At 55.9% G+C, this 50,575-nt stretch carries 47 protein-coding genes and 2 tRNA genes (1 of these 49 only partly in view); 20 read left to right on the top strand and 29 right to left on the bottom strand.

Annotation, left to right across the window (positions count from 1 at the left end; genetic code table 11):
• The coding region (locus tag AC2TAD_RS16780; protein ID WP_480869029.1) for a tyrosine-type recombinase/integrase at positions 1–255 on the top strand (255 nt) is incomplete at its 5' end.
• Positions 256–380: 125 nt separating this feature from the next.
• Here the strand turns inward: AC2TAD_RS16780 and AC2TAD_RS16775 are convergent.
• The 4 genes from AC2TAD_RS16775 to AC2TAD_RS16760 all read right to left on the bottom strand — a co-directional run bounded on the left by AC2TAD_RS16775 (position 381) and on the right by AC2TAD_RS16760 (position 5,868).
• Positions 381–1,718 carry a metal-dependent hydrolase family protein gene (locus AC2TAD_RS16775; RefSeq protein WP_480869027.1) on the bottom strand — a complete coding sequence of 446 codons (1,338 nt, stop codon included), beginning with the start codon at positions 1,716–1,718 and terminating at the stop codon, positions 381–383.
• Between the two features lie 269 nt (positions 1,719–1,987).
• The gene (locus AC2TAD_RS16770; RefSeq protein ID WP_480869026.1) at positions 1,988–3,964 is read right to left on the bottom strand and encodes a bifunctional 2',3'-cyclic-nucleotide 2'-phosphodiesterase/3'-nucleotidase; all 1,977 of its coding nucleotides are present in this window, start codon (positions 3,962–3,964) and stop codon (positions 1,988–1,990) included.
• Positions 3,965–4,277: 313 nt separating this feature from the next.
• Positions 4,278–4,952 carry a P-loop nucleotide/nucleoside kinase family protein gene (locus AC2TAD_RS16765; RefSeq protein ID WP_480869024.1) on the bottom strand — a complete coding sequence of 225 codons (675 nt, stop codon included), beginning with the start codon at positions 4,950–4,952 and terminating at the stop codon, positions 4,278–4,280.
• Between the two features lie 16 nt (positions 4,953–4,968).
• The gene (locus tag AC2TAD_RS16760) at positions 4,969–5,868 is read right to left on the bottom strand and encodes a LysR family transcriptional regulator (RefSeq protein WP_353392617.1); all 900 of its coding nucleotides are present in this window, start codon (positions 5,866–5,868) and stop codon (positions 4,969–4,971) included.
• A 96-nt stretch (positions 5,869–5,964) separates the two neighbouring features.
• On the opposite strand from AC2TAD_RS16760, the gene AC2TAD_RS16755 reads away from it, so the two are divergent.
• Positions 5,965–6,612, top strand: a complete 648-nt coding sequence (locus tag AC2TAD_RS16755; RefSeq protein WP_353392616.1) for a class I SAM-dependent methyltransferase — start codon at positions 5,965–5,967, stop codon at positions 6,610–6,612.
• Positions 6,613–6,911: 299 nt separating this feature from the next.
• Here AC2TAD_RS16755 and AC2TAD_RS16750 read toward each other — a convergent pair whose 3' ends face one another.
• Complete coding sequence (locus AC2TAD_RS16750; protein WP_480869022.1) at positions 6,912–7,328, bottom strand: universal stress protein; 417 nt, start codon at positions 7,326–7,328, stop codon at positions 6,912–6,914.
• A gap of 412 nt (positions 7,329–7,740) precedes the next feature.
• Positions 7,741–7,816 (bottom strand) — tRNA-Thr (locus AC2TAD_RS16745).
• 164 nt (positions 7,817–7,980) lie between these two features.
• On the opposite strand from AC2TAD_RS16745, the gene AC2TAD_RS16740 reads away from it, so the two are divergent.
• The 4 genes from AC2TAD_RS16740 to arsB are packed head-to-tail and all read left to right on the top strand — an operon-like array spanning position 7,981 to position 12,090.
• Positions 7,981–8,814, top strand: a complete 834-nt coding sequence (locus AC2TAD_RS16740) for an arsenate reductase/protein-tyrosine-phosphatase family protein (protein WP_170355706.1) — start codon at positions 7,981–7,983, stop codon at positions 8,812–8,814.
• Positions 8,811–9,809: an ArsJ-associated glyceraldehyde-3-phosphate dehydrogenase gene (locus AC2TAD_RS16735; protein ID WP_480869020.1), complete on the top strand. Its 999-nt coding sequence runs from the start codon at positions 8,811–8,813 to the stop codon at positions 9,807–9,809. Before AC2TAD_RS16740 ends, AC2TAD_RS16735 begins: the two co-directional genes overlap by 4 nt.
• Positions 9,806–11,071, top strand: a complete 1,266-nt coding sequence (arsJ, locus tag AC2TAD_RS16730; protein WP_170755440.1) for an organoarsenical effux MFS transporter ArsJ — start codon at positions 9,806–9,808, stop codon at positions 11,069–11,071. Before AC2TAD_RS16735 ends, arsJ begins: the two co-directional genes overlap by 4 nt.
• Positions 11,068–12,090: an ACR3 family arsenite efflux transporter gene (gene arsB, locus AC2TAD_RS16725; RefSeq protein WP_480869018.1), complete on the top strand. Its 1,023-nt coding sequence runs from the start codon at positions 11,068–11,070 to the stop codon at positions 12,088–12,090. The genes arsJ and arsB overlap by 4 nt, the downstream gene beginning before the upstream one ends.
• A 2-nt stretch (positions 12,091–12,092) precedes the next feature.
• Here the strand turns inward: arsB and glf are convergent, their stop codons facing one another.
• Genes glf through AC2TAD_RS16710 form a run of 3 tightly spaced genes read right to left on the bottom strand, consistent with a single transcriptional unit; the run spans position 12,093 to position 14,911 of the window.
• The gene (gene glf / locus AC2TAD_RS16720; RefSeq protein WP_480869016.1) at positions 12,093–13,250 is read right to left on the bottom strand and encodes a UDP-galactopyranose mutase; all 1,158 of its coding nucleotides are present in this window, start codon (positions 13,248–13,250) and stop codon (positions 12,093–12,095) included.
• A complete protein-coding gene (locus AC2TAD_RS16715) occupies positions 13,251–14,141 on the bottom strand; it encodes a hypothetical protein (protein WP_480869014.1) in 891 nt (296 codons plus the stop codon).
• On the bottom strand, positions 14,138–14,911 hold the full coding sequence (locus tag AC2TAD_RS16710) for a glycosyltransferase family 25 protein (protein WP_170755443.1): 774 nt from the start codon (positions 14,909–14,911) through the stop codon (positions 14,138–14,140). Before AC2TAD_RS16710 ends, AC2TAD_RS16715 begins: the two co-directional genes overlap by 4 nt.
• A gap of 462 nt (positions 14,912–15,373) precedes the next feature.
• Here AC2TAD_RS16710 and AC2TAD_RS16705 point away from each other — a divergent pair, with 462 nt between their 5' ends.
• The 4 genes from AC2TAD_RS16705 to AC2TAD_RS16690 all read left to right on the top strand — a co-directional run bounded on the left by AC2TAD_RS16705 (position 15,374) and on the right by AC2TAD_RS16690 (position 20,767).
• A complete protein-coding gene (locus AC2TAD_RS16705; RefSeq protein WP_480869012.1) occupies positions 15,374–17,167 on the top strand; it encodes an ABC transporter ATP-binding protein in 1,794 nt (597 codons plus the stop codon).
• 224 nt (positions 17,168–17,391) lie between these two features.
• Positions 17,392–18,534 (top strand): FkbM family methyltransferase, encoded by a 1,143-nt coding sequence (locus AC2TAD_RS16700; RefSeq protein WP_480869010.1) that lies wholly within the window; start codon positions 17,392–17,394, stop codon positions 18,532–18,534.
• A gap of 49 nt (positions 18,535–18,583) precedes the next feature.
• Entirely contained in the window at positions 18,584–19,702 is a 1,119-nt protein-coding gene (locus AC2TAD_RS16695) for a glycosyltransferase family 2 protein (RefSeq protein WP_480869009.1), read from the top strand.
• Positions 19,703–20,224: 522 nt separating this feature from the next.
• Positions 20,225–20,767: a tyrosine-type recombinase/integrase gene (locus AC2TAD_RS16690; RefSeq protein ID WP_480869006.1), complete on the top strand. Its 543-nt coding sequence runs from the start codon at positions 20,225–20,227 to the stop codon at positions 20,765–20,767.
• Positions 20,768–21,374: 607 nt separating this feature from the next.
• Here the strand turns inward: AC2TAD_RS16690 and gntH are convergent.
• On the bottom strand, positions 21,375–22,628 hold the full coding sequence (gene gntH, locus AC2TAD_RS16685) for a guanitoxin biosynthesis MBL fold metallo-hydrolase GntH (RefSeq protein WP_480869005.1): 1,254 nt from the start codon (positions 22,626–22,628) through the stop codon (positions 21,375–21,377).
• A gap of 547 nt (positions 22,629–23,175) precedes the next feature.
• Positions 23,176–23,252 (bottom strand) — tRNA-Arg (locus tag AC2TAD_RS16680).
• Positions 23,253–23,366: 114 nt separating this feature from the next.
• Here AC2TAD_RS16680 and AC2TAD_RS16675 point away from each other — a divergent pair.
• Positions 23,367–24,392, top strand: coding sequence for a LacI family DNA-binding transcriptional regulator (locus AC2TAD_RS16675; protein WP_480869004.1), 1,026 nt, complete (start codon positions 23,367–23,369; stop codon positions 24,390–24,392).
• A 4-nt stretch (positions 24,393–24,396) separates the two neighbouring features.
• On the top strand, positions 24,397–25,608 hold the full coding sequence (locus AC2TAD_RS16670) for a winged helix-turn-helix domain-containing protein (protein WP_480869003.1): 1,212 nt from the start codon (positions 24,397–24,399) through the stop codon (positions 25,606–25,608).
• 3 nt (positions 25,609–25,611) lie between these two features.
• Here the strand turns inward: AC2TAD_RS16670 and AC2TAD_RS16665 are convergent, their stop codons facing one another.
• Both AC2TAD_RS16665 and hpaR read right to left on the bottom strand, forming a co-directional pair.
• A complete protein-coding gene (locus AC2TAD_RS16665) occupies positions 25,612–26,310 on the bottom strand; it encodes a fumarylacetoacetate hydrolase family protein (protein ID WP_480869002.1) in 699 nt (232 codons plus the stop codon).
• Between the two features lie 412 nt (positions 26,311–26,722).
• Entirely contained in the window at positions 26,723–27,157 is a 435-nt protein-coding gene (gene hpaR, locus AC2TAD_RS16660) for a homoprotocatechuate degradation operon regulator HpaR (RefSeq protein WP_480869001.1), read from the bottom strand.
• 177 nt (positions 27,158–27,334) lie between these two features.
• Between hpaR and AC2TAD_RS16655 the strand changes: the two genes are divergently transcribed.
• Positions 27,335–28,105, top strand: coding sequence for an HpcH/HpaI aldolase family protein (locus tag AC2TAD_RS16655; protein ID WP_353392594.1), 771 nt, complete (start codon positions 27,335–27,337; stop codon positions 28,103–28,105).
• 3 nt (positions 28,106–28,108) lie between these two features.
• On the opposite strand, the gene AC2TAD_RS16650 is transcribed toward AC2TAD_RS16655, so the two are convergent.
• Positions 28,109–29,251: a DUF3095 domain-containing protein gene (locus AC2TAD_RS16650; RefSeq protein WP_353392593.1), complete on the bottom strand. Its 1,143-nt coding sequence runs from the start codon at positions 29,249–29,251 to the stop codon at positions 28,109–28,111.
• A gap of 141 nt (positions 29,252–29,392) precedes the next feature.
• Between AC2TAD_RS16650 and AC2TAD_RS16645 the strand changes: the two genes are divergently transcribed.
• The 3 genes from AC2TAD_RS16645 to AC2TAD_RS16635 all read left to right on the top strand — a co-directional run bounded on the left by AC2TAD_RS16645 (position 29,393) and on the right by AC2TAD_RS16635 (position 32,757).
• Positions 29,393–30,565: an MFS transporter gene (locus AC2TAD_RS16645; protein WP_170724650.1), complete on the top strand. Its 1,173-nt coding sequence runs from the start codon at positions 29,393–29,395 to the stop codon at positions 30,563–30,565.
• A 23-nt stretch (positions 30,566–30,588) separates the two neighbouring features.
• A complete protein-coding gene (locus AC2TAD_RS16640; RefSeq protein ID WP_480868999.1) occupies positions 30,589–31,623 on the top strand; it encodes a glycosyltransferase family 4 protein in 1,035 nt (344 codons plus the stop codon).
• A 111-nt stretch (positions 31,624–31,734) separates the two neighbouring features.
• Positions 31,735–32,757 (top strand): aspartate-semialdehyde dehydrogenase, encoded by a 1,023-nt coding sequence (locus tag AC2TAD_RS16635; RefSeq protein ID WP_480868998.1) that lies wholly within the window; start codon positions 31,735–31,737, stop codon positions 32,755–32,757.
• Positions 32,758–32,830: 73 nt separating this feature from the next.
• Here AC2TAD_RS16635 and AC2TAD_RS16630 read toward each other — a convergent pair whose 3' ends face one another.
• Positions 32,831–33,325 (bottom strand): imm11 family protein, encoded by a 495-nt coding sequence (locus AC2TAD_RS16630; protein ID WP_480868996.1) that lies wholly within the window; start codon positions 33,323–33,325, stop codon positions 32,831–32,833.
• Positions 33,326–33,658: 333 nt separating this feature from the next.
• Complete coding sequence (locus AC2TAD_RS16625) at positions 33,659–34,309, bottom strand: carbonic anhydrase (RefSeq protein ID WP_170355681.1); 651 nt, start codon at positions 34,307–34,309, stop codon at positions 33,659–33,661.
• Positions 34,310–34,462: 153 nt separating this feature from the next.
• On the opposite strand from AC2TAD_RS16625, the gene AC2TAD_RS16620 reads away from it, so the two are divergent.
• The 3 genes from AC2TAD_RS16620 (at position 34,463) to AC2TAD_RS16610 (ending at position 37,023) form a co-directional block, all read left to right on the top strand.
• Complete coding sequence (locus AC2TAD_RS16620; RefSeq protein WP_480868995.1) at positions 34,463–34,843, top strand: hypothetical protein; 381 nt, start codon at positions 34,463–34,465, stop codon at positions 34,841–34,843.
• Between the two features lie 63 nt (positions 34,844–34,906).
• Positions 34,907–36,289 carry a leucyl aminopeptidase family protein gene (locus tag AC2TAD_RS16615; RefSeq protein WP_480868993.1) on the top strand — a complete coding sequence of 461 codons (1,383 nt, stop codon included), beginning with the start codon at positions 34,907–34,909 and terminating at the stop codon, positions 36,287–36,289.
• A complete protein-coding gene (locus AC2TAD_RS16610; protein WP_480868992.1) occupies positions 36,286–37,023 on the top strand; it encodes a C40 family peptidase in 738 nt (245 codons plus the stop codon). The genes AC2TAD_RS16615 and AC2TAD_RS16610 overlap by 4 nt, the downstream gene beginning before the upstream one ends.
• Here the strand turns inward: AC2TAD_RS16610 and AC2TAD_RS16605 are convergent.
• The 10 genes from AC2TAD_RS16605 to AC2TAD_RS16560 all read right to left on the bottom strand — a co-directional run bounded on the left by AC2TAD_RS16605 (position 37,020) and on the right by AC2TAD_RS16560 (position 47,928).
• Positions 37,020–37,370 carry a DUF2794 domain-containing protein gene (locus AC2TAD_RS16605; protein ID WP_209195876.1) on the bottom strand — a complete coding sequence of 117 codons (351 nt, stop codon included), beginning with the start codon at positions 37,368–37,370 and terminating at the stop codon, positions 37,020–37,022. The genes AC2TAD_RS16610 and AC2TAD_RS16605 overlap by 4 nt on opposite strands.
• A 72-nt stretch (positions 37,371–37,442) precedes the next feature.
• On the bottom strand, positions 37,443–39,110 hold the full coding sequence (locus AC2TAD_RS16600) for an ABC transporter permease (RefSeq protein ID WP_480868989.1): 1,668 nt from the start codon (positions 39,108–39,110) through the stop codon (positions 37,443–37,445).
• A gap of 119 nt (positions 39,111–39,229) precedes the next feature.
• A complete protein-coding gene (locus AC2TAD_RS16595) occupies positions 39,230–40,447 on the bottom strand; it encodes a phenylacetate--CoA ligase family protein (RefSeq protein WP_480868988.1) in 1,218 nt (405 codons plus the stop codon).
• Positions 40,448–40,466: 19 nt separating this feature from the next.
• The gene (locus tag AC2TAD_RS16590; RefSeq protein WP_170755462.1) at positions 40,467–41,300 is read right to left on the bottom strand and encodes an ABC transporter ATP-binding protein; all 834 of its coding nucleotides are present in this window, start codon (positions 41,298–41,300) and stop codon (positions 40,467–40,469) included.
• Between the two features lie 73 nt (positions 41,301–41,373).
• Positions 41,374–42,654 carry an ABC transporter substrate-binding protein gene (locus tag AC2TAD_RS16585; RefSeq protein ID WP_170355675.1) on the bottom strand — a complete coding sequence of 427 codons (1,281 nt, stop codon included), beginning with the start codon at positions 42,652–42,654 and terminating at the stop codon, positions 41,374–41,376.
• Between the two features lie 75 nt (positions 42,655–42,729).
• The gene (locus AC2TAD_RS16580) at positions 42,730–43,806 is read right to left on the bottom strand and encodes a branched-chain amino acid ABC transporter permease (protein WP_170355674.1); all 1,077 of its coding nucleotides are present in this window, start codon (positions 43,804–43,806) and stop codon (positions 42,730–42,732) included.
• 3 nt (positions 43,807–43,809) lie between these two features.
• Positions 43,810–44,067: a hypothetical protein gene (locus tag AC2TAD_RS16575; RefSeq protein WP_480868986.1), complete on the bottom strand. Its 258-nt coding sequence runs from the start codon at positions 44,065–44,067 to the stop codon at positions 43,810–43,812.
• Between the two features lie 3 nt (positions 44,068–44,070).
• Positions 44,071–45,057: a branched-chain amino acid ABC transporter permease gene (locus tag AC2TAD_RS16570; RefSeq protein WP_170755463.1), complete on the bottom strand. Its 987-nt coding sequence runs from the start codon at positions 45,055–45,057 to the stop codon at positions 44,071–44,073.
• Between the two features lie 29 nt (positions 45,058–45,086).
• Positions 45,087–45,905, bottom strand: coding sequence for an ABC transporter ATP-binding protein (locus AC2TAD_RS16565; protein ID WP_170771453.1), 819 nt, complete (start codon positions 45,903–45,905; stop codon positions 45,087–45,089).
• 79 nt (positions 45,906–45,984) lie between these two features.
• Positions 45,985–47,928, bottom strand: a complete 1,944-nt coding sequence (locus AC2TAD_RS16560; RefSeq protein WP_480869039.1) for an AMP-binding protein — start codon at positions 47,926–47,928, stop codon at positions 45,985–45,987.
• 354 nt (positions 47,929–48,282) lie between these two features.
• On the opposite strand from AC2TAD_RS16560, the gene AC2TAD_RS16555 reads away from it, so the two are divergent.
• Complete coding sequence (locus AC2TAD_RS16555; protein ID WP_480868984.1) at positions 48,283–48,693, top strand: ester cyclase; 411 nt, start codon at positions 48,283–48,285, stop codon at positions 48,691–48,693.
• Positions 48,694–48,787: 94 nt separating this feature from the next.
• On the opposite strand, the gene mutT is transcribed toward AC2TAD_RS16555, so the two are convergent.
• The 3 genes in view from mutT to AC2TAD_RS16540 are tightly spaced (at most 5 nt apart) and all read right to left on the bottom strand, a layout consistent with a single transcriptional unit that may run on beyond the window.
• A complete protein-coding gene (gene mutT / locus AC2TAD_RS16550) occupies positions 48,788–49,186 on the bottom strand; it encodes an 8-oxo-dGTP diphosphatase MutT (RefSeq protein WP_170755464.1) in 399 nt (132 codons plus the stop codon).
• Positions 49,183–50,409, bottom strand: a complete 1,227-nt coding sequence (gene argJ, locus AC2TAD_RS16545) for a bifunctional glutamate N-acetyltransferase/amino-acid acetyltransferase ArgJ (RefSeq protein ID WP_480868982.1) — start codon at positions 50,407–50,409, stop codon at positions 49,183–49,185. Before argJ ends, mutT begins: the two co-directional genes overlap by 4 nt.
• A gap of 5 nt (positions 50,410–50,414) precedes the next feature.
• A protein-coding gene (locus tag AC2TAD_RS16540; RefSeq protein ID WP_480868981.1) for a peptidylprolyl isomerase crosses the window boundary here: on the bottom strand, positions 50,415–50,575 show its 3' end. Its footprint extends 688 nt past the window's final position; only the last 161 of its 849 coding nucleotides appear in the window; the start codon falls outside the window, past its right edge; the stop codon is at positions 50,415–50,417.

Genomic DNA, 50,575 nt, shown 5'->3' with positions numbered 1-50,575 from the left:
CACGAGCGGCTGCATATCTCGACCCGCCAGTATGCGCGGATCGTCCGCGATTGGGTCAAATCGATCGGTCTTGAGACGAGCGCATACGGTACGCATTCGATGAGGCGGACGAAGATGACCCAGATTTACAAGAAGACAGGCAATCTTCGCGCCGTTCAGCTCCTGTTGGGGCATACGAAGATGGACAGCACCGTCAGGTATCTCGGCGTCGAGCTGGAGGATGCGCTAGCAATCGCCGAAGACATTGAAATCTAGCAACTTCGGGTCGCCTTCGGGGGGGCGCCCAAAGCGACCATTTGCGTGAGCCGCAGCGAAAGGCTGCTTTGAGCCCAAAGCAGTCGTTACAAAATATGCTTTGAGCAAAGGACTTCATCTGGAACTCAGTCCAGCGTGTTCTTGTAGACTTTGCCGTCTTTCATGATCAGATCGAAATTCTCATGCGGGTCTGCGATCAGGTCGATATCTTGCAGCGGATTGCCGTCCACAAGGATTAAGTCGGCATAAGCGCCCTTTGCGATTACACCCAAATCACCTTGTTGATAGGGGTGGCGCGGGCCTGAGAGTTTGAGCAGTTCAGCATTGGTTGAAGTCGCCATTTTCAGCACCTCGTATGGCGTGTACCAGCGCTGCAATTTGGCAAGGAACGCGCCTTGACGTTCGGCCAGTTTGGGATCGAACAGGATATCGGTGCCAAAGGCGACTTTCACGCCAACTTCTTTCGCCGTTTTGTAGGTGAAATCTGTACCGTTGGTGACGTCGATCCATTTCTGCTGGCTAACAGGGTCGTCGAAAGAAAAGCCATCCTCGTCATCCAGCAGGGGCTGCACTGACAACCAAACTTCATTGTCGCGCATCAGTTCCATCGTTTCGCGGCTCATCAAGAAGCCATGCTCGATGGACTTAACGCCAGCGGCAACGGCAATTTCCACGGCCTCGTCCGTGAAGACATGAGAAGCAACATAGGTGTTGTAGGTGTCGGCCACCTCTACGAAAGCCTCGATTTCGGCCTTGGTATATTGGCGTACATCCAGAGGGTCATAAGTGGATGACACCCCGCCACCGGTGGAAATCTTAAGCTGGCTTGCGCCCATGCGCATGATTTCACGCGCGCGTTTGACCACTTCCGGAACACCATCAGCCTGCGCCATCAAACCAACGCTGTACCAGTACCATTGCGAATCCGCGCCGTTCGTCGGAACCGCTTGGTAGGGGCGATAGTCAAAGTGGCCGCCGGTTTGTGTCACGGGTGGGCCGGACGGCAGGATACGGGGGCCTTCGATCTCGCCTGCGTCAATCATCCGTTTTATGGCAAATGAATTGCCGCCAACGTCGCGCACCGTTGTAAAGCCGCGCATTAACGTGCCTTCGGACCCGATGGCACCCCGCACCGCGACTTCAAGAATATCGCCGGTCACAACCACACTCTGCGGATTGCAACAGTAAAGCGTGTGCCAGTGTACGTCGATCAGGCCCGGCATCAACGTGCGCCCGCCGCCGTCGATCACGATACCATTGGCGACGGCGAGGGGTTCTGAGGACACATCTGTGATCAGATTGTCGGTTACAACGACATTGGCATTTGTAATCATTTTCTCATTCACACCATCAAACACGTTGACGTTTGTGAACAGTATCGGCCCCCCATCCTGGGAGAGCGCTTGCGAACTGGCTATAGTGAGAAAAACCGACGAAACCGCGGCAAGTTTGGGAAAATGCATTCTAATTTCCTCAGAAAATTCTGTCGGAGAAACCATCCCAGCGGAAGCAAGCTTTTTCAAGGATTCCCTCACTTTTCTGCAAGGTCGGCTTTGTCCCGCAAAACGGTTGCTCATGCCGAGTGTAGCGAATGTCTGCTTCGAGCCCAAAGCAGACGTTCATTCTGACCACTGATAGCTTTTGAACATCGCAGGCGGGCGGTCAGCATAAGCCAGATGATAGCTGCTTTAGTTGACCCCCAGCTCCCCCAAAGTATGCAAATGAGATTGAACTAGAGCTTGATGCGGAAAGCCGCGAAACCGTCTGTGCCTTCTCCGGCCTCTTCGATTGAAACGCCTTTGACGTCGCCAATGTAGTCTCGGGCCTTTGGGCCGGTTTCGAAAAGAACGGTTGTGTTCTCAAGAGGCGCAAAGGACCAATTGGCGTCGGCTTTTGGGTTGATCGTTCCCTGTTCAACAATATAGCGCACAATGACGTCGCGATTGGTGTCTGGGGCCTCGAATACGATTGTATCACCCAGTGCGCCAGGGAACGAACCGCCGCCCGATGCACGATAATTGTTGGTGGCAATGATGAACTCCATGTCATCAGTGACCGGTTCACCTTGGAAGGACAAGTTCACAATTCGGGCTGCATCGGGATTCGCCACTTCGCCCTTTGGTCCAAAGCGCGGCGGTTTTGACAGGTCGATCTGATATGTCACACCATCCATTACATCGAAATTGTAAGACGGAAACTCAGGATTCAGTAGAACCGCGTCTTCTGAGCCTGACTCGATCGTGTTGAACATTCCGGCCGATCGCTCCAGCCAACCACGCAGCTGAACACCGTTCACTCGCACCGCGCGCACCGTATTTGGATAGAGATACAGATCAGCCACATTTTTTATGGCAACATCCCCAACCGGGACATCGGTGTAATAGTCGGGGCCTCCGCGACCACCCGCCTTGAACGGCGCCGCCGCTGACAGGATCGGCAAACCTTCATGCTCGGTGCCTTTTAGCATTTCTTCGACATACCATTTCTGCGCGATTGAAACGATCTGAACAGACGGATCATCAGCAACCAGCGCGAAATAGCTGTGCAATGGAGCGGATGTCTTGCCAACTGCTCGACGGACATAGGCGAGCGTTTCGTCGTGATCCTTCGCAACCGAGTCGAGAACCTTCTGATCGTCTCCGACCAAAGCGGTGATTGAGCGGTCTTCATTGCGTTGGGAAATCGCACGGGCCTCAGACGTAGTGGTAACCACACGCCACTCATTTCCTTCCCGTTCCAGCAGCAGATCCAGCAAACCAAGATGTGAACCCCAGAAGCCGCCCATGACAGCAGGTTTGCCCATAAGGGTGCCCTTTTCGACATCGATGCCGGGTCGGTCCGAAAATGTCGGCGAGGGGAAGACAAGGTGATTGTGGCCCGTGACCAACGCGTCGATCCCGTCAACACCCGCCAAAACGACTGATGCGTTTTCCATACCGTCGACATGATTGGCGTCGCCGATCCCAGAGTGTGAAAGGGCGATGACTAGGTCACAACCTTGTTCTTTCATCTCTGGCACGTATGCCCGCGCGGTTTCGACGATATCGCGGGTTTGAACATTGCCTTCCAGGTGCTTTCGATCCCAGTTCATGATCTGCGGCGGCGTAAATCCAATTACTCCAATTTTGATCGAGTGCTTAGCCCCATCGCCCATTTCGATTTCACGGTCGATGATTGCATAAGGCTTGATCAGCGTTTTGTCGTCACGCGGAGTTGCACCTTGTGCCTTTGAAACATTGGCCAAAACGACCGGGAACTCCGCACCCGCGAGTGATTTTTCCAGGAAATCCAGCCCGTAGTTGAATTCGTGATTGCCCAGAGTTGCGGCATCATAGCCAACGATGTTGAACGCGGTGATAATGGGGTGGGCGTCCCCTTCTTTCATGCCACGCTCATAGGCGATGTAGTCACCCATCGGGTTCCCTTGAAGAAAGTCACCATTGTCGACCAAGATCGAATTTGTCGCCTCAAAGCGAATTTCGTTGATGATTGAGGCCGTACGGGACAAGCCCACGGTGTCACGGGGTTTGTCAGCATAATAGTCATAAGGGAACACATGGACGTGGATGTCGGTTGTTTCCATAATGCGCAAATGCGCTTGGTTGTTGGCAGCCAGAACTGAAAAAGGATGCAAGGTGATCGCCGCTGCACCGGCTGTTGTTGCAAGAAACTGGCGACGCGAAATTGACGAGCGGCTGGAAAATGACATGGGTGACCTTTCGAATTGGCTGGCAACGAGAATTGTTGCCGCTTTTGCATAACGATCTTATGACAGTATTTCCTATCACATCTTGCAGACTTATTTCAGGGGTTTTGGACGAGCACCAAGCACCAACTCAGGGCAGTTGTTAAGTGATTGCGTCCGGTGAAACCAAGCTAGGAGTGTTTTGACAACGTATTTGCAAAATACTCAGTGCCATTTACCTTCGTCCGTGCTGCATTGACGGCGCTGAACTATTCTGAAGGTGGTCGCTGGAGCCAGTACTGGCCAGTGCGTTGCTCGAGCCCGCCAGTGACGTACGTTAACCAATAATCGGTGTAAACGACATTGCGGTTTTGCCTTCGCCTTGAGCCATGAAGGACACACACGCATGCACCTCTTGTTGCCGCGCGTACTCCGGACTTGAGACCCCGTGAAAGCTGTCTGTGAGCATTAGCCATCCGTCGATGCAGAGTAGGTGCTCGAAACATGTTTGGTGCCGCCGCCACTGACGGTGAGTTATGATGTTGAAACCTTCTTCGGGTAATGGTGGCACGAAATGCCGCGCAATACGGCGATATTGATCTTCTGTTGGTGCAAAGGCATGCGCGCCTTCTCTGTTGCGCTTATGCAGCCTGTGCAGACAAACTTCATCTGGCAAATCCAAAAAGTGAAGGTGGTGCTGCGCAGCCGTGTCTTTCAGCAAGTCGCGCATCCAAGCTCTATTTTCAATTGTGTTCGCTGGAAAATCGAGAACCACTGAAACGCCAGCCTTCAGCAAAGAAGCCACGTGACGCCCCATGACCGGTCGCAGTTTCCAAGCGCAATTCACGTAGTCCTGCAGGGACTTCATCTGGTCGCCAAACAGGGTGCTAAGCCATTCATCTTCTGAAATGAGCACGACTGCGTCTCTTTCCGCTAGTTCCGCTGCCAGAGTAGATTTTCCAGAAGCGACTTTGCCGCATAGCAAGTGAAGCGTTGGAATAGCCTGTGACATAGAACGAACTCCCGGATTACCTGATGGTCCCTGCGCTAAGTTGGTCCGCCAGTTGATCAAATACCAACCTGATCCTTCGTGCGGTATGTAACTCGGAGTGTGTCGCCAGCCAAATCGGGAACTTAAACGGCTCGCGGTCGGGGAGCACGCGCTCCACACCAGGTGTTAAGGCAGCCACATCATCCGACATTACACTTATGCCAAAACCTTGGCGCACCAGTTGCCAGGATACAATCCCGCTTTGTGAGCCAATCCTGAAGCTTTTTCGGGTTACTTTAATGCCCGCCGGATCGAGAAAACCGATCATCGTGTCGATGTCCCCAAACCCGACAAAGTCCAATTTCGCAAGTTCGTTTTCATTTTTTGGCCGTCCCACCTGATCAAGGTACGAAGGTGCTGCGTAAAAATGGGCCGTGGCCTCGGCGACGAGCTTTGCTGTCAGATCCGGCTGAGTTGGACGCACATGTCGGATGGCGATATCAGCCTCACGTCGCTGTATGTCTCGTATGTCATTTGCAGCAACGATGTCGATCTCTAGTCGCGGTGCCGCAAGTCGGATCTTTTTCAGTATAGGTGGCAGCTGATAGGCAGACATCACATCGGACGCAGTAATCCTGACTTGCCCTTCAACAGCTTGCGACTGGCTTGTCGCAGTAAGAGAAATCCTGTTCGCCACATCCGCCATTTCTCTGACATGCAACAAAAGCTCGGCGCCAGCAGTCGTCAAATTGAGCGACTTGCCGACTCTTTCAAACAGAGTGATGCCAAGGGCCGTTTCCAGCGCAGCAACTTGACGGCCAACAGTGGGTTGAGTTTGCTCAAGAACGCGTGCCGCTGCGGAAAACGAGCCTTCTTCGGCTGTCGCAAGAAAGGACCGCACCTGGTTCCAGTCGAAATTGATTGCATTCCAGTTCATGCATTTATGCATAACACTTCTGCAAATTGCGGCAATTCCATAAATGATTGTTTGGAAGTAAAGGATACGGCGACAACCTTTTTTAAGAGTAATGAAATGACTGCTTTGTCCAAGGATGCCGCGTTCTGGAGCAATATCTCGCAAAAGTATGCGGCAGACCCAATCCGCAACATGGAAGGGTATCTGAAAACACTCGAGCTCACTAAGTCGTACCTGAAAGCGGAGGACAACGTACTGGAAATCGGGTGCGGGACGGGTTCAACCGCGCTGCTGCTTGCACCGCATGTCGCCCATGTCACTGCCACGGATCTCGCTCCGGGCATGATCAAGATTGCCGATGAGAAGCGTGCTAAAGAAGGATTGGAGAACGTCACTTTCAAGGTGGCTGAAGTTCTTGAGCACGGTTTAGATGAAGGTTCTTACGATGCGATCTTGGCGCATAATTTGCTTCATCTTCTGCCTGATTTGGACCAAGCGCTCGAGCACATTTCGGCGCTTACAAAACCCGGTGGGCTTTTCATATCCAAAACCGTCTGCGCACCTGAGAGCGGTGGTTTCAAGTATGCGATGATCAGTCGGATCGCCATCCCAATCATGCAGGCTCTTGGGAAAGCCCCGTTTGTGCATTTTGTGTCTGGATCAGTGCTTGAAAGGAAAATCGCGTCCGCAGGCTTCGACGTGCTTTATACTTCTGATCAAGCCTCAATGCTTCAGAGCCGCTATATTGTCGCGCAAAAATCTTGAAGTTTTAGTTCGTTTAGCTGCATCCGTCGAAACGATCTTTGCGTAAACTTGCACGATACTTTCATACTGGAAGGAACGGAGTTACCTCGGCCTGCTTGTACCTTAAGAGTGTTGTTGCGAAAGGCCGTTTTATCCGCAAAGCGGACATTGACGATGCAATCCGTTGATGGCTGCTTTCACCGAAAAGCGGTCATTCGTGCAAAGCGCAGCGAGCGACTGCGTTGAGCCCGCTGCTGACGTGAAATCGACCCAAGCGTTCGGTTTTTTCAGACCACGGACTTTGCTCGATACGGCCAGGTTTAGCTGCGGACCAAGAAGACCGATGCGTCGGCGTGAGAAGCAACTCGTCCACCATTAGATGGCCAGATATAGTCCGCGACACCCGGTTTGTGCGTCGCCATCACTACAAGATCCGCGCCGGTCTCTTTCACGGCCTTGAGCAGAACGTCGTCGATGTCGGTCGTGGGATCATGGGCAATCATCATCTTGTGAGACACGGCATGCCCATATTGGTTTGCCTGTCCCTCCGTGAAATCAACCAACTTTTTCTCATATTCGGCCGGCGTGTGACCCAATGTGGTGGGAGCTGACATGGTCGCCCCGACGTAGCAGACTTTCGAATTGTGAATGCGTGCCAGGTCAGCGGCACAAGACAGGGCCAGCCCAAGGCTCTCTTCATGCTCCAAATCGACCGGAACCATTATGAGTCCAAACATTTCTTCCTCCCAAACAATTCTCCCCGTGCAGAAAGCAATTGGCCAACCCGCCAAGTTTGAAAACGGGTGCCGCATGTCGGGATCTGCTGATTCGGTGTTCGAACTTAGCAATGCATCGCGTTCGCAGATTTGATGTAACTCAAGAAGCTCCATCGGCGCGAAACCCGGCCGAACTGAATGCTGGCTTGTCCGCTAAGCGTACGCTCAGTCAGGTTTGGCGACGGTCCGCTCCTGAGCCAAAGCGGACGTGCTAAATAGTATGGTCATTCTTACAGTGGGAAGTGGGCGATGGGCATGGAATTGAAACCAGCCCAGGATCATCAGGCATCAACAAAAATTCGGGGGACAATTCAGGGGATGAATATCAAGCTGATCATTAAAATTTTAAAAATTAATACATTACAATGATATTTGGTGCCTCAAGAGGGACTCGAACCCCCGACCTTGTCCTTACGAAGGACCTGCTCTACCAGCTGAGCTATTGAGGCAGCGGGGGACCGTTTAAACCGTCTCGCCCTGACGTTCAAGACTTGTTCGGCAAGGCTTTTAGCCGTGCTTACAGCGCCCAAAACCCCGGTCTGTTTTGTAAAATTTTTACGACACTGCTGATCGCCGGTTGCCGTTTTTCTATTACTTCGATATTTCATGAAATATGATAAATGAGACAACCGACAAACTGGCCACCCTGGGTCACCCGCAACGCTTGATGGTGTTTCGCATGCTCATGCGACGATATCCTGACACTGTTCCAGCGGGTGAGCTTGCATCCGAGCTGGATATCAAACCCAGCACCCTGTCGAATTACCTGAACGCGCTGCAACGCGCGGGGCTGGTGCGGCAGGAACGGTCAGGGACGTCGCTGCTCTATTCGATCGAGATGACGAATGTGCAGCACATGCTGGACTTCTTGCTGAACGATTGCTGCAGGGGCCGGCCCGATATCTGTATGCCGTTTTCACAAGGACCCGAGACTATGCCGGATCGCAAATACAACGTTTTGTTTTTATGCGTGGGCAATTCCGCCCGTTCGATCTTTGCCGAATCCATTCTGCGCACGTTGGGAGAGGATCGCTTCAACGTCTACTCGGCCGGAACGCAGCCCACATCGCAGCTCAACCCATTTGCCGTTCAGGTACTTAGCGACAAAGGGCACGACACCTCAGTGCTGCGGTCCAAGCATATGTCCGAATTTGCAGCCGATGGCGCGCCCGAGATGGATTTTGTCTTCACCGTCTGCAATCAGGCCGCCAATGAGGAGTGTCCCGCTTGGGAAGGCCAGCCAATCAGCGGTCATTGGGGCATGGTCGACCCGGTCAAAGCCACAGGCACGGACGCCGAGAAAAGCCTGGCCTTCCAGAACGCCTATGGCGCGCTGAAACGACGGATCGAGGCGTTTACGTCATTGCCGGTCGAAAGCCTGGACCGGATCGCTTTGCAAACCGCCGTCGATGATATCGGCAGAACCCCCGTTGAGGATATGAAATGACCACTTACGCGGTAAACGGCCTTGGCCGGATGGGCAAACTGGCCCTGAAACCTCTGATCGAGAAGGGCGCCAAGATCGCTTGGATCAATGATGGCGTCGGCGACCTCGAGATGCACGCGCACCTGCTGGAATTCGACACGGTCCATGGCCGCTGGGATGCGGAGTTTACCCATGATGCCGACAGCGTAACGATCGATGGCACGCGCCTGCCGTTCGTTGGCACCAAAGACCTGTCCGACCTGCCTCTGGACGGCGTGGATGTGGTTATCGACTGCACTGGCGTGTTCAAGACCGAGGCTAAGCTGGCACCGTATTTCGAGGCGGGGGTGAAGAAGGTTGTCGTCTCGGCCCCGGTCAAGGACGGCCCCACGGCCAATATCGTGATGGGCGTGAATGAAGGCACTTATGACCCCGCGGCCCATCACATCGTGACCGCGGCGTCTTGCACCACCAATTGTCTGGCCCCGGTGGTTAAGGTCATTCATGAGAATCTGGGTATCCGTCATGGCTCGATGACCACGATCCACGATGTGACCAACACGCAAACCATCGTGGACCGCGCCGCCAAAGACCTGCGGCGTGCGCGGTCGGCATTGAACTCGCTGATCCCGACCACGACTGGCTCGGCCACGGCGATCACGCTGATTTACCCCGAATTGAAAGGCCGCCTGAACGGCCACGCGGTGCGGGTGCCCCTGCTGAACGCCTCGCTGACCGATTGCGTGTTCGAGGTGGAACGTGAAACCACCGTCGAAGAGGTCAACGCCTTCTTCAAAGCCGCCGCCGAGGGTGAGCTGAAAGGTATTCTGGGCTATGAGACCCGGCCATTGGTTTCGACGGATTACACCAATGACGAACGATCTTCGATTGTCGATGCGCCTTCGACCATGGTGGTGAACGGGACGCAGTTAAAGATCTATGCGTGGTATGACAACGAAATGGGCTATGCGCACCGTCTGGTGGATGTGGCGCTGATGGTGGGGAACGCGCTGTGAGCGACCGGCCCGAGGGACTGTCGGCCTATATCGCGGTCACGGCGGCCTATTGGGCCTTTATGCTGACCGACGGAGCCCTGCGGATGTTGGTGCTGTTGCACTTTCATACCATAGGGTTCTCGCCGGTTCAGTTGGCTTATCTGTTTGTTCTGTATGAAGTCGCCGGGATGGTGACCAATCTGTCAGCGGGTTGGATCGCTGCGCGGTTCGGGCTGACCTCGACGCTTTATGCCGGTCTGGGGATACAGATTGCAGCATTGCTGACAATGACGTTTCTGGACCCGCATTGGAGCGTCGCCACCTCGGTCGCCTTCGTGATGGCTGTACAGGGTGCCAGCGGCGTGGCCAAGGATCTGGCCAAAATGTCTTCGAAATCCGCCGTCAAACTACTGGCCCCCACGACAGGCGGAGGGTTGTTTCGCTGGGTTGCTATTCTCACCGGATCCAAAAACGCGGTCAAAGGGGTGGGCTTTTTGCTTGGCGCGATCATGCTGGTCACAATGGGCTTTATGACAGCGATCTTTGTCATGGCCGCTGTTCTGGCCGTGATCCTGTTCGCCGTCATTCGCTTTATGCCGCCCGGCCTACCCAAAGGACGCAAAGGAGCCAAGTTCTCCGAGGTCTTCTCAAAATCGCCCAACGTGAACTGGCTATCGGCGGCGCGGGTTTTTCTGTTTGGCGCACGCGATGTGTGGTTTGTGGTCGGCATACCGATATACTTTTACGCCGTCCTGTCGGATGGCACGGAAGAAGGCAACCGCGCGGCCTTTTTCATGATCGGTACGTTCATGGCCGTCTGGGTCATACTGTACGGCGCGGTCCAAGCCAGCGCGCCAAAAATCCTGCGGGCCGCGGACCGTACCGAGGGCGACTTGATAAAAGCCGCCCGCACCTGGGCTGCTGTCCTGTTCTGCATTCCTGCGACGCTGACGGTAGCGGTACTGATCTCGGACGGGCCGCAAACATGGCTGACCGTGACACTGGTTTTGGGTCTTTTGGTTTTTGGAGCGATCTTTGCAGTGAACTCGTCCCTGCATTCCTACTTGATTCTGGCCTTCACCAAATCCGAGCGGGTCACCATGGACGTCGGCTTTTATTATATGGCCAATGCCACAGGACGCCTTGTGGGCACCGTTCTGTCCGGCCTTACCTACCAAGTCGGAGGCTTGCCTTTGGTCCTGGGCACAGCCGCGGCAATGGTCGCGCTTGCCGCGTTGACATCGGGCAAGCTGACCGACCAAACCCACGAGGCACATGCATGAGCGTTTTTGAAAGATACCTGACCATCTGGGTTGCGCTGGCGATGATCGGCGGCGTCTTGATCGGACTCGCCGCGCCCGGGCTGGTGGGCCTGGTCGCCTCGGCCGAGGTGGCAAGCGTCAATCTGGTCGTCGCGGTGCTGATTTGGGCCATGGTCTACCCAATGATGGTCGGAGTCGACTTCGGAGCCGTAGCCGGCGTTGCCCGCCAACCCAAGGGACTGATCGTGACCCTCGTGGTGAACTGGTTGATCAAACCCTTCACCATGGCCGTGTTGGCTGTACTGTTTTTTGACTACGTTTTCGCCCCGTGGATACGCTCCGAGGACGCCGCACAATACACCGCCGGTCTGATCCTGCTGGGTGCAGCGCCCTGTACGGCGATGGTGTTTGTCTGGTCGCAACTGACCAAAGGGGACGCGACCTATACGCTGGTGCAGGTCTCGGTCAACGACCTGATCATGGTGGTGGCGTTTGCCCCTATTGTGGCGTTTCTGTTGGGTGTCACTGATATCGCGGTTCCCTGGCAAACACTGGTTCTGGCGACGGTGCTCTATGTTGTTTTGCCCTTGATCGCAGGGTTGATCACACGACGCAGACTAGGCTCTAAACAAGCGATTGAGGCGTTCTCGGCCCGCGTTAAGCCGTGGTCCATCCTGGGGTTGATTGCCACAGTCGTCATCCTGTTCGGCCTGCAAGGACAGACGATCCTGGCCAAGCCGCTTGTGATTGTCCTGATTGCAGTACCGATCCTGATCCAGAGCTATGGCATATTCGCCCTGGCCTATGGCGCAGCTTACGCGCTGAAGGTTCCGCATCGTATAGCCGCCCCGTGCGCCATGATCGGCACATCCAATTTCTTCGAACTGGCAGTCGCCGTCGCCATCAGCCTGTTTGGCCTGAATTCAGGGGCGGCGCTTGCGACCGTTGTTGGCGTTTTAGTCGAGGTCCCAGTGATGCTGTCGCTTGTTGCCTTCGCGAACAGAACCCGCTCCCGGTTCCCCGAACTTACACCGTCCTGAACTCAGAGAACCGTCACAAAGAACGGCTTTAGTTTCTCTCCTGCCGCAATCGCGGACAACGCCGATTTGGCTGTATCCAGAGACTCGCGGATAGTGACGTCCATATCCAGATAGCGATAGGTGCCGAGGCGACCGACAAACGTGACATTTTCCGCCTTGTTGGCCAGCTCGACATAATCACCCAGCAGCGCCTTTTCCTTGACCTGACGGATAGGATAATAGGGGATGTCGTCCGGTTCGGCCGCACGCGAGAATTCGCGGTAACACACGGAACCGTCATGCGTTTCCCACGGCGCGAAATGCTTGTGCTCGGTAATACGGGTATATGGGACCTCTTCCTCGCCGTAGTTCATGACAGCACACCCCTGGTAGTCACCATCATACGTGAAGCGTTCGAAATCCAGCGTACGATACCCCAGCCGGCCCAGCTCATAGTCGAAATACCCGTCCAGCGGCCCCGAATAGAAAACGTGGTCAAAATCATCGCCCATACTGCGGTCGAATGTCGTGCCCAGCTTCACAGTGATCGAGGGATGATCCAGAATACCCGCAATCATATCGGTGTATCCGTTTTCCGGCATGCCCTGGAACTTGTGGAAAAAGTAGTTGTCGTCGTAGTTGAAGCGAACAGGCAAGCGTTTCAGGATCGATGCGGGCAGTTCGGACGGGTGACAGCCCCACTGCTTGATGGTGTAGCCCTTGAAGAACGCCTCATAGAGGTCCTGGCCAACAAACCGCATCGCCTGTTCTTCAAAGCTCTGAGGGTCGGTGATCGAAGTGTCCGCCTGTTCTTCGGTAATGAACTTATGTGCTTCGTCCGGGCGCATCGTCTTGCCAAAGAACTGGTTGATCGTATGCAGGTTCACCGGCAGCGAAAACACCTGACCCTTCGAGGTCGTCTTGACCCGGTTCTTGTAGGGCAGGAAATTGGCGTAGCTGTTGACGTAGTTCCACACTTCTTCGTCGTCAGTGTGAAAGATGTGCGGGCCGTAGACGTGTACCATCACGCCTGTATCCGCATCGCGCTCGGTGTGGCAGTTGCCCCCTATGTGGTCGCGACTGTCGATGATTGTGATTTCATGCCCTTGTTCGGCAAGTTCACGTCCAATCACCGCGCCAGAAAGCCCGGCCCCTACCATCAGAAATCGACCTTTGTTCATCTATTTACCTTCGTGCTTCGGTGAAATCGTGCTCATGTCGAGCGGCTTGATCAACTGTCGCCTAGCGATTTTGAGTATGCCTGACCGTGCCTCGGCCTTGCTGCGAAAGGCGTTCAACACGGACATCCAGCCACGGCACATCCACCAACCCAACTTCAACCGCCCCGAGATGGGTTGTCCGCCCTGCAAGATACCCGCAAACACGATCGGAACCGTACGTCGTGACAAATCGAACATCTCTTTCAGAACGGCCTCTTCTTCTTCTGAACTGAGATTACCAGAAGCCGCCATAGCCGCCTTCAGGTTTTTCCCGACGGGGCGGGTGTGATGCATTGCGATCTCGTCCAGAATGGCTGTCCTGAATGCACCGGCCTCGGCCCAACGACACCAGATATAGTCCAGCCCGTAGCCGCTCATGGTGCTCTGAAACAGGGGCAGAGCCTTCTGCAGCACATCGCGGTGCATACAAGGGGCCATAATCTCGATGTAGTTTGTGTATCTCAGAACAAAGCCCGGGCACTGGCTGAATACGAAATGCGAAAAATAGCTTTCTGAACTCAACGATGGCTGAGCAATGCGAAGACCATAATGCCGCATCGACGCGAACATGGCATTGACGTCCTGCGCACTGATGTCCAGATCGTCATCAGGCAACCAGAAATAGTCGTAACCCTCAAGGTTCCGGTCAATAAGTGTTTGGTACAAACCGTCCCACTTGCCGCCTTTCAGCAAGATAGCTTCAACCCCGTCCTCTGCGACAAAGCTGTGATAGGCTTCGTCGGAAAAGAAACTGACGATCAGGTCATAGTCGCGATCTTCATAGGGGATTTCGCACCAACGGTGGTGCAATGACTTGCTGCCCGCGCGGACAACGACGAGGCTTTTCTTCATACGTGGCTTCGGACCTTATTCCCGGCGCGCAACAATGGGCCTAACCCTTCGATTCTGTCAGGATTCAAAGGGTGGCTTAGCCTGCCGTGAGTATATTTGGCCTGATAAACGAGGTTGCGCGCGAACCTGAGCAGAGGCGATCCCGGTTTCATTTCTTTACGGCCATGGTCGATCGAACTACCGAGTGCTTCGCGCTCAGAGATCATCGGAGCGGCCAGCGTAAGTATCGGTACCCGGTGTTCCCAGTAGAACTTCAGATCGATATCAACAGGCCGGGCAATCGGAGCATCAATTTCAAGCAGCTGAGCCGCGGCTCTGCGACCGATGATATACCCCGTTGTTCGAGGTGGCAGGCGATCTGATAGGACCAGATCTTGGTCCGCAAATTCCTTAAGGACTTGCACGTTCTTCCCCGGAACTCCGTCCAGTTTTATCATCACGCTTTCGAAGCACTCAGAACAATCGTGCATCGCATCCAGAAACGATCTAGGATCTTTCACAAATGTCGCGTCATCTTCGAGCACCAGCCAAACAGGGTCACCAGAATCTACCAGTTTTTGCCAGATCTGACGGTGGCCCAGCGTGCAGGCAACTTCGTTCAAGCTGAGCGGGCGCTTGAATTTTGTACGATTTTCATTCGTGTCGTAAATCTGATGCAGATTTGGCGTATCGAGCTTATGTCCGGGGATAGCATCTGAAAACTCAAACGTGACGCCAAACTTCGCAAGCTCCGCTTCGCAGAAGCGTCTACGTTGAACCTCTTTCGGCAAACTGAGAACAACAGCTCTTATAGACACGGTTCTTTTCCACTCAAATGCGCGGCATTGTTAGTGGCCGCAAGCTGTAACAACAACTACTTAAAGTAGCAGATTCGGCAGAAGGATCAGAACAGCCAGCCTCTGGCAAATATCCGCCTACCACAGCACTCTTTACGCGAATTGTGAGCAACGCGCCTCAATACCGGTTTGTGCTTACTAACACATAACTGTATCACAATATTAACACTTTTAAACTGATCCCGATCAAAGCGTGTTCTATTTGCGCAACATCACGCCCAAATTGGACGTTTTCCGCCATTCACTTGCCGATCAGCCAAACCATTACTATGTGGCGACGGCTTTCTCAACACACCTACCCTCTATCAAGTTGTCACGCCTCACAGTCCGCCCTTTTGACAGGACAGAATATAGGTTATCTGAGCGAGCGCATGGTTTTACGATCTGGAGAACGCAATGATTAAGCGTGCCTGGGACAATTGGCGAGCTGGCTATATGGGTCGCCTCATCAGCGAAAGCTTCTTCGCACAGGGCGGATTGTACGCTGTAGCTATAGTCGCGATGATCGCGGTCGCCGCTACGACTGCCGGGTCGGCCTACATGATGGAATACATCGTGGATGCCATGACAAACCCTGAAATGCGCAGCTGGGTGCATTTAATCGCATTGGGCGTCATCGCGCTATTTCTAACGAAAGCCGTTGCCTCCTATATCCAATCCATTTTCCTGGCCCGAGCCGGCAACAGGATCGTCGCCACTCAACAGGACCGCGTCTATCGCAAACTCCTTCGGCACGGAGTCTCTTTCTTTGCGGCACATGAATCTTCGGATTTGTTGATGCGCACGACTCACGGCGCTCAGGCGGCCAGGAAGCTGATCGACGTAATAGTTACCGGCTTTGTACGCGACGCACTTACTCTCGTCGGTTTGGTCATTGTTATGGTGTATCAACAACCCGTTCTGTCGATCATGTTCTTCGTTGTCGGCCCGGTGGCACTTTTTGGGGTGCGGTACCTTCTTAAAAGTGTTCGTGCGATCATGCAGGCGGAATTCAAATCGCTGGCCGAGATCATACGCGTCCTTCAGGAAACGTCCACCGGCATCAAGGTAATCAAGGTATTCGCTCTTGAGGATCGAATGATCACGCGGATGGACACAGCAATTCGCAGTGTAGAGCAACGAGCCAACGATATCGCAAGGCTGCAGTCTATCGCCAGCCCACTGATGGAGTTCTTGGCCGGTCTTGCTGTCGCAGGTGTTCTGGTGGTCAGCACAATGGGGATTGCCGGCAGCGAAACGCCTACGGCCGGGCAGCTGATGTCATTCATTACGGCTTTGTTGATGGCATACGAACCCGCCAAACGCCTATCCAAGATGCGCGTCCAGATTGAAACTTGCATGGTGGGCGTCGGTCTGTTGTTCGGATTGCTAGACCAAGAAGATACAATGAAGGAAAGCCCGAACGCTCATGACCTTTTGGATGGTCCTGGAGAGATTTCCTTGCGGAATGTAACTTTTGGCTACAGCGGTGCCATGCCGGTGATCGAAGATATGAACATCAATTTCGAGGCCAAAAAGACAACAGCATTGGTCGGGCAATCCGGGGGTGGGAAGTCAACAATGTTCGGCCTGATCATGCGGTTCTATGATCCCGAAGATGGCAGCATTGAAATAGACGGCCAGGACTTACGCCATGTCAGTTATGCTTCGCTGCGACGCAAGATATCGTATGTAGGTCAGGATACTTTCCTGTTTTCCGCAACGGTAATGGAAAATCTGCGATGTTCGTCACCCGAGGCGACCGATGAAGAGGTGATTGCTGCAGCCAAAGCCGCCCATGCACACGGGTTTATTGCCGAATTGCCTGACGGGTATGATACGCAGGTTGGGGAAAACGGGACCTTCTTGTCCGGAGGTCAAAAGCAGCGTATCGCGATTGCTCGCGCAATACTGCGCAAAGCCGAGATTCTGCTTTTGGATGAAGCAACAAGCGCACTGGATGCAGAATCCGAGTCATTGGTTAAAGCCGCTTTGGATTCGCTGACCGAAGACGTGACCGTTATTGTGATCGCACACCGGCTCTCTACGATTCTTGAGGCGGACAAAATCATGGTTATTCAGGATGGAGCGGTGATCGAACAAGGAAGTCTTGAACAGTTGATGGAAAAGAACGGCAGCTTCCGCAGCCTATTCGATCAACAATTCAAAACGCACGAAACAGAAAAACAAAAAAGCGAAGTAGAATCTTGAAAAACACGAGCTTCCACACGAGAGAAGGCTTTTGACGGTGCCCGCAAATATCCAGTGGACCGACGGACTGTACTGCAATACCCACAATACCAAACGCTGTGTGGCGGATACATAGAAGAACATTTCGAAGTCAGGATTCTGGTATAAATAGCGCTTTTTCAGGTTGGAGAGAACTGTGGCTAGAAAGTTGAGAAATCCAACTCAACACCACTTTCTCGCTTTCCATGAAGAACGACGGTACGTTCATTACTTTTCAGCGAAAAAACGAAACTGCCGCCGCCACGATAAGAGTTGAGAACGACAAGCTTTCTGTTTCGCAGCAACAAGACGGCGGGAACTGGGTGAAATTGATCAATTCGATCAAGTTCAAAAGCAAAGACAGTACTACGATCCAATTGCAACGCACCCCAGAGGGCCTCAAGCTATCGGGTGACGATATCACCGATTCAGTTGAGATTCCTGTCGATTTGTCCAAGGTTGGTAAAGTCTGCGGATCCGGAGAAATTTGGAATTTCAGTTTCGAAGAAGCCACGTCAAAGCTGGTCACAACAGCTTTGCAGCGTGTCGTTCGCGAAGTCGCTGAATTTCCCGAAAGCCATCTCACACAGCGTCAGGATGATCTGATCTACGATTTTGGGATGCATTCGGGAAGCGATACTGAATTCTATCTTGCTAAGGGGTTTCGTGTGGTCGCAATCGAAGCCAACCCCCAGATCGCCGAACGCAACGCAACCCGGTTTGCAGAGGAAATCAACGACGGGCGCCTCGTCTTGTTAAACTTGGGCGTTGCTGAAGAAAACGGATTGTTGCTTTTTCACGTGTCGTTGGTGAACTCGGAACAGAGTTCATTCGACAAAGACATGGCCTTGCGGTTGGGGCCAGTCGAATCATGTGAGATCAAAACGGTGAATCCAGCACATATCTGGCCAAGTTTCGGTGTGCCCTATTACGCCAAGATCGACATCGAAGGATTCGACGGCGCTGTGATCGACTCGATCGGCGACCTGGTGGAAAAACCAACATATGTCAGCTTTGAATCCAGGTTTGACGACTGGCCAGATCGCGTAGCTACATTGTCCCGAGCTGGCTATAGCAGCTTTAAGGTAGTCGATCAGATGAAAGTCTCCGGCAGCTCCGCGCTTGAGCCCGCGCGCGAGGGCAAGACTGTGAAGTACACATTTCTTGGCCCGTCGAGCGGACCATTCGGAAAAGAAACTCCTGGCAAATGGGTTTCTAAAAAAAGTATTCAGCGTGAAATCGACAATCTAAGAGCCCAGAATCCAGAAAACACCGGTTGGATAGATATTCATGCCAAAATAGGAATGTATACTCGGAATAAATCTCGCCTCCGTGGATTGCTGCCATAGTATTCCCGTATTCCACAAACAGAATCCAGCTTACAAGAAAAGTGTCCACATGGAATTCTCGATCACTGACTGCTCGGACAAGAAAATCAGCGGAATTAGTGCCGCTGACCGAAACCAATTCAAAATAGACGTTCTCAACCACAAGTCCGGTCCGAGCCCCGAACTTAGTGTCATTATTCCCTCGTATAACTGTGCGGCCACTTTGCCAGAAACGCTGCGTTCAGTTTTTGCTGCCGCAGGAAAACTGACAATCGAAGTGATTGTCGTCAATGACGGCAGCTCAGATGAAACCGCAGATATCGCAGGCGCAATACTTTCCGAATGCAACACAATTTGGATGGTTCTGAGTCGCCCAAACGGAGGCCTGTCCGCCGCTAGAAACACAGGCCGCGAAGTAGCGACTGCTCCCTACATCGCCTATCTTGACGGCGACGATCTGATGGCCCCCAGAGCCTACGAACGAATGGTTCGCTATGCGGAAAAATTTGATTGTGCTCAGGTCTTTTCCCGCTCGGTTGTGTTTTCCGACACAACTTTGGCTGTTCGTCCCTTTTACGACAGCGAAATCTGGGACAGCATTCTGGGCGGTCTGCAGCATAGACAGTTTTGCCCGCTGATTGAACCAAGAGTATTCCGCACAAAACCAAAGACATGCGCGCGGATCTGGAAACGTGCGTATGTCGAGGAACATGATCTTACTTTCCCAGAAGGACGTCTGTTCGAAGACGTTGGAATCCACTCGGTAGCACTGGCAATTGGCGGGCGCGTAGGGATCATCAACGAAATCGGGCTGCTTTATCGCGAAGGACGCTCAGGGGCGATTACGCAAAGCAAAAGCGAAGGGCGGCTTGACGTCCTGAGCAACGTCTCGGACGCTCTGGATTATCCTGCGATCCTAGACCTGAACGATGAGTGCGGTCGCAACCTGCTTGCCGGTTACATGCGCATCATAAATTGGTGTCGGCAGTCTATTGCGGTTCAACTGCGCCACAAGTTTTTGGCTGCCCAACCCAGCCTTCACAGAAAGTTTCCCAAGAAATGGGTCCGGAAACTGGCGTTGTCCGACAAGGAAACTGCGCGGTTGATCGCAAAGCCTACCCGGAGGACGGCAGCTAACCATGCCTCGCCTCGCCACCTCTTCCATGCCGACCAAGCGCCAAATCGATGATGCCTATAAAACTTCACTCGAATTGTGCCCTGGTGCGCGCATCAAGGGCGTTGGGCCTGATGGCGTAACCTTCGACTATCCTGACCATGATGGGGCAAGCCAAGAATGGGAAGGCAAACCCTTCTAGGGTGACGCATAATGAAAAAGATCCCTTACCTTCGCTCAAAACAGCGCCGGGGACGGTGGTTCCACACCTACCGCAGAAACGGTGTAGAGCGATCATTAGGTGTTCACGGCCTGCATCCTAGCGACCATAAGGTGTTGGCCGCATGGGCTGCTGAACACGCGCGCTGGCAGGACGTGCCACCAGGCACTGAATTGCCCAACGCAGGCACATTTGCGTGGGCTCTGAACCTCTACACGTCAGGTAACACCGAATGGGCGGGTTATGCCGAAGGCACCCGCAAATCACGCACGGCCATCTTTTCGCGATATCGCAAATCTCAGGGTGTGCGGCCAGTCAAGACAATTACGTCAGAAGCGATTGAGCGCGCCCTATGCGCCAAGGGCGGACATGGGGCAGTGAACGAATATGAGGTTCTAAAAAATGTTTTTGAGCACTTGCGGCGCCTCGGTTTCATTCGCAAAAATCCTATGAAAGGGATCGAGCTCGACAAGCCAAAGATCAAAGGATTCGCTGTTGCCGAATCTGAAGACATCAAAGCACTCCAGGATCGCTGGGCAGTCGGAACCCGCGAACGCCTGATCTTTGACCTTGCGCTCTACATCGGCGCTGCCCGTGCAGATTTGGCCAAGCTGGGGCGAAAGAACATCAAAGGTGACCTGCTGATCTATGAGCGCCAAAAAAGCGGCGTCAAAGCCCGGGTGCCGTTAACCCCAGAGTTGCGCGCTGTGATCGACCGCACCCCAGAAATTGCTACTGCCTTCATCCTGACCGAGAAGGGCAAGCCCTTTAAGGCCGAAAGCCTGGGCAACAAATTCGGCGATGCGGCGCGCTCGGCTGGCATGGACGCCCGACTGCATGGGCTGCGAAAGGCGTTCAGCGTCTATTGGTCAGAAAAGGAAGCGACGACGCATCAAATCGCAGCAATGGCGGTCATATGAGCCTTTCCGAAGTCGAACGATACACTCGCGCGGCGGATCGGGAGAGTATGGCGAAATTACTGATGGGGGTTGTCTAAAATGGGACACGCCCACCCAAGAACGGGACACATCCGCACAACCAATTGTAAAATATGAGAAAAAATCGTGCAGTTCAGTGAATGGCGACCCCGGCTGGATTCGAACCTGCAACCTGCCCCTTAGGAGGGGAACAGGTCAGCTTGATTTAGTTATCTTTTTCAAATTCTTAATGGAAACCAGCTGTGCTGTTGTGCGGGTTTTGTGCAAATTTTCTATTGTTTTGGGCATTTGAATTCGCCATTTGCACCCGCTTGTTCGCCACTTGTTTAATCCAGAAACTGTTATTTGAAAGCTCGTCAGCTCGACGTGTGGAGCGATAAGGTCTTGTGCAACGCACGTTCGTTCGTGCGCAGATTTGCGCCTATTGCGTACGATGGCGAACCCCAAGGTTTTTTCAGCTTGAGAACTCCATCGCTCAATTCGTTACCAAAGTTGCCTGACCGCTAGCGCATTTGTCCTAGCTGCCGTCGACGCGAAGAGAACAGTATGCGGCCTAAGTCGAAACTGGCCAAAAGCCGCAATTGTCACATTACTTGAATGGGAGACTAGTGTAAGCGCCTACTTCGTTGTTCCCCGAACGCGCGTTGAAAGCTTCGATCATTTCATTCGTCGCTTCCGCAGCGCCTAGGTCCATACTCTCAAGATCGAATTCCGAGAAAGGAAACTCAGCAGCGGAATCTGGCGGTTGCTTGGCCATTTGAACGGGTGCTGGAAAAGACTCTTCATTCGGTACGCCCTGGCGCGTGCGAATTTCGTCTTTCGTCACGTTCCATGTCATGAAGTCGGCAGCCAGGTCCAAGGGACCATCGTAGGTTTCCCGAATTGCCGAATAGACAGCCAGTGCGATGTCATGATCGTTTTGGAAATGATAGCAAACCGCCAACCGCGGTTCCGTCTCGGACATTATCTTCCCGAATGCCTGCGCGGAAGTGTGCCCCTGTGAGCCCACGAAAATGGCCTCCGAAGGTGCAAATCCGTATTTCTCAATCATGAACTCAGGCGGCGTGAAGCATTCGTGAATGGCAAGATCAGCCCCAGCAGCGTGTTCGCGCCACCAACGAGTCGGAAGCGTATCGGAAGAAAAAGCAAACTTAAGGCCATTCCATTCGAGCACGAAACTCACGGCCTGTTCACCATGAATTGCCGGAAGTGTTCTAACCTGAACCCCGTTTTCGTCAAAAATAACGTTGTTCACTGCTTTCCAGTCGAATTCGTTGACCTCAAGTTGGAGCCCTCTTGGGTCGACGGCTGCACCCCGTGTCGCTTCTTCCCACGCCCACATCCGCTTCATGTGATTTGCCCATGATTTGGTTCCCCATTCAGGTTTAATCCCCTCGGGTCCCCAAAGACGTACAGGCGTAAGGCGATTGTTCACAGGGCCAGTAAAGTAAAAGGCAGGAAAATCGCCGGCATGATCGAGGTGCAGATGGCCCAGGAAAACCTTGTCGAGCTGATCCAATGGAATTCCAAGCGCCATGATCCGTTCGTAAGATCCCTCACCCATATCAAATATGAATTTTTCACCATTCCCTAGCTCAACTAGGAAACACGCAGCAGCTTGTTTTAGACGTGGTTGGGGCATGCCGGTTCCGCACGCGATAACTCGCATTTCGTCTGGACCAAGTGCTTCAGTGCCAGGATAATAAACAGTTTGGTTGGGGAAAGGTTCGGTCCTGGACCATTCGGTTGGGGCTTGGTTTTCCGCAATCCCGGTGTTTGCGAATGCAACAAATACACCAAAACTGAGCGCTATTGCACGCATGAAAGGTTTTAAAAAAGCCATCGACAATCTCCCCCCAAAAGAACCTGGCAAAAATACACCTGCTAAGATTCGTCATTCTGAAGGATCGCAATAATTGAATGTAGCTGGCAAGTCTTGTTACAAAAAGCCCGTTTCGCTGAGAAACCGAAAGCTAAACGGCAATCACTTTCTAAGTTCAATCAATCAATCAATCAATCAATTTGAGTGAGCTATGAATTCAGGCCTCAGGAAGCTAAAGCGTTCGATTTCTTGGGTGCCGTTTAGGACAGTTAGAGTCCTTACCCTGATCGCTCCACCGTGCATAACTCAATTATTTTGGGCACTATTGGAAATCTTTGGTTGGAGACAAAGCGGGAGACTGGCTGGTAAATCCGAAACATTTACAATCTTCACAGTCGCCCGAACAAAATCGCGTTTTCTGTGCAAGTTTTGTGCAAGTTTTTGATCTTAGTTGAAATTTCAATCGTGCATCGCCAAGTATAATGGGTATCGCGCTAAGTCCTGACGCATTGCACAAACCGCTTCTACTTCGTGATTTACAAAATTTACTAATTATTTCTGAAACTTATGGCGACCCCGGCAGGATTCGAACCTGCAACCTGCCCCTTAGGAGGGGGCTGCTCTATCCAGTTGAGCCACGGGGCCGCGCAAGGCTCTCTGTACCCCGGATTTTTCAGGTTGTCATGACCTTTGATGGGCAGTTGTAAAATGCGTCCTGTTCACGCTACCATCCCTTAAAACAACGACGCAGGTGCCATCGTGACAACAGAAACCAAACGCCCGCTCACTCTTCGGGATGTCTCTGAGGCCTCGGGGGTGTCCGAGATGACGGTCAGCCGCGTCCTGCGCAACCGGGGTGACGTGTCGGACGCCACCCGCACCCGCGTTTTGGCCGCAGCAAAAGAACTGGGATATGTGCCCAACAAGATCGCTGGCGCGCTGGCCTCAAGCCGGGTGAATCTGGTCACGGTGATCATCCCTTCACTTTCGAACATGGTTTTCCCCGAGGTGCTGACCGGCATCAACCAAGTATTGGAAGATACCGAATTGCAGCCCGTGGTCGGCGTTACCGACTACCTTCCCGAGAAAGAGGAAAAGGTACTGTACGAGATGCTCTCGTGGCGGCCATCAGGTGTGATCATCGCGGGGCTGGAACATACCGAGGCCGCGCGTGCCATGCTGGACTCCTCGGGGATTCCAGTGGTCGAGATCATGGATACCGATGGCAAACCCGTGGATGCAATGGTTGGCATTTCGCACCGCCGCGCCGGACGCGAGATGGCGCAGGCAATCCTGAAGGCGGGGTACGAGCATATCGGGTTTATGGGCACCAAGATGCCGCTGGATCACCGCGCCCGCAAACGGTTCGAAGGCTTCACCGAAGTGCTGGGCAAACACGGGGTCGAAATTGAAGACCGCGAGTTCTATTCCGGCGGGTCAGCCCTGGCCAAGGGGCGTGAGATGACGCAGGCCATGCTGGAACGCTCTCCGGATCTGGATTTTCTGTATTATTCCAATGATATGATTGGTGCCGGAGGGCTGCTGTACCTGCTGGAGCAAGGTATAGACGTGCCCGGACAGATTGGTCTTGCCGGGTTCAACAACGTTGAACTGTTGCAGGGCCTACCGCGCAAGCTGGCCACGATGGATGCCTGTCGTCTTGAGATCGGGCGCAAAGCCGCCGAGATCATAGCCGCCCAACTGGCCGATCCCGAGGCTGAATTAGAGTCTCGCGTTACCCTGACGCCGAAAATCAGCTATGGTGACACGCTGAAACGGCGCTGACGCCGTGGCTATTCAAAAGCTGGACAATCGCACAGCCCGATTGCTGTTCATGGACCGTCATGCATTGGCAGAACAGCCTTCAGGGGGGGCCAAAGGGGCAGAGCTGCTGGATCTGATCCATCGGCTGGGTTTTGTTCAACTGGACAGTATCAACACGGTTGCGCGCGCCCATGATATGATCCTGTTCTCACGCAGGCCCAGCTATCGCGCGCAAAACCTAAAGCGCCTTTATGAACGCGACCGCGCGCTGTTCGAACACTGGACCCATGATGCCGCCGTTATTCCGATGGAATTCTACCGACACTGGCATCTGCGCTTTCAACGCGATGCTGAACTGCTGAAATCCCGGTGGAAGAATTGGCGACGCGATGGCTTCGAACAGCAGTTCCAAAGCGTTCTGAACCATATTCGTGATCATGGCCCTGTATCGTCGTCCGATGTCGGGAAGGACGAAAAGAAGGGCTCGGGCGGGTGGTGGGACTGGCACCCTTCAAAAACCGCGCTTGAATTTCTCTGGCGATCTGGCGCGTTGACGGTTGTCGGACGGCGCGGGTTCCAAAAACGATACGACCTGACGGAACGGGTGATCGACACGCATCTTTGCCCCGGCGATGCAGATATTGATGCGCCGGAAACAGTGAATTGGCTTTGCAACGCAGCCCTGGACAGGTTGGGGTTCGCCACGTCCGGTGAGCTGGCAGCATTCTGGGACACCGTCAGCGCAACAGAGGCGCGAGAATGGGTAAAGCAGGCTCTAAGACGGGGAGAAATTGAGGAAGTCGAAATCACATGTGCGGATGGGCAGACCCGCAAATTGGTTTCAAAACCGGTCTTGGCGGACACCAAGCCCCAGGCTGCCCCGCCGGGTCGCATTCGCGTGCTCAGCCCCTTTGACCCTATGCTGCGTGATCGAAACCGGGCCGAGCGATTGTTCGGATTTCACTATCGTATCGAAGTCTTCGTCCCCGAAGCGAAGCGTACCTATGGGTACTATGTCTTCCCGCTGCTTGAAGGCGACCGGCTTATAGGCCGGATCGACATGAAGGCTCATCGCGATCGGGGCGTTCTGCAAGTCAGTGCGGTGTGGCCAGAACGCTCGGTCAAATGGTCCGCGGCACGGACAAGTCGTTTGACCTCGGAGTTGGACCGGGTCCGCAGGTTCGCAGGACTGGATCGCGTGGAGTTTTCTACGGACTGGCTGAAAGAGCCTAAATAGAGGCTATTCAGGATCTGACAGCGTCAGAGAGATTGGCTGCAGCCCATCTATTCCACCCTCAAGAACGTCTCCGGGCGCAAGCGCCCCCACTCCGGCCGGTGTACCGGTCAGGATTATGTCTCCGGGTCGCAGATGGTAATATCCGGAAAGGTGACTGATGATCTCATCAATCTTCCAGATCAGTTCGTGCAAGGTCGCATCTTGCCGAACGTCGCCATTCACGCTGAGAAAAATACGTTTGTCATCCTCGGGCATCCAGCCCGAGGCGCGCGTCAGCGGGGCAAGAACGGTGCCATTTTCAAGGTCTTTGCCCAGATCCCAAGGGCGTTGCTTGTTACGCTCGCGGATCTGCAAATCCCGACGGGTCATGTCCAGAGCACAGCCATAGGCGTAGACTGCATCTGCGGCCTTGGCAGGTTTGGCTTTGAAAACGGGCTTTCCGAGCGCGACTGCCAATTCCATCTCATGATGAAAATTCTCGGTTCCGGACGGAAACGGCACGGTCGCACCGGACAGAACGGCATTGGCTGCCGATTTGGTGAAATAGAACGGCGCTTCGCGGTCAACCTCGTGGCCCATTTCCGCGGCATGGGCTGCATAATTGCGTCCGACACAGAAAATGCGACCGACGGGGTAAAAGGACGACTCCCCGTGGATCGGTACCTCGATCGGGTCTGGCAAGGAAAACAACGTATCAGACATCTTTGGCCCCTTCTTGCAACGCACTGGGCGCATCCTAATGATACACCCGGTCTGAACAAGCCAAAGCGACGTCCTGACCCGGGTTATTTTGTAGCCCTACATCTTGGAATGACAGATCGAAGCACTAAATCAAAGGTTGCAGACAACAAACAGACGTTGAATTGCACCCAGACCATTCTTGCCCGCCCAAAGCCCCAAGATAGGGCGGATTGCACAAAAGACCGGGTGCACCTGTTTCAGAGAACCGCGGTCGTGGCCCGCCCCCCCCAAGGGTCGCAACTTTCGCAATGTCGCCTCATTTCAGGTTGGCTGGTCCTCTGAAGCGTCGGTCGGACACAAAACACAAGTCTAAGTCCGACTCTCCCGCCAGGGGACACCAATCACCGCCTCTGGCGGGGCGCAGAGTAACCTCTCAGGTTTTGAGATCATAAAGATCGTTCAGAAGGTCCAGCAGCGTTTCATGCCTTTTGGGGCCCAATTGCGACTTTATCTCATCCGCCAGCCGGACTGTGACGTCGATATTGTCCCGGATGATCTGCTCACCCGTTGGCATGATCTCGACAATCTGTCGGCGCTTGTCGATTGGATGGGCACTGCGCCGGATCATTCCCTTAACCTCGAGCTTTTGCAAAATCCGTGTCAGGCTGGGCAACAACAGACACGCCCGGTCAGCAATCACCGTGGGCTCTTGTGGACCTTCCTCGTTCAGAACACGCAACACACGCCATTGCTGCTCGGTTACGCCGGCGTCTGCCAACATCTTCCGAATAGGGCCCATGACCCGTTCGCGGGCCCGAAGCAACGCAATCGGCAACGAGCGGGATGTCGATGGCAGGTCTTTGGTCATACGGAATCTTGACCGAAATCCAATAAGACTGCAACAGCGCGGAAAACCCCTTATTCAGAGCCTTGTTGCCCAGATTTGCCCGCAGCACCTTCGAACCCAATGCCAAATCTGATTGACCTTTTCCCCCGAATGGCCATCACTGTCAGGCGTTTCCACCACCGCCTTGGAGGCTCCGTGATGCCAGCCCCTGTAAACACATTCAAAGAAGCTCTGGCCAATGGGGATCGCTTGATCGGTTGTTGGACCAGCTTCGCCGAAAGCGTCACCGCCGAAATCATGGGAACCGCTGGCTTCGACTGGCTGGTAATCGACGGAGAGCATGCGCCCAACGATATCCGCTCAGTTCGTGACCAGCTAATGGCCTTGTCGGCCAGTGCCACACATCCGGTTGTTCGGGTGCCCGTCGGAGACACCGCGCTGATCAAAATGGTATTGGACGCCGGTGCCCAAACAATTTTGGTTCCCATGGTCAACAGCGCCGATCAAGCGCGCGAGTTGGTGCGCGCGTGTCGCTATCCACCAGAAGGGGTCCGCGGCGTCGGTGCCGGCGCCGCGCGGGCGACCGGGTATGGATCTTTCTCCGATTACATCCAGACAGCAGATGCGCAAGTCTGCCTATTGGTTCAGGTCGAAAACCGTGCCGGTATCGCCGCGCTTGATGATATTTTGAAAGTCGATGGCGTCGAAGGCGTTTTTATCGGTCCAGCGGACTTGTCGACGGATATGGGATACCAGGGCAACAGCGCGGCGCCGGAGGTTCGCGAAACGATTGCCGACGCAATCAGCCGAATCAAAAAAGCCGGCAAGGCTCCCGGAATTCTGGGCACTCATGAAGAGGCGACACAAAGCTACCTTGAGATGGGCGCACAATTTCTGGCTGTTGGAATCGACGTCATGATCCTGACGCAGGCGGCGCGCGCATTGGCGACGAAGTGGAAGACCCGGTAACGATCAGCTCTGCATCGCCGCAGCGGCCTGCGCATATCCACCTGACGCGCCATCAACGAAATGCACGTGGTCATCGCGGGTAGCTGAAGGCACAAAACAGGTCATCATCGCCTCGTCCTGTGCGTGCAAGCCGTAACGCACCTTGCCGCGCCCGCGCGCTTGTTCCAGCATCATCTGAATTTGCGCCAACGTCGCAGGATCGCAATCCAGCGTCATTTTAAGCCCGTCGTCGAACTTTCGATAATCCGCATTCCGACTAACCATGCGTTTATAGTGATCCGGCTCAAAGTTACCCAGCCGTTTGCCGGACCGAAACAGCAATGCGATCAGCAAATTCTGTACCAACAGTTTGAGCGTTTGACCAACAAGGCTGCCGCCGGCGCGCGAGACATGGGCATCAATGCTCAGACCAGGTGGTGGCCATCCGATCGGTGGGCCGTTCTCCGGTACCGGGTGACCCGCGCGCTCCAACCCTTCGGCTGCAGACAGAACCGATTGGGCGAGGTCGGCAAAATCCGCCTCGGTGGCGTGCGGCGTGGGTTCCACGACCAGCGAAACGATCTGCCCATGCTGCGCCCTAACGTTGGACCACCGACATGAAAGACCGGTTAGATCAGGGCGCGCACCGGGGTCGGCCTCGGGCACCATAAAGTGACCGGCCTTCATCTGTGTTTCCGCCCAAGCAAGCCCCCCGCCCGAGAACATCGCATAGTCGACCCCGTCCGATGGTGCGAAACGGGCGACGCGCAGGTCTTTGCCCGCCTTGCGGATTTCGGCCACCGTCACCAATGCTGCGCGCAGCGGAATGGAAAACTCTTCCTCAGCCCAGCGCCTCATGGCGGCCAGAACCTCGCGGGCCGCTTCAGCTGCACTGGCGGGCACGGCAAAGCCTGCGCCGTCACCACCGAAGACATACGGAAACTCGCGCCCGCTCATGGCGTTGATCATCGCTGAAATAACCGCTGCCCCGACGGTATTGACCGTTTTGTAGCGTCCCTGCGCGATCTGCCCGGTCGAGTCGACAATGTCCGCAACACCAACAACCCAGTCACTGGGAATGGCCGAAAACCGCTGAGGGTCGGCCAAACGGGTAAAGTCCCGCAGCAAGGGCAGGCTGTCGTAAAACGCGACCTGAGCGTCCTTCATAATAACCTCTTGTCGAAATTATCCCTGAACATAAACCGATTGTGGCACCTGTCCCGCGAAATCGTCATTACACACATGCTTGTGTGCGGAGTCCTGCCGTGCCAAGCATAGCCGGTTAGCCGCGGGGGAGAGTGTCATTTCATGAAAGCAGGTTTGGTCGTGTTGTGCCTGGGCTATGTGCTCAGCCAGTTTTTTCGCGCGTTTTTAGCCGTACTCAGCGTCGATCTAGGCCGGGATATCGGCGCCACGCCAGAGGACCTCGCCTTTGCATCGGGTCTTTGGTTTTTGGTCTTTGCCGCCATGCAACTGCCGGTGGGCTGGGCGCTGGATCGGGTCGGGCCGCGGCTGACCTCGACTGTTTTGTTGCTGGTCGGTGGCGCAGGCGGCGCACTGATCTTTGCCGTGGCCAGCACGCCTTTTCATGTCGCCCTGGCCATGGGGCTGATCGGAGTGGGATGCTCGCCGATCCTGATGGCGTCTTACTTTATCTTCGCCCGCGAATACCCCCCGGCCCGTTTCGCCACGCTGGCCGCCCTGATGCTGGGTGTTGGGTCGGTCGGAAATTTGGTCGCCTCCTACCCCACTGCGCTGGCCGTTGAGCTGATGGGTTGGCGCGCCACAATGGTCACTTTGGCCCTGTTTTCGGGCGTGATCGCCATCGGCATCCTGTTCACAGTTCATGATCCCAAACGCGTTGAAACCGACCACAAGGGATCGGTTCTGGATCTGCTGAAGCAACCCGCACTCTGGGCCATCCTGCCGCTGATGTTGGTGGCCTATGCGCCATCGGCTGCAACCCGCGGCCTTTGGGCCGGACCTTATCTAAGCGATATCTTCGCACTCAGCACAACACAGATCGGAACCGCCACTCTGATCATGGGCGCGTCGATGATTGCGGGCACCTTCGCCTATGGCCCGCTTGACCGGATATTGGGAACGCGGAAATGGGTGATCTTTGGCGGTAACGCGCTGGGCGTGGTCGCCCTGACCCTGTTGTGCCTGTGGATCGACAATGCGGTCTGGTTGTCGGTAGTTCTAATCTCGGTCATCGGGTTCACCGGGGCCAGCTTTCCTGTCATCATGGCCCATGGCCGCGCCTTTGTTCCTCCACACCTAGTGGGCCGAGGCGTGACCCTGTTGAACCTGTTCGGGATCGGAGGCGTCGGCCTTGCCCAATTCGTCACCGGCCGCGTCCACGCGGCCACGGTAGACATCAGCCCCTCTGCACCCTACACAGCGATATTCGGCTTTTTTGCCATCTCGCTTGCCATTGGCTGCGTGATCTATCTATTCAGCCGGGACAGCGTCGACTGACGCTAACCCCGTCAGGAGAGCCCATGTCTGACCCGCGCGTCATTGCCCCCAATCTCAAACGCAGGCTTTCGGGCGTGACGGCAACGATTGCGCGGCTGGTGCCGTTGCAGGTGCAATGGATCGACATTGCAGCCACCGGTCCGGGCCTGCCTGCCGATATCCCGCATATCCCGCTTGGCCGCCTGCCCTTTCTGTCGCGCAAAACCCTGCGCGTCTGGCACGCGCGTCGCAATACCGAGATGCTGTTGGGTCTGTTCCTGCGCAACATCCTGCGGTTGCGGCTGAAACTGCTGTTCACCAGCGCGTCGCAGCGGGCGCATACGGGCTATACCAAATGGCTGATCGACAAGATGGACGCTGTAGTCGCCACCTCGCGCAAAACCGCCGGGTATCTGGATCGGGATGCACAGGTGATCATGCATGGTATCAACCTGCAGGATTTTACCCCGCCCGAGGATAAAACGGCCGTTCGCGCCCGGTTGGGCCTGCCTGATGGCCTCCTGCTGGGCTGCTATGGCCGCATCCGCCACCAGAAGGGTACTGACGCCTTTGTGGATGCAATGATCGACCTGTGTGGCCGCTTTGACGATGTGCATGGCATCGTCATGGGCCGCGCCACGGAACAACACACCACCTTTCTGTCCGAATTGAAAGACAAGGTCGCGGTGGCGGGCCTGTCCGACCGCATCCTCTTCATGCCCGAGGTTACAGTCGACCAGATCGCCGAATGGTATCAGGTTCTGGACCTCTTCATCGCACCCCAGCGGTGGGAAGGCTTCGGCCTGACCCCGTTGGAGGCGATGGCCTGCGGCGTACCCGTCGTGGCCACCGATGTCGGTGCGTTCTCTGAGATCGTTACTGACCCGTCATTGGGCCATGTGGTGGAGCCAGGCAATATCCCGGCCTTGGCCGATGCCGCAGCCCGGATGCTGGAAAACCGCGATTCCCTAGCGCAATCCGGCCGCGCCGCCCGTACCCATGTCGAGCAGAATTTCGACATCAACGGCGAAGCAAAGACCCTTGTCGCCCTCTACGAACGGCTTTTGACCGACACCTGAGGCGATGCGCCGCGTCAAATCGGTGTCATCGGGCGGAATCTGACCCGAAAACCCTTTTTTCTTTGCCGCAACGCAGCTATGAACGCGCGTCCTTAACTTTGGAGACATGAAATGGGCTATCGCGTCGTTGTCGCCGGCGCCACGGGTAACGTGGGCCGCGAAATGCTGAACATTCTGGCAGAACGCCAGTTCCCCGTCGATGAACTTGCCGTGCTGGCAAGCCGTCGTTCGCTGGGTACAGAAGTTAGCTTTGGCGACAAGACACTGACCACCCAGGACATCGACACCTTTGATTTCACCGGCTGGGACATGGCGCTGTTTGCCATCGGCTCGGACGCAACTAAGGTTTACGCGCCCAAGGCGGCTGCGGCGGGTTGTGTGGTGATCGATAACTCGTCGCTCTATCGCTACGACCCCGACATTCCGCTGATCGTGCCGGAATGTAACCCGCAGGCGATCCACGACTATAAAAACAAGAACATCATCGCCAACCCCAACTGCTCGACCGCGCAGATGGTTGTCGCTCTGAAGCCGCTGCATGACCGCGCCAAGATCAAGCGCGTTGTCGTCTCGACCTATCAGTCGGTCTCGGGCGCGGGCAAAGAGGGCATGGATGAGCTGTGGGATCAGACCAAAGCGGTCTATAACCCCACAACCGAGGTTGAACCCAAGAAGTTCCAGAAGCAGATCGCCTTCAACGTCATCCCGCAGATCGACGTCTTCATGGAAGACGGCTCGACCAAGGAAGAATGGAAGATGGTGGTCGAGACCAAAAAGATCGTCGATCCGTCGATCAAGGTCACTGCAACCTGCGTTCGCGTTCCGGTCTTTGTCGGCCACTCCGAGGCCGTGAATATCGAGTTCGAGGAATTCCTGGACGAAGACGAAGCCCGCGACATCCTGCGCGAGGCACCGGGCATCATGGTGATCGACAAGCGCGAGGCCGGTGGCTACGTCTCGCCTATCGAATGCGCGGGCGATTTCGCGACTTTCATCAGCCGCATCCGTCAGGATTCAACCATCGAGAACGGCATCAACCTGTGGTGCGTGTCCGACAACCTGCGCAAAGGCGCCGCCCTTAACGCGGTGCAGATCGCCGAACTGTTGGGCCGTGAGGTTCTGAAAAAGGGCTGAGGTCAGGCTACAACCACAGAGAAACCCCGCTGTCGATGCAGCGGGGTTTTTTTGTTTCGACGCACCGTTTGCATCACAGAACCCCAACAGGGCAGCGGACTAAACCCCAACCGTCATCGACTCCGACAGCTTTCAAAGCTGATACGAGACTTTCGGAGAGGAACAGGAGTTCGGGAACTTTCGGATCGATCCAGATGTCGGGACCACCCAAAGCTTCTGGAGCAACTACAAGCTCATGTTCCCGTCCAATTCGAGGACGGAAAACTACTCCAGAACGGCTACTTAGAGGAGCTGTTCTGTCTCCTAACGGCCCCAACGCCTCTTGGTTCCCCATCGACCGTTTATTGCACACATTCAGTATGTAATACGGCTCGTCCGTGGTTGCATGACCCGCCGGAGCCTGCAATCTGATCGAGTGGAAATAGGTTTCACCCAGATCGAACTTTTCCAGAACCGCTTTGGCCGAATTCGACAGCACCGGTAGACCACCCCCGTTCATAAAACTCGGGGTTGGATTGCCATCCTGAGAGCCATAGTACCAGACATCCCCGACTTCGGCGTCGGTCAACCGCTCTCCTTTACGGACTTACTCGTAAGTCCCGTCAAACAACTTGTCATATTTTTCTTGAACATCTTTGGGTTGGGCGGCCAACCAATGCCGTTCATATTCCCTCCGCGTCATCGGAGTTACGCCAACTGAGTCGTTCCAAGTCGTAGAAATCCAGACGTGGAAATCCCACCCGAAGGATCATTTTCATCAATCATTTTCACCGCCTAAGACCAGATCAAAAACCGCAACCAAAAGATCTAATGGCACCCTACACTGTAAGGTGCATCAAAAAAGTTCACAAAAAAGAGGCCCGGAAAAGGCCCCTTGCAATCGTATCGTTCTCATCGAAAATCAAACAACCACGAACTTCTTTTCATGTGGGTCATAGCATTGCAGCCCGCCCTCTCCGATATCGGTCCACAGCCCGTGCAGGCTCAGTGATCCGTCCTCGACCGCCGAAGCAATGAACGGGAAGGTCAGCAGGTTTTCCAGCGAGGCGACAACCGCGTGGCGCTCGAATTGGCGCGCCTGGTCCGTGCTGTCCTCGATATCCGCTACCAGATCATATTTCGGCTTAAGGATATCCATCCAACGCCCCACAAAGCTGTCTTTCGCTTCAAGCTGCGGGGCCTGTCCTTTGCACATGTCGATACAGCCCTGAACACCGCCACATTGCGAATGGCCCAGAACGATCAGATGCGCCACTTTCAGCGCAGTTACAGCGTATTCGATTGCTGCGCTGGTGCCGTGGTGGTCTCCGTCCGGGGCATAGGGTGGAACCAGATTGGCAATGTTTCGGTGAATAAAAAACTCACCCTGATCGGCTCCGAAAATCGAAGTCACGTGCACCCGGCTGTCACAGCAGGAAATGACCATGGCGCGCGGGCGCTGTCCTTCGGTGGCAAGACGCCGGTACCAGACCTGATTTTCCGAATACGTCGTAGCTTTCCAGCCGTGATATCGCTTGACCAGATAGTTCGGCAAAGGTTTGGCGCGATCCATTTTTATGTCCTTAGTCTTGTGTCTGACGAGTGCTGTAACCTGAATTCGCCGAAAATTCGAGCCATTATCCCAGTGCGCTGCAAGGTTTTGCAAAGGAATTCCGCGCAACAGTCAATCCACGCCGTGGGGGCGTTTAGAATTGGGGTAAATGTGGTGGAAAAGATAGTCACACTTGAACACAAGGAATCCGTCCGTCTGGATCCGGACCAGTTGAATGGTCTTTGCGGGCAACTGGGTGATCAGAATGCACTGGACGTGCTATGCCGCACAGTCGAGGAATTGGCCGTGCGCTTGTCGAATTGCGAACGCTACTGGCGGCGGCGTGATTGGACCAGCTTGCGCAAATGTGCGCGTTCCCTGGTGGCGATTTCCGAACAGGTCGGCATGACTGCGCTGGCGCGCGTGGCGGGCGATGTGGCGCATAACGTGGATATCGGCGATGCCGTCGCCACCGGCGCAACCCTGTCGCGCCTGATCCGCGTGGGTGAGAAATCGCTGACCGTTATTTGGGACCAGCAGGATCTTTCGGTCTGACGGGGCTTGCGGACGGATCGTGGACGGATAGGCTGGGCGCAAACCGAACCAGTTGAGATCCCCATGACCCTGTCCTTTGCCTCCGCCTCTGACCCGTCCCTGCCATTGCACGTGATCGCGCAGCCCGATCTGGAAAGCTGGCTTTCGGATCAGCCGGGATCTATGGCTGCTTGGGTGGAAAACAGCGGGTTCACGGCCGGTTTGGGTCAAACGCTGTTGATACCCGATGCAGACGGTGCCCCGTCCATGGCGCTGGCGGGCTATGGCAAGCCTGCGGGTCGCGCACGCAAACGGTTCCCGCTGGCCGCCGCTGCCGAAGCTTTGCCCAAGGGCACGTATCACATCGCTTCGGGCCTGCCAGACGACGTGGTTGAGACCGAATGTCTGGGATGGTTGCTGACAGGGTATAGTTTTGACCGCTATGCCAGCCAATCCGCTGCCAAGGCCCGCCTTATCGCCCCGGACGGCGTGGATACCACCCGGTTGGAGATTGTTGCCAAGGCTGAGGCATTGATCCGCGATCTCGTCAACACACCTGCATCAGATATGGGGCCGGATCAGTTGCAGGCCGCTTCTGAAGCGCTGGCGCAGGAATTCGGCGCATCCTGTTCAGTAATTGTGGGCGATGATCTGTTGAACCAGAATTTTCCCATGATCCACACGGTGGGTCGTGCGGCCGCGCAGGCTCCTCGTCTGATCGAGATGAACTGGGGTAACGCGGGGCCGAAACTGACTCTGGTCGGTAAGGGTGTCTGTTTCGATACCGGCGGGTTGAACCTTAAACCCGGTGCATCAATGGGATTGATGAAAAAGGACATGGGCGGGGCAGCCAATGTGCTGGGTCTGGCGCGGATGATCATGGCGCTGAACCTGCCGTTGCAACTGCGTGTCCTGATCCCAGCGGTTGAGAATTCGGTGGCCGGGAATGCATTCCGACCCGGCGATATCCTGGCTTCGCGCAAGGGCCTTTCGGTCGAGATCAATAATACCGATGCCGAAGGGCGTCTTGTTCTGGCAGACGCGCTGGCGCTGGCGGATGAGGGGCAACCAGACCTTGTGATTTCGATGGCGACATTGACCGGCGCAGCACGCGTGGCGGTAGGAACCGATCTTGCGCCGTTTTACACCAATGATGACGACGTGGCGGATGCCCTGGCCCGCGGCGCGCGTCAAGCAGCCGATCCGGTCTGGAGAATGCCTTTTCACGAGCCGTATGAAGGGATGATAGAACCTGGCATCGCCGATCTGGACAATGCGCCGGCTGGTGGGTTTGCCGGGTCAATCACCGCCGCTCTGTTCCTGCGCCGCTTTGTGGGTGACAACCGTTATATGCACTTCGATATCTTCTCGTGGCAGCGCAGCAAGGAACCGGGGCGCAGCAAAGGCGGTTTGGGACAAGGTCCACGCGCCCTGCTGGCCGCCTTGCCCGAGATGCTGAACCTATGACGCGACATAGCATCATCAAACCGGTCGTCGATTTGATGCGCGCGCCCGATGGCCCTCGGGATCGACAGCTTTTATACGGGGACACTGTCGCGGTGACCGATGCCGCAGATGGATGGAAGCAGATCAAAGCGGACAAGGATGGATACCGTGGCTGGGTCCGCTCGAACCAGCTTGGTCTGCACGTTCCTGCTACCCATTGGATCACTGCACCGGCGACGCATATCTACGCGCAGCCGGACATGAAAAGCCCGGATTCCGCGTCGCTGAGTTTCGGCAGCAAGATAACCGCCAGTTCCGAGAAAAATGGGTTTCTGGAAACTGGTCTTGGGTTTATTCCCGCTGTTCACGCCAAACCTGTCAGCGTCACCCTGACCGATCCGGTCGCCGTTGCCGAACTGTTTTTGGGCACACCGTACTTATGGGGTGGCAACAGCCGGTTTGGGTTGGATTGCTCGGGCCTGGTGCAGGCCGGAATGCTGGCCTGCGGAATGCCCTGTCCTGGCGATAGCGGGGATCAAGAGCGTGAAGTTGGCAGAACGCTGCCCGACGGTACACCGCCCCAACGTGGCGATCTTTTATTCTGGAAAGGCCATGTTGCATGGGTTTACGCTGAGGACATGCTTCTACATGCCAACGCCTTCCACATGGATGTGACGTTCGAGCCGATGACGCAGGCGATCGCGCGTATCAAGGATCAGGGTGACGGGCCAGTGACCAGCCATAAAAGGCTCTAATCAAGGTCAACCGAACGGATCAGCTTGCGTTCCAATACCCGCAGCACAGTGCGCAGATCATGGCCGCGCTTCAGGATACGGCCATCCATGCCCACCACCGAATACATCCCCTGTTTTTGCCGCAGGCGCGGGTGCTTTTCGACCCGATAGATCGGATGTTCAGCCGTGCGGCGAAAGATGGAAAACACTGCCATGTCGCGCAGGTTGGAAATGCCGTAGTCCCGCCACTCTCCGGCGGCGACCATCCGGCCATAGACGGACAGGATATGCGACATCTCGTGGCGGTTGAAGGCGACGGGCATCTGGGCCGAGTTGCCAGAGAACCGGCTAGGAGGCTGCATGTTCATGCGTTAAGCCTTGCCGGAAAACGCGTCTGAATCAAGCCCACCCAACGCAAGGTGTGGTAATTTTGAAGCGACCTAGCGTCTGCGCCCCACTTGCCGGCAGATCAGAATAACCGGCAACAGCCCCACAGCCAGAATAACCAGCGACGGCACCGCAGCCCCCTCAAGCCGTTCGTCCGAGGCCAGCCGATAGGCTTGCACCGCCAGTGTGTCAAAGTTGAACGGGCGCATGATCAGGGTCGCTGGCAGCTCTTTCATCACGTCCACAAACACGATCAGCAGCGCGGTCAGCAGCGATGGTGTCAGAATCGGCAGGTGCACGCGGCGCAGCGTGCCCAGCGGGCTTTGTCCCAAGGACCGAGAGGCCGCGTCCATATTGGCGTGTACCGTGCTTTGACCGCCCTCATAAGCGCTGAGCGCAGCGGCCAGGAACCGGACCATATAGGCCGCAACCAGCAGCCAGATCGAGCCGGTGACAAGCAACCCGGTCGAGATATCGAAGGTCTGCCGCATCCACGCATCCAGAGCATTGTCGAAACTGGCAAAGGGCACGATCAGTCCGACGGCGATAACTCCGCCCGGCACTGCATAGCCCAGTCGCGCCATATAGCCAGCGCCCGAGGATACCCGACCAGGGCGCAGGCGCTGAAAGAACCCGACACAGATCGCAGCAAACACTGTAATCACCGCGGCCGTCCCCGCCAAAGTCAGCGAGTTCTGGATGAAGCCGATATAGCGCCGCGACAGCAGGTTCTGCTCTGATTCCATCCCCATCTGAACCAGAATGAATACCGGCAGCAAAAAGCCCAACAGTACCGGAATGGCGCATAGCGTAAACGCCGCCGCCGCCTGCCATCCTTTCAGTTGGGCCGAGGGCAGCGATGCTTGGCTTTTGCCCGCCTGGTAATATTTCGCTTTGCCGCGTTGCATCCGTTCAGCCACGGCCATCAGCAGTGCAAAACCCAGAAGGCACAACGCCAGTTGCGCGGCGGCAGCACGATCTCCGATGGAAAACCAGCTGGTGTAGATGCCGGTGGCAAAGGTCTGCACGCCGAAATAGGCGACGGTGCCGAAATCGGCGATGGTCTCCATGATGGCCAGCAATACACCCCCGGCAATCGCCGGGCGCGCCATTGGCAACGAAACGTGCCAGAAAGCCAGCCACGGGCTTTTGCCCAGCGCGCGCGCAGCCAGAAAGGCGCTGGCGCTTTGCTGCAGAAATGCCGCGCGGGCCAGCAGATAGACATAAGGATAAAGCACGAGGATCAGCATTGCCGCTGCACCCTCGGTCGAGCGGATCTCGGGGAACCAGTAATCACGCGGACCCCAGCCGGTTATGTCGCGCAGGGTGGTTTGGACGATACCGGGGTGGTCCAGAATGAACGTATAGGCATAGGCCAGAACATAGGCCGGAAAGGCCAGCGGCAGCACCAGCGCGATTTCCAGAAACCTCACGCCGGGAAAACGGGTCATCGTCACCAGCCACGCCGCACCGACACCAATGGAAAACGTCCCTATCGCCACCAAAACAACCAGCACCGCAGTGGTCAGCGCATAGCCCGGCAAGACCGTTTCCATTAGGTGAGAGATCGTGTCCGTCCCGCCCGTCACCGCCGCCAGAACGACGGCCAGCATAGGCAGCAGACAGGCCGCCGCCACCAGACAGGCCACTGTCGCCACCAACCGGGTGCCCAACGCGCCGCGGTTGCGCGTTCCGTGTTCTGAGAATTCGACGTCGGCCATGATCCCGGCTTGTTACTGGCTAAGGCGCAAGTTTCGTCTTTAATCGACCAAAACGGTCGGAAACACCAGTGGGCAGGGGTACAAATCTGCGGCACATACTGCCGCAGACCTGCTTGGCGTCATTCGTAAACGCGCTGATCCTCGATCACCAACCCATCCTTGGGCAGTGATCCCGGTGCGACGACCTCGATCGCGCCTTTCAGTTTCAGCAGCTCGACAACCGATTTGGCATAGGCCATGTCATCGCCACCGGGGCTTTCGATCTGAACGGTCATCATGTCCATCTCACCCTGGCGGGCGGCAATGACGCGAGCTTTGACGATCTCGGCATGTTTATCGACCAGTGCGGCCACCTGTTCGGGGCGCACAAACATACCCTTGATCTTGGTGGTCTGATCGGCGCGGCCCATCCAGCCCTTGATCCGTGCATTGGTGCGCCCGCAAGATGACTGGCCGGGCATGATCGCCGATAGATCGCCTGTCGCGAAACGGATCAGCGGATAGTCGGGGTTCAATGAGGTCACAACGACCTCACCCACTTCACCCTCTGCCACCGGGGTACCGGTGCCGGGGGTCACGATCTCGACAATGACATGTTCGTCGATGATCATCCCCTCCATTGCGGGGCTTTCGTAGGCGATGTTACCCAGATCCGCGGTCGCATAGCATTGCAGGCACGAGATTCCACGATCCGCGTATTCCTGCCGCAGTGACGGGAACAAGGCCCCGCCCCCTACAACGGCGGTGGTGAAATGAAGCTGGACGCCCATCTCATCCGCCTTGTCCAGTATGACCTTCAGGTAATCCGGCGTCCCGGCATAGGCAGTGCAGCCCACATCGCGGGCAGCAGTCACTTGCAATTCGGTCTGGCCGGTGCCTGCGGGCAGAACAGCTGCCCCGACCGCGCGCGCGCCGCTTTCAAAGATCATACCCGCGGGCGTCAGGTGATAGCCAAAGCAATTCTGAACGATATCGCCCGGCCCCACACCAGCAGCGTGCAGGAATCGGCCCATGCGCCACCAGTCGGGATCGGTGCTGCCCGGTTCGTAGATCGGGCCCGGAGATTGAAACACATGGTGGAAATGCCGTGCGGGTTTGACGGTGAACCCTCCAAACGGAGGACGTGCAGCCTGTGCCTGCGCCAAGTCTGATTTGCGCAGCACCGGTAGTTTGGGCAAGTCCTCAACCGATGCGACACCATCTGTCTCCACATCCGCCAGATGCGTTTGGAAACCCGGGGCAGACAGGGCCCGTGCAAGCTGCTTTTGCAGCGCCTCGGCCTGATCGGCGGCGCGTTTGTCGGCTGATCGGGTTTCGAGTGCGTCGAAATAGGTCATCGCCAGATCCTCCATCCGCTTACAGCCACCTCTTGCGGCGGCGATAGGACCGCACATCGCGGAAGCTTTTGCGGCCCTCATCAGACATACCGAGGTAGAATTCCTTCACGTCCGGGTTTTCGCGCAGCTCCGCCGCCGGACCGTCCATCACCACACGACCCGATTCCAAGATGTAGCCGTAATGCGCAAACCGCAGCGCCACGTTGGTGTTCTGTTCGGCCAACAGGAAGGACACACCCTCTTTCTCGTTCAGGTCCTTCACGATGCCGAAAATCTCTTCGACCAACTGCGGGGCCAGACCCATCGAGGGTTCGTCCAGCAGGATCGTCTCGGGTCGTGACATCAATGCGCGCCCCATGGCGACCATCTGTTGCTCACCGCCCGAGGTATATCCGGCTTGGGATTTGCGGCGTTCGGCCAGCCGCGGGAAATAGGAATAGACAAGCTCAAGGTCTTTCTGAATCGCAGCCGCACCGTCCTTGCGGGTATAGGCACCGGTCAGCAGGTTTTCCTCGACCGTCAGGTGTTCGAAACAATGGCGGCCTTCCATAACCTGGATGACGCCCTTTTCAACCAAATCCGCCGGATCGCTTTCATGCACGCTGGTCCCGCGATACTTGATCGTCCCTTTCGTGACCTCGCCCCGTTCCGAATGCAGCAGGTTCGACACCGCCTTGAGCGTTGTCGTTTTGCCCGCCCCATTGCCACCCAGCAAAGCGGTTATCCCGCCCTTGGGCACGGTCAGGCTGACGCCTTTCAAAACGAGGATCACGTGGTTGTAGATCACCTCGATATTGTTGACCTCAAGCAGGGTTTCAGCCTGCACTTCGGTGTTTTGAGCCGCATCCAGCATCAGTGCGTGTCCTCAGGCTTGTGTTGGGGTCGGGGCGGCGTCAATGCGCCACCCCGTTTTTCAGAAGATCGGATCAGCAACGTCCGTCGATTTTGTTCTCGGTCGCATAAGCGCTCGAGTCTTCGTTGATCAGCGGGCCGATCACGTCGCCATCGGTGGCCTTGAACTCTGAAATCAAGCTCCAGGTCTTGCTGGCCGCGTCCCATTGGGTCACGCCAACCAAAGCGTCCCCGCCGTGGTTTTCGCACGAGACCGAGAAGGCTGGACCAAAGTTGGGCAGACCCAGTTCGGTCATCTTGGCTTCGGTGATTTCCAGCGCTTCCATACCGTCGCGCATCATCGCAGGGGTGATGTCGTCGGTGCCGTGGATTTCCTGCGCTTTCTTGGCAGCTTCGGCGGCCAACATAGCGGCATAGAGACCGCGGTTATACAGAACCGTACCTACCTGATCGCCCGCACCGGCAGCCTTACCGGCGTCGACCACATATTTCTGCAGGTCGTCAAAGACCGGGAAATCGGTGCCCACGTTGTGGAAGGTCAGTGCCTTGTAGCCGTTGGCGGCTTCACCCGCAGGCAGCACGTCATTCTCGGAACCCGACCACCAGATACCGATGAAGTTTTCCATCGGGTAGCGGATGTTGGCAGCTTCCTGAACAGCGACCTGGTTCATCACACCCCAGCCCCACATCAGGACGAAGTCGGGACGATCGCGGCGAATTTGCAGCCATTGGGATTTCTGCTCCTGACCTGGGTGATCAACGGGCAGCGCAACGAGCTCAAAGCCATGCTTTGCCGACAGCTCTTCGAGTGTGCGGATCGGCTCCTTGCCGTAGGCCGAGTTGTGATAGACCAGCGCGATTTTCTTACCGCTGAGGTCGCCGTTGTTCGACTCCAACAGATAGTTGATCGCACCCGAGGCCCCATCCCAGTAGTTCGCAGGATAGTTGAAGGTATGGCTGAACACGTCACCGTTCTTGGCCGAGGTACGCCCGTAACCCATCGTGTGCATCGGAATGCCATCTGCGGTGGTCTTGGGGATCAGCTGATAGGTAATGCCGGTCGAAAGCGGCTGATACACCAACGAGCCTTCGCCCTTGGTCGATTCATAGCATTCCACACCTTTTTCAGTGTTATAGCCGGTTTCGCATTCGATCACCCTGGTCGGAACTCCTCCGATCCCGCCATCGCGTTCATTCAGCAGTGTGAAATAGTCGGCATAGCCATCCGCAAACGGGATACCGCCCGCCGCATATGGCCCCGTACGATAACTAAGCGACGGAAAGACGAGGTCGGCCATAACCGGACCTGCCGCCATTACAGCGCCCAGCGCCATGGTTGCCAGTTTCAATTTCATCGGGTGTCTCCTCCCTTGGTTTGTCCGATGGTGAGCTCGGGCGTGTACCACCCGTTATGTGATTGGGCCGACCCGCTAGTGCGGGAATGGCCAGAGTCTCAGTTTTTCTTTCGCCACGCGCCACAGTTGCGCCAGACCATGTGGTTCAAGGATCAGGAACATGATGATCAGTCCGCCGACGATGACGAGATTCAAATGCGCCACGATATCGGTGGGCCAACCCAGCATGTCCGCACCGACGACCTTCAGCACGACTGGCAGCAGAACAAGGAACGCAGCCCCCGCGAAAGACCCGAAGATCGAGCCCAGCCCGCCGATAATGATCATGAACAGCACCAGGAACGACTTCTGGATGCCAAACACTTCGCCGACCTCGACCGCGCCCAGATAGACCGCAAAGAACAACGCACCCGAGACGCCCACAAAGAACGAACTGACTGCAAAGGCCGTCAACTTTGCCCGCAGGGGGTTAACGCCGATGATCTCTGCAGCGATGTCCATATCGCGGATCGCCATCCATTTTCGCCCGGTCGTTCCGCGCGTCAGGTTGCGGGCAATCACGGCACAGACTGTCAGGAAGATCAGGCAAAACAGGTAGGTGGCCCAGGCTGGTGCATTCGGACCTGTGATGATGATACCAAATACTTCCCGTTCAGGCGCGTTGATCTGACCCGAGGCTGAGTAGTTGTAGAACCACGGCACGCGGTTAAACAGCCAAACCAGGAAGAATTGCGCCGCCAGCGTCGCCACGGCCAGATAGAAGCCCTTGATCCTAAGGCTTGGCAAACCAAACAAAACACCCACCAGCGCGGTAATGCCACCCGCAAGGATAACATGGATGAACATGCTGACATCAGGGAAGGCCGTCATCAGCTTATAGCAAGCGTAGGCCCCCACAGCCATGAATCCGCCTGTCCCCAACGAGACCTGACCGCAATAACCCACAAGGATATTCAACCCGATCGCTGCAATCGCATAGATCAGGAAAGGCAAAAGCAAAGCGTTCGCCCAGTAGTCGTTGATGATGAACGGGATGATCCCAAATGCCACCGCCAGCACCACATAGTACCGATACCGGTCGAACTTGATCGGGAAGGTCTGGCTGTCATCCACGTAAGAGACTTTGAAGTCCCCTGCTTCACGATAGAACATGTCTTACTTTCCCCATTGTTCCTGCGCCCGGTTCCGGGCCGCAGCATCCAGTTGGTTCGACCCCTTAGCGTAGCCGCTCGCTTCGGACGCGCGCACAAGTTTCAAATAGGCCAGAACACCCATGACCAGCCCTGCAAAAGCCAGAATGGCTGCAATTGTCACATGCCCGTCCGACAGGTCGTCCGACGTCAGAGCGATATATCCAAACGCCCAAAACCCGGCCCAGGCAATGACATTGGTGATGGCGATAAGTTTGGTCATGCCCTATACCCTCTCGATGATCTTTTCGCCGAACAGACCCTGCGGCCGGAAAACCAGGAAGATCAGCGCCAGTACATAGGCAAACCAGTTCTCGGTCGCCCCGCCCACCATCGGACCGATGGCAAACTCAAACAGTTTTTCGCCCACACCAATGATAAGGCCACCGACAATGGCGCCGGGGATCGAGGTGAAGCCGCCCAACATCAGAACCGGCAGCGCCTTGAGCGCGATCAGGCTCAGCGAGAATTGAACGCCCGATTTCGTGCCCCACATAATGCCCGCGACAAGGGCCACAAAACCGGCCACTGACCAGACCATCACCCAGATGAAGTTCAACGAGATCCCGACTGACAGCGCAGCCTGATGATCATCGGCCACCGCGCGCATCGCACGCCCTTGTTTGGTGTACTGGCTGAACGCCACCAGCGCCGCCACCAGCAATGCCGCGATCACTGTTGCAACAATGTCCAGATTGTCGATGAAGAAGCCGTAGCCAAAGATGTTGAACGTGCTCTCGTCGATCCAAAGGTTGATGCCCTGCGGAAGGCCCACGTCCAGCGTCTTGATTTCGGACCCCCACATCAGGTCTGCAACACCCTCAAGCAGATAGGCCAGACCAATCGTTGCCATGAACAGAATGATCGGCTCCTGCCCCACCAGATGACGCATCACAAAGCGCTGCACCGCCCAAGCCAGCAGAACCATCACCGCCATGGTCAGAATAATCGCCAGCAGCGCAGGCACGTTCCAGCCAAAATAGTGGATATGCGTGCCGAAGGTGGCGTTGATCAGATGCGCAAACGGCACCTGACCTTTCATGATCCCCACCAGAGTCATCGCCGCAAACAGCGCCATAACCCCTTGTGCATAGTTAAAAATCCCCGAGGCCTTGTAGATCAGCACAAAGCCCAGCGCGACCAAAGCATATAGGACCCCGGCCATCAGGCCATTCAGGATGACCTCCATCGCGAATACCAACTGATCAGGCATGTCCGCCCCCTCTCATGTCTGTCAGATGTTTAGTCATGGCTCACCCCCAGATAGGCGTCGATGACTTCCTGATTGTTGCGCACCTCATCGGGTGTGCCGTCACCGATCTTGCGGCCATAGTCCATCACCACCACGCGGTCGCTCAGGTCCATCACAACGCCCATGTCGTGTTCGATCAGCGCGATTGTGGTGCCGAACTCATCATTCACATCCAGGATAAAGCGGCTCATGTCCTCTTTTTCCTCGACATTCATGCCCGCCATCGGCTCATCCAGCAGCAGCAGCTTGGGCTCTGCCGCCAGCGCCCGCGCCAGCTCGACCCGTTTCTTCAACCCGTAAGGCAGGCGCGACACGGGCGTCTTGCGGATGTGCTGGATTTCCAGAAAGTCGATGATCTTCTCGACGGCCTCGCGGTTCTCGGTCTCTTCCGCTTCGGCCTTGCCCTTCCACCAGGCCTGCTGGAAAATGTTGGTCTTCATGAAGCCCAAACGCCCGGTCATGACGTTATCCAAAACGCTCATCCCCTCGAACAGAGCGATATTCTGGAACGTCCGTGCAATCCCCTGCTGCGCCACCTCAAAGGGTCGCATCTGCGGGCGTTTTGATCCGTGAAACCAAACTTCACCTTCCTGCGGCACATAGAACCCGGAAATCACGTTCAGCATCGAGGACTTACCCGCACCGTTCGGTCCGATGATGGCCCGGATCTCACCCTCGCGAATGTCGAAAGAGATATCCTTGATTGCCACCACACCGCCAAAGCGCAGGGTGATGTTCTTCATCTCCATCACCACACCACCGATCTTGCGGCCGTCTTCGGTGACATATCCTTCGGAACTATCCAGCATCAGATCCTCCCTGAGCTGCGAAATAACGGGACGGTGGGCGGGGCGATGACCGTCAGGTCGAGCGGCGCTCGAACGGCCCTCATTCCGCCGCAACCTTGTGCGAGGCCGCAGCAACAACCGGCGCGTCGACGATTTCCAGCGTGGCCGAGATCGACCCCTTCCGCCCGTCCTCATAGGTCACTTCAGTCGTAGTCGAAACGCTGGATGATCCGTCATAAAGCGCATCAATGATGTCGTGGAATTTCTCTTCCACAAAACCGCGCCGCACTTTACGAGTCCGGGTCATCTCACCATCATCCGCATCCAGTTCCTTGTGCAGAACCACAAAGCGATGCACCTGGCAGCCCGACAGCATCTCATCTGCCGCAACCGACTTGTTGACCTCTTCCACATGCGACTTGATCGTCTCTAACACGCGGGGATGACTGGTCAGTTCCTGATAGGACCCATAGGCAACATTGTTGCGCTCAGCCCAGTTTCCAACCGCCGTCAGGTCAATATTGATAAAGGCCACACAACGATCCTTGCCGTTGCCGAACAGAACAACCTCAAGAATATCGGGATAGAACTTCAGTTTGTTCTCGACATATTTCGGCGCAAACATCGACCCGTCGGCCATTTTGCCCACGTCCTTAGCACGGTCAATGATCCGTAAATGGCCGGACCCTTCCTCGATGAACCCTGCATCACCTGTGGCCACCCAACCCTCGGCATCCTTGGTCGAGGCGGTAGAGTCCGGGTTATTGTAATACTCGACAAACACACCGGGCGAGCGATAGTGAATCTCGCCCTTGTCGTCGATCTTCAACTCGACATCCGGCGCGGGAACACCAACCGTATCCGCGCGCACCTCGCCATCGGGCTGCACAGTGATGAAAACGGTCGCCTCGGTCTGACCATATAGCTGCTTCAGATTGATACCCAGCGAGCGGTAGAAATCAAAAATCTCAGGCCCGATCGCCTCACCCGCCGTATAGCCGACGCGGAACCGGCCATAACCCAGCGTATCCTTCAGAGGACCATAAACCAGCATGTTGCCCAGCGCGTATTTCACCTTGTCGCCAAACCCGACCGGCTTGCCATCCAGCAACAGACCGCCGACTTTCTTGGCGTGATCCATGAAGTGACGGAACATGCGCTTCTTCAGCTTGCCCGCATCCTCCATCCGGATCATCACATTGGTCAACTGCGTCTCAAACACGCGCGGCGGGGCAAAGAAATAGGTCGGCCCAATCTCGCGCAGGTCGGTCATCATCGTGTCGGCGCTTTCGGGGCAGTTCACGCAGAACCCGCACCAATAGGCCTGACCGATCGAGAATATGAAGTCGCCCACCCACGCCATCGGCAGGTAGGAGAGAATATCTTCGTTGCGGGTCAGATGGTCGAACTCAGCCGAGTTCTTGGCGCTTTCGATAACGTTGCGGTTCGACAGAACCACACCCTTGGGCTTGCCCGTCGTGCCCGAGGTATAGAGCATCACGCAAGTATCGTCATAGGTGATCGCCGCGATACGCTTGTCCAGTTCCGCGTCGAACCGCGCGTGTCCGGCGCTGCCCTCGGCCATGATGTCGTCCAGCGCGTTCATCTGGGAGTGGTCGTATTTCCGCATCCCCCGCTTGTCGGTGTAGAGGATATGCTTGACCTGATGCAGCCCCTGCTGAATCTCGATGACCTTGTCGACCTGCTCCTGATCGCCACAGACGACGAACTTCGCACCGCAGTGTTCCAGAACATAGGCCATCTCTTCCGCGACCGAGTCCTGATACAGCGGCACCGGCACCGCCCCCACCATCTGCGCGGCGACCATCGACCAGTAATGCGCCGGGCGGTTGCGGCCTATGACGGCGATATGGTCGCCCTTCTCAACGCCGATCTCCAGAAATCCCAACGCCAGCTTGCGCACCTCGGCGGCGGTTTCAGCCCAGGACCAGCATTGCCAGATCCCGAATTCCTTTTCCCGGTAGGCCGGGGCATCCCCGAACTGCGTCGCATTTCGATGTAACAGCGCCGGAAGAGATACCATCCCCTCCGCGCCCGACTGCATCTGAGCCAATCTTTTTCTCCTCCCCATCCGACCCCTCCCCGGGCCGGAACTGGCGGGTCCGGGTTGGTGCCCGAACGCCAATGCCCCGATTAAGAGACATGAGAACGATCAGCGTCAAGTTTTGCCTGATGTTTTCTCAATTCTTACGAATTGTAACAGTGGTGGAAGGGTGATGGATTGGATGGATCGCCGGAGCACATCAGTCACAATGTCGTCACCAAGCCACGATATTTCCGCGCGTTTTGATTATTAACTATTTCAGCGTACCCTGTTTCTTACTGCTTCAGTTGATGGTCACCACGGTTGGCCACAGTTTCGTAGGGGGGGAAACACATGTCTATCCAAAAAGCCGCAAGAGAATTCTTTGAGGTCTGCGATACAGGCAAAGGCTGGGACGCCTGCAAAAACTTTTGCCATGAGGGCGCGACGTTTTCAGCACAAGCCGACGCATTGGCCGACGTCACTTCCCTGGAAGGTTACGCAGACTGGATGAAAAACCTGCTGACTCCGATCCCGGATGGTCATTATGAGCTCAAATCATTTTCTGTTGATGAAGAGCGTGGAATTGCAAGCATATTTGCCGTGTTCCATGGAACTCATTCCGTGGATGGCCCAGTGCCTGCTACGGGAAAAACTCTGGCCGCGGAATACGTCTATGCCATTGAGTTTGACGGTGACAAAATCAAACACATGACCAAGATATGGAATGATGCGCATTCCTTGAAACAGCTCAGCTGGGCCTAATACTTTCGGAACAGGGCCACAGGTCACAGATCACGCAATTCCGGCCACCGCGTGCTCTCTTTTGGCCACAGGGGGCATGCGCCCTGCCGCGACACTACAACCAATCCCGCAGAATCGGGATCAACGGCACATCCGCTGCGGGCATAGGATAGTTCCGCAGATCATTAGCGCGGACCCATTTCAGCGCCTGACCTTCTTTTGATTGTGGTATCCCCTCCCATTTCCGGCAAGCGAACAGCGGCATCAACAGGTGGAAATCGTCATAGCTGTGGCTGGCAAAGGTCAGCGGTGCGAGGCAGGAGGCCCAGGTGTTGATGCCCAGTTCTTCCTCCAGCTCGCGGATCAGGGCGACCTCGGGGGTTTCGCCGGGTTCGACCTTGCCGCCGGGGAATTCCCACAGACCGGCCATGGACTTCCCCTCCGGGCGCTGCGCCAGCAACACCCGGCCTTCGACGTCGATCAGGGCGACAGCAGACACCAATACAGTCTTCAAGAGCGATAATCCGCGTTGATTTCGATATAGCCGTGGGTCAGGTCGCAGGTCCAAACGGTCGATGCGCCCTCACCCAGTCCCAGATCAACCGCGATCACCAGATCCTGACCTTTCATATAGGCGGCCGCGTCTTCCTCCCGGTAATCGGGGCTGACCCAGCCTTTCTCGGCCACCAGAATATCGCCGAAAGAAATACTCAGCAGGTCGCGATCCGCAGCCGCTCCGGATTTGCCAATGGCCATGACCACACGACCCCAGTTCGGGTCTTCGCCCGCAATCGCCGTTTTCACCAGTGGTGAGTTTGCAATCGCCAGCCCATGCACCTTGGCGTCCGCGTCCGAGGCCGCTCCGGTCACACGAACTTCTACGAATTTCGTGGCTCCTTCACCGTCGCGCACCACCTGCTGCGCAAGGTCCAGCATCACCGTTTCAAGCGCCTGCGCGAAGGCTGCGTTGCCAGTAGCATCCACGCCCGAGGCCCCGGTGGCGCACAGCAGCAAACCATCCGAGGTCGAGGTATCGCTGTCCACCGTGATGCAGTTAAACGTACGATCCGTCTGCGCGCCCAGCATGGACTGCAGCGCCGATTGTTCGACCTGCGCATCGGTGAAGATATAAACCAGCATCGTCGCCATATCCGGCGCGATCATACCGGAACCCTTGGCAATCCCCGCAATTGAGACTGTTTTACCATCAATCTCGACCTGCGCCGACGCCCCTTTGGGGAAGGTATCGGTGGTCATGATCGCCCGCGCTGCGTCCTCGATCGCGTGACGGCTGAGACCGGCCTTAAGCGTCTCAAGCTGCGATACGATACGATCATGGGGCAGCGGTTCGCCGATCACGCCGGTGGACGATGTAAAGACCCGCTCGACCGTGACGCCGGTGGCTTTGGACACGGCCTGCGTCACTTCGGCCACCGAGGTCTGACCGTAATGCCCGGTGAACGCATTGGCATTGCCCGAGTTGACAAGAATGGCCGCCGGGCCATCGCTGGCCCCACCGATCTTGTCCTGACAATCCAGCACTGGAGCGGCGCGGGTAGCGGATCGCGTAAACACACCCGCTACCGAGGTGCCGGGGTCCAGCACCGCCAGCATCACATCGGTGCGGCCCTGGTAGCGCACGCCAGCATCAACGGTGGCAAAGCGCACGCCGTCAATCGCGGGCAGGTCGGGAAATGCCGCCGGAGCCAGCGGGGACACTTTGGTAATCGTGGCCACCGGGTTTACTCCTGAATCAGGTCCAGCTGTCGAACGATACCCGGGGTCACGCCCTCGATTTCCGGGCGGTCGATCTGAGCGCTTTGCGTCAGCTCATCAATGCGGGCCTGAATCGCTTCGTTCTGCAAGGTCTGAGCCAGTTCTTCCCGCACAGCAGCCAACTCGG

This window comes from Ruegeria sp. HKCCD7628 (assembly GCF_057221005.1).
The sequence above is the reverse complement of the archived record's forward strand: the minus strand, read 5'-3'. Positions and strand labels throughout refer to the sequence as shown.

What these genes read in the sequence shown, in the direction of transcription:
- AC2TAD_RS16655 (WP_353392594.1), top strand. Translation starts at nt 27,335, where the DNA reads ATGCCAGCCCCTGTAAACACATTCAAAGAAGCTCTGGCCAATGGGGAT.
- AC2TAD_RS16615 (WP_480868993.1), top strand. Translation starts at nt 34,907, where the DNA reads ATGACCCTGTCCTTTGCCTCCGCCTCTGACCCGTCCCTGCCATTGCAC.
- AC2TAD_RS16695 (WP_480869009.1), top strand. Translation starts at nt 18,584, where the DNA reads ATGGAATTCTCGATCACTGACTGCTCGGACAAGAAAATCAGCGGAATT.
- AC2TAD_RS16625 (WP_170355681.1), bottom strand. Translation starts at nt 34,309, where the DNA reads ATGGATCGCGCCAAACCTTTGCCGAACTATCTGGTCAAGCGATATCAC.
- AC2TAD_RS16705 (WP_480869012.1), top strand. Translation starts at nt 15,374, where the DNA reads ATGATTAAGCGTGCCTGGGACAATTGGCGAGCTGGCTATATGGGTCGC.
- AC2TAD_RS16605 (WP_209195876.1), bottom strand. Translation starts at nt 37,370, where the DNA reads ATGAACATGCAGCCTCCTAGCCGGTTCTCTGGCAACTCGGCCCAGATG.
- AC2TAD_RS16700 (WP_480869010.1), top strand. Translation starts at nt 17,392, where the DNA reads ATGAAGAACGACGGTACGTTCATTACTTTTCAGCGAAAAAACGAAACT.
- AC2TAD_RS16665 (WP_480869002.1), bottom strand. Translation starts at nt 26,310, where the DNA reads ATGTCTGATACGTTGTTTTCCTTGCCAGACCCGATCGAGGTACCGATC.
- AC2TAD_RS16765 (WP_480869024.1), bottom strand. Translation starts at nt 4,952, where the DNA reads ATGTCACAGGCTATTCCAACGCTTCACTTGCTATGCGGCAAAGTCGCT.
- AC2TAD_RS16560 (WP_480869039.1), bottom strand. Translation starts at nt 47,928, where the DNA reads ATGGTATCTCTTCCGGCGCTGTTACATCGAAATGCGACGCAGTTCGGG.
- AC2TAD_RS16715 (WP_480869014.1), bottom strand. Translation starts at nt 14,141, where the DNA reads ATGAAGAAAAGCCTCGTCGTTGTCCGCGCGGGCAGCAAGTCATTGCAC.
- AC2TAD_RS16600 (WP_480868989.1), bottom strand. Translation starts at nt 39,110, where the DNA reads ATGGCCGACGTCGAATTCTCAGAACACGGAACGCGCAACCGCGGCGCG.
- AC2TAD_RS16755 (WP_353392616.1), top strand. Translation starts at nt 5,965, where the DNA reads ATGACTGCTTTGTCCAAGGATGCCGCGTTCTGGAGCAATATCTCGCAA.
- AC2TAD_RS16775 (WP_480869027.1), bottom strand. Translation starts at nt 1,718, where the DNA reads ATGCATTTTCCCAAACTTGCCGCGGTTTCGTCGGTTTTTCTCACTATA.
- AC2TAD_RS16735 (WP_480869020.1), top strand. Translation starts at nt 8,811, where the DNA reads ATGACCACTTACGCGGTAAACGGCCTTGGCCGGATGGGCAAACTGGCC.
- AC2TAD_RS16650 (WP_353392593.1), bottom strand. Translation starts at nt 29,251, where the DNA reads ATGAAGGACGCTCAGGTCGCGTTTTACGACAGCCTGCCCTTGCTGCGG.
- AC2TAD_RS16760 (WP_353392617.1), bottom strand. Translation starts at nt 5,868, where the DNA reads ATGAACTGGAATGCAATCAATTTCGACTGGAACCAGGTGCGGTCCTTT.
- AC2TAD_RS16740 (WP_170355706.1), top strand. Translation starts at nt 7,981, where the DNA reads ATGATAAATGAGACAACCGACAAACTGGCCACCCTGGGTCACCCGCAA.
- AC2TAD_RS16640 (WP_480868999.1), top strand. Translation starts at nt 30,589, where the DNA reads ATGTCTGACCCGCGCGTCATTGCCCCCAATCTCAAACGCAGGCTTTCG.
- AC2TAD_RS16580 (WP_170355674.1), bottom strand. Translation starts at nt 43,806, where the DNA reads ATGTTCTATCGTGAAGCAGGGGACTTCAAAGTCTCTTACGTGGATGAC.
- AC2TAD_RS16610 (WP_480868992.1), top strand. Translation starts at nt 36,286, where the DNA reads ATGACGCGACATAGCATCATCAAACCGGTCGTCGATTTGATGCGCGCG.
- AC2TAD_RS16565 (WP_170771453.1), bottom strand. Translation starts at nt 45,905, where the DNA reads ATGCTGGATAGTTCCGAAGGATATGTCACCGAAGACGGCCGCAAGATC.
- glf (WP_480869016.1), bottom strand. Translation starts at nt 13,250, where the DNA reads ATGAACAAAGGTCGATTTCTGATGGTAGGGGCCGGGCTTTCTGGCGCG.
- hpaR (WP_480869001.1), bottom strand. Translation starts at nt 27,157, where the DNA reads ATGACCAAAGACCTGCCATCGACATCCCGCTCGTTGCCGATTGCGTTG.
- AC2TAD_RS16645 (WP_170724650.1), top strand. Translation starts at nt 29,393, where the DNA reads ATGAAAGCAGGTTTGGTCGTGTTGTGCCTGGGCTATGTGCTCAGCCAG.
- AC2TAD_RS16570 (WP_170755463.1), bottom strand. Translation starts at nt 45,057, where the DNA reads ATGCCTGATCAGTTGGTATTCGCGATGGAGGTCATCCTGAATGGCCTG.
- AC2TAD_RS16575 (WP_480868986.1), bottom strand. Translation starts at nt 44,067, where the DNA reads ATGACCAAACTTATCGCCATCACCAATGTCATTGCCTGGGCCGGGTTT.
- AC2TAD_RS16635 (WP_480868998.1), top strand. Translation starts at nt 31,735, where the DNA reads ATGGGCTATCGCGTCGTTGTCGCCGGCGCCACGGGTAACGTGGGCCGC.
- AC2TAD_RS16590 (WP_170755462.1), bottom strand. Translation starts at nt 41,300, where the DNA reads ATGCTGGATGCGGCTCAAAACACCGAAGTGCAGGCTGAAACCCTGCTT.
- AC2TAD_RS16595 (WP_480868988.1), bottom strand. Translation starts at nt 40,447, where the DNA reads ATGACCTATTTCGACGCACTCGAAACCCGATCAGCCGACAAACGCGCC.
- AC2TAD_RS16750 (WP_480869022.1), bottom strand. Translation starts at nt 7,328, where the DNA reads ATGTTTGGACTCATAATGGTTCCGGTCGATTTGGAGCATGAAGAGAGC.
- gntH (WP_480869005.1), bottom strand. Translation starts at nt 22,628, where the DNA reads ATGGCTTTTTTAAAACCTTTCATGCGTGCAATAGCGCTCAGTTTTGGT.
- arsB (WP_480869018.1), top strand. Translation starts at nt 11,068, where the DNA reads ATGAGCGTTTTTGAAAGATACCTGACCATCTGGGTTGCGCTGGCGATG.
- AC2TAD_RS16770 (WP_480869026.1), bottom strand. Translation starts at nt 3,964, where the DNA reads ATGTCATTTTCCAGCCGCTCGTCAATTTCGCGTCGCCAGTTTCTTGCA.
- AC2TAD_RS16555 (WP_480868984.1), top strand. Translation starts at nt 48,283, where the DNA reads ATGTCTATCCAAAAAGCCGCAAGAGAATTCTTTGAGGTCTGCGATACA.
- AC2TAD_RS16585 (WP_170355675.1), bottom strand. Translation starts at nt 42,654, where the DNA reads ATGAAATTGAAACTGGCAACCATGGCGCTGGGCGCTGTAATGGCGGCA.